At 72.4% G+C, this 56390-nt stretch carries 50 protein-coding genes and 1 pseudogene (2 of these 51 cut by a window edge); 19 read left to right on the top strand and 32 right to left on the bottom strand.

Annotated features, from left to right (window positions below; translation table 11 throughout):
• The 3 genes from WMF26_RS40250 to WMF26_RS40240 form a co-directional block, all read right to left on the bottom strand.
• Nucleotides 1-308, bottom strand: the 5' portion of a protein-coding gene (locus WMF26_RS40250; protein ID WP_061626062.1) for a sensor histidine kinase. 1216 nt of this gene lie to the left of the window's left edge; the window shows 308 of its 1524 coding nt (coding positions 1-308); it begins with the start codon at nt 306-308; the stop codon falls past the left edge of the window.
• A gap of 130 nt (nt 309-438) precedes the next feature.
• Nucleotides 439-1443 carry a pyridoxamine 5'-phosphate oxidase family protein gene (locus WMF26_RS40245; protein ID WP_437997056.1) on the bottom strand — a complete coding sequence of 335 codons (1005 nt, stop codon included), beginning with the start codon at nt 1441-1443 and terminating at the stop codon, nt 439-441.
• Entirely contained in the window at nt 1440-2063 is a 624-nt protein-coding gene (locus tag WMF26_RS40240) for a glutathione S-transferase family protein (protein ID WP_061626063.1), read from the bottom strand. Before WMF26_RS40240 ends, WMF26_RS40245 begins: the two co-directional genes overlap by 4 nt.
• A 146-nt stretch (nt 2064-2209) precedes the next feature.
• On the opposite strand from WMF26_RS40240, the gene WMF26_RS40235 reads away from it, so the two are divergent.
• From WMF26_RS40235 to WMF26_RS40225, 3 genes are all read left to right on the top strand, one after another.
• Entirely contained in the window at nt 2210-3109 is a 900-nt protein-coding gene (locus WMF26_RS40235) for a LysR family transcriptional regulator (protein WP_437997055.1), read from the top strand.
• A gap of 134 nt (nt 3110-3243) precedes the next feature.
• The gene (locus tag WMF26_RS40230) at nt 3244-4824 is read left to right on the top strand and encodes an AAA family ATPase (RefSeq protein ID WP_437997054.1); all 1581 of its coding nucleotides are present in this window, start codon (nt 3244-3246) and stop codon (nt 4822-4824) included.
• Nucleotides 4825-5054: 230 nt separating this feature from the next.
• Nucleotides 5055-5561 (top strand): hypothetical protein, encoded by a 507-nt coding sequence (locus WMF26_RS40225; protein ID WP_437997053.1) that lies wholly within the window; start codon nt 5055-5057, stop codon nt 5559-5561.
• Nucleotides 5562-5760: 199 nt separating this feature from the next.
• Here the strand turns inward: WMF26_RS40225 and WMF26_RS40220 are convergent, their stop codons facing one another.
• The 6 genes and pseudogenes from WMF26_RS40220 to WMF26_RS40195 form a co-directional block, all read right to left on the bottom strand.
• Nucleotides 5761-6888 carry a prohibitin family protein gene (locus tag WMF26_RS40220; RefSeq protein ID WP_437997052.1) on the bottom strand — a complete coding sequence of 376 codons (1128 nt, stop codon included), beginning with the start codon at nt 6886-6888 and terminating at the stop codon, nt 5761-5763.
• A 12-nt stretch (nt 6889-6900) separates the two neighbouring features.
• Nucleotides 6901-7170: a hypothetical protein gene (locus WMF26_RS40215; protein ID WP_437997051.1), complete on the bottom strand. Its 270-nt coding sequence runs from the start codon at nt 7168-7170 to the stop codon at nt 6901-6903.
• A 10-nt stretch (nt 7171-7180) separates the two neighbouring features.
• Nucleotides 7181-7546: an STAS domain-containing protein gene (locus WMF26_RS40210; protein ID WP_437997050.1), complete on the bottom strand. Its 366-nt coding sequence runs from the start codon at nt 7544-7546 to the stop codon at nt 7181-7183.
• 82 nt (nt 7547-7628) lie between these two features.
• Nucleotides 7629-8323 (bottom strand): annotated as a pseudogene (locus WMF26_RS40205) (pyridoxal-phosphate dependent enzyme); the annotation flags it as partial.
• 16 nt (nt 8324-8339) lie between these two features.
• On the bottom strand, nt 8340-8603 hold the full coding sequence (locus WMF26_RS40200; protein WP_437997049.1) for a hypothetical protein: 264 nt from the start codon (nt 8601-8603) through the stop codon (nt 8340-8342).
• Between the two features lie 95 nt (nt 8604-8698).
• Nucleotides 8699-8932 (bottom strand): hypothetical protein, encoded by a 234-nt coding sequence (locus WMF26_RS40195; protein ID WP_437997048.1) that lies wholly within the window; start codon nt 8930-8932, stop codon nt 8699-8701.
• 471 nt (nt 8933-9403) lie between these two features.
• Between WMF26_RS40195 and WMF26_RS40190 the strand changes: the two genes are divergently transcribed.
• A complete protein-coding gene (locus WMF26_RS40190) occupies nt 9404-9877 on the top strand; it encodes a hypothetical protein (protein ID WP_437997047.1) in 474 nt (157 codons plus the stop codon).
• 501 nt (nt 9878-10378) lie between these two features.
• On the opposite strand, the gene WMF26_RS40185 is transcribed toward WMF26_RS40190, so the two are convergent.
• The 5 genes from WMF26_RS40185 to WMF26_RS40165 form a co-directional block, all read right to left on the bottom strand.
• Complete coding sequence (locus WMF26_RS40185) at nt 10379-10948, bottom strand: hypothetical protein (protein ID WP_437997046.1); 570 nt, start codon at nt 10946-10948, stop codon at nt 10379-10381.
• Nucleotides 10949-11633: 685 nt separating this feature from the next.
• A complete protein-coding gene (locus WMF26_RS40180; protein WP_437997045.1) occupies nt 11634-13544 on the bottom strand; it encodes a PAS domain-containing protein in 1911 nt (636 codons plus the stop codon).
• A 91-nt stretch (nt 13545-13635) separates the two neighbouring features.
• The gene (locus WMF26_RS40175) at nt 13636-14421 is read right to left on the bottom strand and encodes an ABC transporter permease (RefSeq protein WP_437322100.1); all 786 of its coding nucleotides are present in this window, start codon (nt 14419-14421) and stop codon (nt 13636-13638) included.
• A gap of 5 nt (nt 14422-14426) precedes the next feature.
• Nucleotides 14427-15233 carry an ABC transporter permease gene (locus tag WMF26_RS40170; protein WP_437333428.1) on the bottom strand — a complete coding sequence of 269 codons (807 nt, stop codon included), beginning with the start codon at nt 15231-15233 and terminating at the stop codon, nt 14427-14429.
• Nucleotides 15230-16261, bottom strand: coding sequence for an ABC transporter ATP-binding protein (locus WMF26_RS40165; protein ID WP_061626066.1), 1032 nt, complete (start codon nt 16259-16261; stop codon nt 15230-15232). Before WMF26_RS40165 ends, WMF26_RS40170 begins: the two co-directional genes overlap by 4 nt.
• 109 nt (nt 16262-16370) lie before the next feature.
• Here WMF26_RS40165 and WMF26_RS40160 point away from each other — a divergent pair, with 109 nt between their 5' ends.
• The gene (locus WMF26_RS40160) at nt 16371-18785 is read left to right on the top strand and encodes a protein kinase domain-containing protein (protein WP_437997044.1); all 2415 of its coding nucleotides are present in this window, start codon (nt 16371-16373) and stop codon (nt 18783-18785) included.
• An 80-nt stretch (nt 18786-18865) separates the two neighbouring features.
• Here the strand turns inward: WMF26_RS40160 and WMF26_RS40155 are convergent, their stop codons facing one another.
• Nucleotides 18866-20047, bottom strand: coding sequence for an FIST C-terminal domain-containing protein (locus WMF26_RS40155; RefSeq protein WP_437997043.1), 1182 nt, complete (start codon nt 20045-20047; stop codon nt 18866-18868).
• A gap of 132 nt (nt 20048-20179) precedes the next feature.
• Here WMF26_RS40155 and WMF26_RS40150 point away from each other — a divergent pair, with 132 nt between their 5' ends.
• Nucleotides 20180-20935: a PP2C family protein-serine/threonine phosphatase gene (locus WMF26_RS40150; protein ID WP_061626069.1), complete on the top strand. Its 756-nt coding sequence runs from the start codon at nt 20180-20182 to the stop codon at nt 20933-20935.
• 33 nt (nt 20936-20968) lie between these two features.
• Entirely contained in the window at nt 20969-21232 is a 264-nt protein-coding gene (locus tag WMF26_RS40145) for a hypothetical protein (protein ID WP_020740040.1), read from the top strand.
• A gap of 60 nt (nt 21233-21292) precedes the next feature.
• On the opposite strand, the gene WMF26_RS40140 is transcribed toward WMF26_RS40145, so the two are convergent.
• The 5 genes from WMF26_RS40140 to WMF26_RS40120 all read right to left on the bottom strand — a co-directional run bounded on the left by WMF26_RS40140 (nt 21293) and on the right by WMF26_RS40120 (nt 28901).
• A complete protein-coding gene (locus WMF26_RS40140; protein WP_061626070.1) occupies nt 21293-23350 on the bottom strand; it encodes a PrkA family serine protein kinase in 2058 nt (685 codons plus the stop codon).
• A gap of 257 nt (nt 23351-23607) precedes the next feature.
• Complete coding sequence (locus WMF26_RS40135; protein ID WP_437997042.1) at nt 23608-24822, bottom strand: YcbK family protein; 1215 nt, start codon at nt 24820-24822, stop codon at nt 23608-23610.
• A 338-nt stretch (nt 24823-25160) separates the two neighbouring features.
• Nucleotides 25161-26150 carry an L-threonylcarbamoyladenylate synthase gene (locus tag WMF26_RS40130; protein WP_437997041.1) on the bottom strand — a complete coding sequence of 330 codons (990 nt, stop codon included), beginning with the start codon at nt 26148-26150 and terminating at the stop codon, nt 25161-25163.
• Nucleotides 26151-26833: 683 nt separating this feature from the next.
• The gene (locus WMF26_RS40125) at nt 26834-28048 is read right to left on the bottom strand and encodes an FAD-dependent monooxygenase (RefSeq protein WP_437997040.1); all 1215 of its coding nucleotides are present in this window, start codon (nt 28046-28048) and stop codon (nt 26834-26836) included.
• Nucleotides 28049-28139: 91 nt separating this feature from the next.
• Nucleotides 28140-28901 (bottom strand): helix-turn-helix domain-containing protein, encoded by a 762-nt coding sequence (locus WMF26_RS40120; protein WP_437997039.1) that lies wholly within the window; start codon nt 28899-28901, stop codon nt 28140-28142.
• Between the two features lie 773 nt (nt 28902-29674).
• Between WMF26_RS40120 and WMF26_RS40115 the strand changes: the two genes are divergently transcribed.
• From WMF26_RS40115 to WMF26_RS40105, 3 genes are all read left to right on the top strand, one after another.
• Nucleotides 29675-30517, top strand: a complete 843-nt coding sequence (locus tag WMF26_RS40115; protein ID WP_437997038.1) for a hypothetical protein — start codon at nt 29675-29677, stop codon at nt 30515-30517.
• 363 nt (nt 30518-30880) lie between these two features.
• Entirely contained in the window at nt 30881-31627 is a 747-nt protein-coding gene (locus WMF26_RS40110) for a hypothetical protein (RefSeq protein WP_437997037.1), read from the top strand.
• Between the two features lie 188 nt (nt 31628-31815).
• Complete coding sequence (locus WMF26_RS40105; RefSeq protein ID WP_437997036.1) at nt 31816-32034, top strand: GxxExxY protein; 219 nt, start codon at nt 31816-31818, stop codon at nt 32032-32034.
• 103 nt (nt 32035-32137) lie between these two features.
• On the opposite strand, the gene WMF26_RS40100 is transcribed toward WMF26_RS40105, so the two are convergent.
• The 3 genes from WMF26_RS40100 to dnaB form a co-directional block, all read right to left on the bottom strand.
• Nucleotides 32138-35068 carry a CehA/McbA family metallohydrolase gene (locus WMF26_RS40100; RefSeq protein WP_437997035.1) on the bottom strand — a complete coding sequence of 977 codons (2931 nt, stop codon included), beginning with the start codon at nt 35066-35068 and terminating at the stop codon, nt 32138-32140.
• A 38-nt stretch (nt 35069-35106) separates the two neighbouring features.
• Nucleotides 35107-35535 (bottom strand): hypothetical protein, encoded by a 429-nt coding sequence (locus tag WMF26_RS40095; RefSeq protein WP_437997034.1) that lies wholly within the window; start codon nt 35533-35535, stop codon nt 35107-35109.
• A gap of 182 nt (nt 35536-35717) precedes the next feature.
• The gene (gene dnaB / locus WMF26_RS40090) at nt 35718-37220 is read right to left on the bottom strand and encodes a replicative DNA helicase (RefSeq protein ID WP_437315074.1); all 1503 of its coding nucleotides are present in this window, start codon (nt 37218-37220) and stop codon (nt 35718-35720) included.
• A gap of 442 nt (nt 37221-37662) precedes the next feature.
• On the opposite strand from dnaB, the gene WMF26_RS40085 reads away from it, so the two are divergent.
• Nucleotides 37663-38643, top strand: coding sequence for a PfkB family carbohydrate kinase (locus WMF26_RS40085; RefSeq protein WP_437997033.1), 981 nt, complete (start codon nt 37663-37665; stop codon nt 38641-38643).
• Nucleotides 38644-38754: 111 nt separating this feature from the next.
• Here the strand turns inward: WMF26_RS40085 and rplI are convergent, their stop codons facing one another.
• The 6 genes from rplI to WMF26_RS40055 form a co-directional block, all read right to left on the bottom strand.
• Nucleotides 38755-39207 (bottom strand): 50S ribosomal protein L9, encoded by a 453-nt coding sequence (rplI, locus tag WMF26_RS40080; protein WP_061629313.1) that lies wholly within the window; start codon nt 39205-39207, stop codon nt 38755-38757.
• Nucleotides 39208-39217: 10 nt separating this feature from the next.
• Complete coding sequence (gene rpsR, locus WMF26_RS40075; protein ID WP_012239546.1) at nt 39218-39538, bottom strand: 30S ribosomal protein S18; 321 nt, start codon at nt 39536-39538, stop codon at nt 39218-39220.
• A 2-nt stretch (nt 39539-39540) separates the two neighbouring features.
• A complete protein-coding gene (gene rpsF / locus WMF26_RS40070) occupies nt 39541-40080 on the bottom strand; it encodes a 30S ribosomal protein S6 (protein WP_437568503.1) in 540 nt (179 codons plus the stop codon).
• A 112-nt stretch (nt 40081-40192) separates the two neighbouring features.
• Nucleotides 40193-40864 carry an aminoacyl-tRNA hydrolase gene (pth, locus tag WMF26_RS40065; RefSeq protein ID WP_437997032.1) on the bottom strand — a complete coding sequence of 224 codons (672 nt, stop codon included), beginning with the start codon at nt 40862-40864 and terminating at the stop codon, nt 40193-40195.
• 138 nt (nt 40865-41002) lie between these two features.
• The gene (locus WMF26_RS40060) at nt 41003-41692 is read right to left on the bottom strand and encodes a 50S ribosomal protein L25/general stress protein Ctc (RefSeq protein ID WP_437997031.1); all 690 of its coding nucleotides are present in this window, start codon (nt 41690-41692) and stop codon (nt 41003-41005) included.
• Nucleotides 41693-41905: 213 nt separating this feature from the next.
• Nucleotides 41906-42868: a ribose-phosphate pyrophosphokinase gene (locus tag WMF26_RS40055; protein WP_437333413.1), complete on the bottom strand. Its 963-nt coding sequence runs from the start codon at nt 42866-42868 to the stop codon at nt 41906-41908.
• Between the two features lie 158 nt (nt 42869-43026).
• Here WMF26_RS40055 and ribF point away from each other — a divergent pair, with 158 nt between their 5' ends.
• The 3 genes from ribF to WMF26_RS40040 all read left to right on the top strand — a co-directional run bounded on the left by ribF (nt 43027) and on the right by WMF26_RS40040 (nt 47649).
• Nucleotides 43027-44028, top strand: a complete 1002-nt coding sequence (gene ribF / locus WMF26_RS40050) for a riboflavin biosynthesis protein RibF (RefSeq protein ID WP_437997030.1) — start codon at nt 43027-43029, stop codon at nt 44026-44028.
• 31 nt (nt 44029-44059) lie between these two features.
• Entirely contained in the window at nt 44060-46492 is a 2433-nt protein-coding gene (locus WMF26_RS40045) for a tetratricopeptide repeat protein (protein WP_437997029.1), read from the top strand.
• A 176-nt stretch (nt 46493-46668) separates the two neighbouring features.
• Nucleotides 46669-47649, top strand: coding sequence for a hypothetical protein (locus WMF26_RS40040; protein ID WP_437997028.1), 981 nt, complete (start codon nt 46669-46671; stop codon nt 47647-47649).
• A gap of 9 nt (nt 47650-47658) precedes the next feature.
• Here WMF26_RS40040 and WMF26_RS40035 read toward each other — a convergent pair whose 3' ends face one another.
• From WMF26_RS40035 to WMF26_RS40025, 3 genes are all read right to left on the bottom strand, one after another.
• Nucleotides 47659-48591: a hypothetical protein gene (locus WMF26_RS40035; RefSeq protein WP_437997027.1), complete on the bottom strand. Its 933-nt coding sequence runs from the start codon at nt 48589-48591 to the stop codon at nt 47659-47661.
• 16 nt (nt 48592-48607) lie between these two features.
• Nucleotides 48608-50032 carry a protein-disulfide reductase DsbD family protein gene (locus tag WMF26_RS40030; protein WP_437339561.1) on the bottom strand — a complete coding sequence of 475 codons (1425 nt, stop codon included), beginning with the start codon at nt 50030-50032 and terminating at the stop codon, nt 48608-48610.
• Between the two features lie 64 nt (nt 50033-50096).
• A complete protein-coding gene (locus WMF26_RS40025; protein WP_437333409.1) occupies nt 50097-50795 on the bottom strand; it encodes a tetratricopeptide repeat protein in 699 nt (232 codons plus the stop codon).
• Nucleotides 50796-51460: 665 nt separating this feature from the next.
• Between WMF26_RS40025 and WMF26_RS40020 the strand changes: the two genes are divergently transcribed.
• From WMF26_RS40020 to WMF26_RS40000, 5 genes are all read left to right on the top strand, one after another.
• Entirely contained in the window at nt 51461-51583 is a 123-nt protein-coding gene (locus WMF26_RS40020) for a hypothetical protein (protein WP_437997026.1), read from the top strand.
• Nucleotides 51571-51915, top strand: coding sequence for a hypothetical protein (locus WMF26_RS40015; protein ID WP_437997025.1), 345 nt, complete (start codon nt 51571-51573; stop codon nt 51913-51915). Before WMF26_RS40020 ends, WMF26_RS40015 begins: the two co-directional genes overlap by 13 nt.
• Before the next feature lie 241 nt (nt 51916-52156).
• A complete protein-coding gene (locus WMF26_RS40010) occupies nt 52157-53272 on the top strand; it encodes a hypothetical protein (RefSeq protein ID WP_437997024.1) in 1116 nt (371 codons plus the stop codon).
• Nucleotides 53273-53336: 64 nt separating this feature from the next.
• The gene (locus WMF26_RS40005) at nt 53337-54992 is read left to right on the top strand and encodes a DUF2254 family protein (protein ID WP_061621668.1); all 1656 of its coding nucleotides are present in this window, start codon (nt 53337-53339) and stop codon (nt 54990-54992) included.
• A gap of 193 nt (nt 54993-55185) precedes the next feature.
• Nucleotides 55186-56390 carry the 5' portion of a protein kinase domain-containing protein gene (locus WMF26_RS40000; protein WP_437997023.1) on the top strand. The gene runs 460 nt beyond the window's last position, so 1205 of the gene's 1665 nt are visible here — the first part of the coding sequence; the start codon lies at nt 55186-55188; its stop codon lies beyond the right edge, outside the window.

The raw sequence follows: 56390 nt of genomic DNA, 5'->3' as shown, positions 1-56390 counted from the left end.
ATCTCGTCGGCGGGCAGCGCGGGCGCGAAGCGATCGCCGGGGGGCGCGTCGAGCCAGACCCAGCGGAAGCGCACGCCGTCCTGGCGCTCGCTCGCCTCGTCGAGCACGCGGAGCGCCTCGTCGAGCCCGTCGCGGCGCCACCTCTCGGTGACCGCCGCGCGCAGCGCGATGCCGATGAGGTGCTCGTCGCGCCGCATGTCCGCCTCGAACAGCGCCCGCTCGCGCCGGACCGAGAGGTAGCCGTAGAGGCTCAGCGCCGCGCACATGACGAGGACGAGGGCCAGGGTGAGCTTGCTGGCGAGCCGCATGGGATCCCGGAGGAGGATGCAGGACGCGTGCGCATTCTCAAGCGGGAGCGTCGCTGCGCCGGTCGTTCCGGGGCCGCCCCGGATCTCCCCGGTGGGGCAAAACTCCCCTGGGCAGGCCCCCGCGGCGCCGTCACGCGCGCTCCACGTCCTCCCACGAGCCGGTCGCCGCGAGCTGCGGCGCCGCCACCGGCGCCGACCAGCGCAGCGGCACCGCGTCGTCCGTCCACACGCCCTCGGCCACGCGGAACCGCAGGAGCCGCTGGGCGCCGGCGAAGGCGGCGAGCTCGGCCCCGTCCCAGAGCACCTCGGCCTCTCCGGTCAGCGACAGCACCCCGCCGGACGCGAAGTCCACGAAGAGCAGCCCGGCGCGCGGGTTCAGCGCCAGGTTGCCGAACGTGTTGAACGCGGAGTTCCCGGCGAAATCCGGCGCGGTCAGCGCGGTGCGGCCGTCCTCCTCCGTCACGCGCACGAAGCCGGGCTTGCCGCCCCGGTGGGACACGTCGGCCCCCTCGATCGCGCTGCCGCCGCGCGCGGCCGGCGCGGCGGTCGCGATGAAGAACGTGTCCGCGCGTCGGATCAGCGCCGCGGCGCCGGCGGACAGGATCGGCCCCTCCGCCTGCGCCGCCGGAGGCGCGGCGGCCGCGCCGGGCTCTCTCACGAACACCGGCTCTCGCGCCTGGATGTACTGCGGGCAGTTGCCGAAGCTCTGCCCGACCTCGACGACGAAGCCGCCGTCGCCGGCCTCGACGATCGTGCCGTTCATCCGGTTGCGACGGCGGGTCTCGAGCTGGATGCCGAGCAGGCCCACCGGCGCGCCCGCGGCGAGGTGCGCGCCGAGCGGATCGCCGGGCAGAGGGCGCGCGGTCACGGCGAGCGTCCGCGCATCGGGCGAGGCGATGAACCCCGGCCGCCCCACGAGGAGCGAGGCCCAGGGCCGGCCCCGCGCGTCGAGGCTCCCGACGAGCAGAAACGGCAGCTTCGCGAACAGCTCGCGGTGCTGGTCGGGCATGAAATCCCGGATGATCCTGCGTCCGGCCTTCTCGGCCCGCTCGCGCGCGCCGGCCCGCTCCTGCACGGCCATCTCGCCCGGGTGATAGGGCGACCCCTTGCCGGGCCATCCGGGCAGGGCGTTCACAGGGCCGTCCTTGTCATCGGCGCGAAGCCGGGCAGCTCCTCCACGCGGGCGAGCCACGCGCGCACGTGGCCGTACGGCTCCAGCGACACGCCGCCTTCCGGCGCGTGCGCCGTGTACGTGTACATCGCGATGTCCGCGAGGGTCGGCGCGTCGCCCGCGAGGAAGCGCCGCGCCGAGAGGTGCTGATCGACCACCGTGAGGAGCTGGGCGGCGATCGCCTTGGCCCGATCGACATCCACCTTGGCGCCGAACACGCGCGCGAGGCGCGCCGCCGCGGGCCCCGCCACGAGCTGCCCCGCGGCCACGGAGAGCCATTGCTGCACGCGCGCCGCCGCCACCGGATCGCGCGGGAGCCATCGCCCCGCCGGGTCGTAGCGCGAGGCCAGGTACACGAGGATCGCGTTGCTGTCGGCCAGCGTCACGTCGCCGTCCTCGATCACCGGCACCTGACCGAAGGGGTTCTTGCGCAGGAACTCGGGCGCCTTGTGGGCGCCGCTCTTCAGATCCACGTCGACGCGCTCGAACGGGAGCCGCAGCAGCGACAGGAACAGCTCCACGCGGTGCGCGTGTCCCGAGAGCGGGTGACGATAAAGACGGATGGGTGTGGCAGGAGTCGTCATCGAGGTGTCCTTGGGGAGGGATGGCGTCGAGAGGCGGTCCGGCCCGCGTGGGCTTCCCCGCCTCGCCAGCCGAAGATGCCCATTCCAGCGGCCATGGGTAATACCCATCCTTGACAAGGGACCATTCCAGGAACTGGAATAATCGGATGGATCGGCTGGACACCATGCGCGTGTTCGTCGCGGTCGCCGAGGAGGAGGGCTTCGCGCCCGCGGCGCGGCGGCTGTCCATGTCGCCGCCGGCGGTGACGCGGGCCATCTCCGCGCTGGAGGAGCGGATCGGCACGCGGCTCCTGCACCGCACCACGCGCATCGTCCGCCTCACCGAGGCGGGCGCCCGGTTCCTCGCGGACTGCAAGCGGATCCTCGCGGAGATCGAGGAGGCCGAGGCGTCGGCGGCCGGGTCGCACGCCGCGCTGCGGGGGCCGCTCGGCGTGACGGCGCCGGTCCTGTTCGGGCGGATGTTCGTCGCGCCGATCGTGTTCGATTTCCTGGCGCGCCATCCGCGCGTGTCGGCGCGGACGCTGCTCCTCGACCGGGTCGTGGACATGCTCGACGAGGGGATCGACGTCGCCGTCCGGATCGCCCATCTGCGGGACTCGTCGCTGACCGCGATCCGCGTCGGCTCGGTGCGGCGGGTGGTCTGCGCGTCGCCGGGCTACCTCGCCGCGCGCGGCGCGCCCGCGACGCCGGCCGACCTGGCGCGGCTCGACACCATCTCGTTCTCGCAGACGGGCTCGCCCGAGGAGTGGTCGTTCGGGTCGGGCGCGCGGGTCGAGAAGGTCCTCCCGCCGTCTCAGCTCCTCGTCAACACGGCCGACGTGGCCATCGCGGCGGCCGCTGCCGGGCGGGGGCTCGCGCGCGTGCTCTCGTATCAGATCGGCCCGGAGCTGCGCGACGGGCGCCTCGCCATCGTGCTCCCGGCGTTCGAGCCCCCGCCGGTGCCGATCCACGTCGTGCACCCCGAGGGCCGCCTCGCGGCGGCGAGGGTGCGGGCCTTCGTCGATTTCCTGGTCGAGCGGCTCAGGGCCGAGCCGTGGCTGCGCTGATCCGCGACGCCCGGCGGCGCCGCGCTGGCGCGGCGTGCGCCGCTCTCGGGTCGAGCCCGGAGCTCCCGCTCGCCGCGGCGGAGCCCGAGCTTACCGGCTTGCGCGGTCCGCCGCGATCGGGCCAAGGTCGCAGCATGAAGCGCCGGTTCAACACGGCCGGGCCCTGCATCGAGGGGATGCACTACATGATCCCGCCGGCCCGCCGCCTGCCGGAGGCGCCCGGGCTCGTGGAGCAGCTCGGTTATTTCGTGGTGCACGCCCCGCGGCAGACGGGCAAGACCACCGCGCTGCGGGCGCTCGCGCACAGCCTCACGGCCTCGGGCAAGCACGCGGCGGTCCTGCTCTCGTGCGAGGCCGGCCAGGCGGCCGGCGACGACTACGAAGCGGCCGAGCGGATCGTGCTGTCCAACATGCGCAGCGAGGCCGAGTCGAGGCTCGCTCCGGATCAGCGGCCGCCGCCCTATCCCGATGCGCCGCCCGGCGATCGTCTGCGGGCGGCGCTGAAGGCCTGGGCACAGGCCTGCCCGCTGCCGCTCGCGCTGATGCTCGACGAGATCGACGCGCTCCGCGACAGCAGCCTCTTGACCGTGCTCCGGCAGCTCCGGGCGGGCTTCCCCGGTCGTCCTCGAGAATTCCCCGCCTCCGTGATCCTCTGCGGTCTGCGTGACGTGCGCGACTATAAAGCCGCGAGCGGCGGCGATCCGTCGCGGCTGGGCACGGCGAGCCCGTTCAACATCAAGCTCGAGTCGCTCCGCCTCGACGACTTCAGCCTCGATGAGGTGCGGGAGCTCTACGGACAGCACACGGCGGACACGGGGCAGGTCTTCGCCGAGGAGGCGATCTCGCGCGCCTTCGAGGCGACGCGGGGGCAGCCGTGGCTGGTGAACGCGCTGGCGCGCGAGGTCGTCGAGAAGATGGCCGTGCCGCCCGCGCAGGCCGTCACGGTGGCGCACGTCGAGGAGGCCAAGGAACGGCTGATCCTGGCGCGCGCCACGCACCTGGATTCCCTGGTGGCGAAGCTCGCCGAGCCGCGGGTGAAGCGCTTCATCGAGCCCGTCCTCGCGGGCACCCTGACGGGCAAGGACGGAGCCTACGACGACGACCTGAGCTACTGCCGCGATCTCGGCCTGCTCGCGCTGGACAACCCGCTCCGGATCGCCAACCCCATCTATCACGAGGTGATCGCGCGCGTGCTCGCCGGCTCGGTGGAGGCCGAGATCGTGGCGGAGCCGCGGAGCTTCGTCCTCCCCGACGGCCGCCTCGACTTCGGCCGCGTCCTGCGCGAGTTCGCGGGCTTCTGGCGCGAGCACGGCGACGTCTTGGCCGCCGGCCTGCCCTATCACGAGGCGGCGCCGCAGCTCGTGCTGATGGCGTTCCTGCAGCGCGTGGTGAACGGCGGCGGGGTCATCGATCGCGAGTACGGCATCGGCCGCGGCCGCATCGACCTGCTGGTGCGCTGGCCCTACCGCGACGCGAGCGGCGCGCGCGCGTGGCAGCGCGAGGCGCTGGAGCTGAAGGTCTGGCGAGGCAAGACGAGAGATCCGCTGAACAAGGCCCTCGCGCAGCTCGATGGCTATCTCGACAAGACGGGGCTCGATGCCGGGGTGCTGGTGATCTTCGACCGGCGGCCGGAGGCCGGCGATATCGAGACGCGCACCCGATTCGAGGAGGCGGAGACGCCTTCGGGGAGGAAGGTGACGCTGCTGCGGGCATAGCCGAGCGCCGGTCCGACGGCGATCCTGAGCCGATGCTCCTCGGCTTGGCTCAGTTCCCGTGGAGCACGAGGCACGTCGTGGTCGCGCGCGTAGAGCTTGCCGTCGTCCTTGCCGACCAGCCCGCCTTCCGCCGTCGCCTGACCTCCACGCCTTCTTCTTTCCCCGGGGCCCCGCGGCCGACGATGATGGATCCGCTCCCCTGTGCGGAGCGCGGCGGAGCGCGAGGTACCATGCAAGACACGCTGTTGGCCATCGGTGGATGCGGCATCGTCGTGCTCCTCGTGGCGCTCCTCGCGCTGAGCGTGTGGTCGACCCACCGCCGCCATGATCCGGCTCGGGCGTCGATCAAGGTGCCGGTCGTCCCGGGGGCCGACTTCATCCTCCCCATCGAGACCGAGGACGCTCCGGTCACCGTGTTCTTCCGGTTCGACGTCCGCAAGGAGTCCAGCGCGGAGGATGCCTACGGGCTGACCGTGAGCCTCACGCTCGTGCGAGGGGGCCAGGTGGCTCAACAGATCGCGTGGCTCTCCGGCGAGCATGCCCGCTCGAGCGAGGGCATGGAGTCGCGCAAGGTCGCCGCCCACCACGCCTTCACGGAGACGAACCACGGATTCAGGGCGTCCTTCGAGCTGATCGAGGTACCCCCGCGTTCGACCGTCGAGCTCCGCGGTCGCGTCCGTACCTTCCCGGGGACGACGCTGGAGTGGGGATGGGCCTACATCCCCTCGACCCGGTGAGCCGACGCCAAGGTGATGCCGCGCCCTCCTGGGCGCTCAACCACCGAGTCACCGGCACGCATGTGGAGACGTCGTTGTCGTCCTCCGGGGGCGCCCGGATGCACGAGCGCGACGGCGCAGCCCTGTCGCGGCGCCGAGGGCTCTCCTTCGTCTCTTCGGCCTCGGTCGCGACCGCGATCGCCAGCGCCCCGCGCGCCCCTCAGGGCGACGCGGCAGGCGCCTGCTGCGCGGGCTTCTCCGCGGGCTTCGCGCCCCTGTCCCCCTGGCCACCGCCCGCGCCGGGCGCCACCCCGTCCGCCGCGCCCGCCTCGCCCCCGGGGGCGCTCTCCTCCAGCAGCTCGGCCAGCTTCTGCTCGGCGTCCTTGTCGAGCGCGCTCTTCATGTCGAACGTCAGCATCGGCAGCGGACCCTGGTTCATCGCCGGAAGTCGCCCGTTCCACCGCTCCAGCGCGCGGTACTGCAGCACCGCCGGCGTCGCCGACAGCCGGATGATCGTGTTCGCCTTGGCCTCGGCCCGCGCGCGGATGAGCAGCGCGTCCGCCTCGCCGCGGGCGTGCTCCCGCGCCGACTCGGCCGCGCCGCGCGCCGTCGCGATCGCCTGCTCGGCCTCGGCCCGCACCTGGCGCACCCGGTTCTCGGCCTGGATCGCCTTCTGCGTCGCCTCCATCGCCTGGTTGATCGCCGCGGCCACGTTCTCGGGCAGCCGGAGCGCGCCGTTGATGGTCAGCTGATCGATCCGGATGCCGTCCTTCTCGAGGACCACCTCGAGCTCCTTGATCACGTCGTGGATGAGGCTCGTCTTGCCCGACCCGTAGATCTCCTGGACTGGCATCTTCGACGCGACCGAGTTGAACGCCTCGCGCACCGCGTTGCGCACGTAGCGATCCGCGAGCCGCATCAGGTCGTTCTCGCGGAAGCGTAGGTAGAGGTGAGGCGCCTTGTCCGGCTCGATGTGGAAGGACATCCCGATGTCCGCGCCCACGTTCACCCCCTCGGAGGACGAGAAGGTGATCGACTCGTCGACCGACCGGCCCTCGTGCGCCGACGACGTCCAGACCACGTTCTGCACGCTCGTCGGAAACTGCACGATCTGCTCGGTGAGCGGGTTGTAGAACACCCAGCCGGTCACGACCGGGATGTCGTCGACGCCGCGGCTCGATCCGGCCAGCTTGACCCGGATGCCCACGTGCGCGGCGTCGATCCGCGTCACCGTGGTGCACGCGACGAAGAGCGTCGCGACGAGGAGCACGAGGCCGAGCGCGACGCGGCGCGCCGCGCCGACGGCGGCGTCCGATGGACCGAGCTTGATGGAGGGGATCTTCGCCATGGATGGAGCCTCTCAGTCGTCGCGCCCCATGATGAGCCAGAGGGCGCTCGCGACGCTGACGCCGAACGCGAGGAGGAGCGCGACGAGGGCGACCCAGTAGCGTACCGGGTCGGCGCCGTTGAGCCAGCCCCGCAGCGCCGTGACGAGCGCGACGTAACCCCCGAGCGCCGCCGCCGCGGGCCAGGCGCGGCGGCGCCGCAGGCGGGCGAGCTCCCGGCGGAGCCGCTCGTTCTCGGCGGCCAGGCTGGGCCGCCCATCGCGGTACGGATCGAGCCCGCTCACGCGCCGCCCGTCACCCGTCGCGCTCGGGCAGCGGCCCCCGCGCGCGCGGCGCCTCGTCCGCGTCCTCGCGCAGATCCCGCCGCCTCCGGCGCCTCCGGACCGACACCCCGCTCGACTGCATCGCGAAGAGGAGCGCCTCCCGCAGGTTCGAGAGCGTCTTGATGTTCGACAGATCGAGCCCCAGCGACACCACCGTCTGCGCCACCTCGGGCCGGATGCCGACGACGATCCCCTGCGCGCCGAGCATCGCGACGGCGTCGATGAGCCTCAGCACGTGATCGGCCGTGGCCGCGTCCAGCGCGCTCACCCCGGTGAGATCGATGATCGCGTGACGGCACCGGGTCCGCGCCACGGCCTCGAGCAGCACCTCCATCATTTGCTGCGAGCCATCGTCGTCCAACCCTCTCGCCCGACACCACCTCGACGTCGTCTACCAGGTCCTCACGGAGGACGCTCGTCAACTTCCCGGGGCCTAGCCCCATGCGGTCGTGGGAGCGCTGCTTGAAGGGCTCGCCGTGGCGCCCGGCGTAGAGCGGCGCCGACCTGTCCACCTCGATGGCGACGGTCTTCATCGCAGGGAAGCCCGCCTTGAGCCCCTCGGCGATCCACGAGAAGGTCCCGCTCGTACCGAGCGCGCAGGTGACGAGATCGACCACCCTGTCCAGGGCGCGGAACGAGCTTACGACTTCGGTGCCGCACCGGCGCCACGCCAGCCGGTTCAGCGGGCTGGTCGATTGATCGATGAAATAGCTGCCAGGGTGCGTTCGGACGTACTCCTGCGCCTGCTCCTCTGCGTACGTCAAGAACGCCTCGCTCTGCGTCTCGATGATCTCGGCCCCGACCGAGCGGATCTGCGCCTTGCGCTCGACCGTTATCTCCGCGGGCATGAAGACGACCACTCGGTAGCCCCTCTCCCTGCCGGCATAGGCAATGGCCGCACCCCGTTGCTCGTGGAGCACTCGACCAGGGGCATCCCAGGCCTGATCGTCGCTTGTCGCTCGATCTCGTGGATGATGTGCGCGAAGATGCGATCCTTGTGGCTCCCGGTCGGGTTCTTGAACTCGCACTTTGCGAAGACGGAGGCCGCGCCTGCCTCGCAGACCCGCCGCAGCTGGTAGAGCTCCGTCGGCGGCAATCCTCTCTCGATACACATCGATCGACCCGCTCCCTCAGGCTCGACCTGGCTGTGACACGACCCTGGTGCGCCGCAGCCATGGATCGATCGTACCCTGGATCCGCGACTTCACCTCGATGCCGAACCTGGATCGGATGAGCTCGGCGCTGCGGTTGTCCACCTTCTCGACCGCGAAGAGCACCGCGCCCACGGATGCCCCGGCCATCTGGACCGCCTCGATGAGCGCGGCGAGCTTCCCGCCGGTGCCGATCGTGTCGTCGACGATGACGATCCGGTCCCCGGGAGAGATCCCGTTCACATAGGCTTGCGCGATCGAGCAACGGCCTGCGATTCCGCCTGGTGAGCGGTTCAGAAGGATCGCCCGGAGGGATCGAGCCCCCTCGCGCGCCGTCGTCACCCCTCGCGCCCGGGCAGCGGCTCCCGCGCGCGCAGCGCCTCGCGTCCGGCCGGCCCGGCACCGGCGAGCCCGAGTGCGCGGGCGAGCGGCGCCTCCAGTTCGACGGCGCGCTCGGCCTGGGTCTCCGCGATCCGGGCGCCGACGAGGCGGACGAGCTCCCTCCGCACCTTCTCTTCGATCCGGCCGCGAAGGTCGTCCCGCGCGCCGACCTGCGCTGTGGCGAACAGCACCGACCCACCGCCGGCTCCGCGGCGTCGAACGAGCGCGAGGGCGACCGGTTCCTGACGATAAAGGTCTTAGAACTCAGCGGTGGCGTGACCCAGGGCGGGACCAGGTTGCGTCATCGAACTGGATTCACCGCTGCCGCGCCCGGCGGCATCGCGCACACCTTGGTGCCCCCTGCACACTGAAGCCTCGCCATTGCCCAGGTTTGCTGCTTGACGTCCGAACGACACCCTGGTAATCCTTGGCACAAATTCTGTGCGATTGCTTAATTCCCGCTGCGAGCATTCGCCGATGTGAGGAGATTGTTGATGTCGCGTGTGAGCTCGTTGGCTGTGGGTCTGGTGGGTGTGGGCGCGGGAATCGCTGCGGCGGTTCTAGTAGGCCAGCTCAGGTCCTCTGGTCCGCCGGACACCGCACGCGCGGCCAAGGCGCCCCAGGATCGTCCAGCGTCCATAGAAGCGTCAGGCGCAGACATCGTGAAGCTGAACAATCGACTGGCTCTCGTCGAGCGAGCTCTGGCGAACGCCGAGGGCGCAGGGCAACCTACGGGTGAGTCGGAACCTCAGGCCACGGGTGAGCCCAAAGATGGCCCGGCTGCGGCGGACGGCGCTGCGGAAGAGAAATCACTGAAGCGATTTACGTCAATAGTGGAAGAGTTCTCAGCGATGCCGCCAGACTCCGCATGGGGCTCGCAAGCCGTGCGAGGGCTGAAATCCGATTTGATGACGATGGCTGAGAAATTCAGCTTCGATGTTCAATCCGTGCAATGCAAGGATCACCTCTGCATGGCCGAGATCGTGTCGTCCAGCCCGCAGGCTGCTACCCAGCACGTTAACCAGGTCGCGCACGCACGCTACTCCGTTCGATGCGATGTGGAGGCCATAATGAAGGTTCCTTCGGGTCAGACGGAGGATATCTCGTCGACGGTTCTTTTCACCGACTGCAAATGATATCGAGCTCGGCTGCTTGAGCCTCGACATCATCCGGGGCGGCTCAACCCCACCTGCACCTGCTCCGCTGCTGGCGCATGGACCCCGTTCGCGGGTCATCGAACTCGCTTCCAAGAAGTACTTCGTCAGCACGCGGGTTCGGCGCCGCCCAGGAGAACTCGACCTGCTCCTCGCTGGCTGACCTTGCTGCCACACTCCGCGGCCGCTAGCTACGACCCGGCCGTGGACGTGCAGCGCGCCCGGGTGGGGGCGGCGAGAGGCCGCGCCGCTTCGTTCCCACCACGGACTGCATCGGCTCTAAACAGCCGCTCCTGACTCAGCAACGGACAGAACCTTGCCAGCCTGGAGAACATCAGCCAGAGGGCCCAGGAATGGCCCTTCACAAGGACCGAGTCGGCTCGTCATTGCTTTGATGCGCTGCCGCATCTCCGTCGCCGCAGTGGAGCAGGCATTCTTCGTCGCAAAAGATTCACGAAGCACCGACCTCGCGAACAGTTCGGACTAGGTGTCCAAAACCTTATATCCAACAACGGTGGCCGATGATATTGTCGGAATATTAGGATTCCCAAGCCGGCCACCAGGGTAGACAATGATGTAAGGGAATCCGGCCGGATGGGCGTGCCACTCGTCCAGATCGAATCCTGTATGGCTCAGCGTCAGTTCAGTTCCGCCTACCGCAGTCGGACTCCACTCTAGAAGATCATCACATGCGGCGCCGTAGATCGACGTTCCGCCTGAAGTGTAAGACCAGCTCACGCAGGCCTTCGCGCCTCCATTGTAAGCCTGCGTCTGCGCCTCAGGAAGATAGACCTGTATGACTACGTTCTCAACATCAGTTAGAGGAAAGCTCGCTGAGCTGTTGTGAGGGCAGTGCACCGGGTCGTACCGCAAATCATCGAGGTCGTAGGACGTGTTGAGGCCGGTAGCTATAGCTGCGCCACCGCTGGGCCAGGCGAACCCCCCGTGGCAGTTGAATGCGGAATAGCGGACTACCTCCGCCAATCCGTCCGATACGGTGGCCAGCATGAAGGCAACGGCGAATCCGGCAGCGAAATCCCTGGCTTTCTTCACAGTACCCCTCTATCGAGCGCAGCATGGGACGCTACGCTTAGTCTCGCTTGTGGTGATGGATTTTTGTTCTCGAGTGCGGCTATCGCATTATCGTGAGTCGTTCGTTCTGGCGGTCGCTAACTGTAAAGAGATAGGTCGGATTCGCGCCCCATCTGGCCTGGGAAGCCGGAGAGCGCAACTCTGACCCAACCGCTCACGTAGATGCACGGCTCGCGAAATTGTCGGAAATTAGTAATCCAAATAACACTAGCGCGCGGGCGTGTAAACAGAAATAGCGTCGCAATCTTGCTGGTCTGCGTGGGCAACCGCCTACGGAAGGGCCTCGTGCCCGTCCCGGCGGCCGGTTGCCTGTCGCCGTCGCGACGAAAGAGGAAGCGATGGCGACGAGGGCGGAGCGGTGGGCGCGCAGCGGGTTGAGTGCCGAGAAGTCCGCTCGGCGCGAGGTGTAACAGATCGATTTCTACCGATCCATCGGCTCCCAAGGACGCTCCGCCATCGGTCGCGATCACGCGGGGGCATCATGAGGAGTCGCCCGGAGAGGTCGCACCGCGTCTCTCAGATTCCTCCCTATTCCCCCATCCACCGCAGGCCCCCGTGGAGGGTGCGCGGCGGGGCCGGGCAGCTCGGCATCACCTCACATGCACCACGGATGAACCTGCGCGACGTGGTACGGCCGCGCCGCCCGTCACCCGTCGCGCTCGGGCAGCGGCTCTCGCGCGCGCGGCGCCTCGTCCTCGTCCTCGCGCAGATCGCGCCGCCTCCGGCGCCTCCGGACCGACACCCCGCTCGACTGCATCGCGAAGAGGAGCGCCTCCCGCAGGTTCGAGAGCGTCTTGATGTTCGACAGATCGAGCCCGAGCGACACCACCGTCTGCGCCACCTCGGGCCGGATGCCGACGACGATCCCCTGCGCGCCGAGCATCGCGACGGCGTCGATGAGCCTCAGCACATGATCGGCCGTGGCCGCGTCCAGCGCGCTCACACCGGTGAGATCGATGATCGCGTGACGGCAGCGGGTCCGCGCCACGGCCTCGAGCAGCACCTCCATCATCTGCTGCGAGCGCTGCTCGTCCAGCACGCCGAGCACCGGCATCGTCAGGACCCCCTTCCAGACCTCGATGATCGGCGTCGACAGCGCGCGGATCGCCTCCTGCTGCCGCTCGATGATCTCGAGCCGCTCCTTCAGCATGGCCTGGTGGCGCTTCTGCTCCGTGACGTCGGTCGCGCCGCCCGCCATCTGGAACGGCACGCCCCGCTCGTCCCACTCCGCCATGCCGCGGGTGAACACGTCGCGATACTCCCCGTCCCCGTGCCGCAGCCGGTACTCGATCGCGAAGGGCCGCCGCTCCTCGAGGTGCGCCTTGAGCGCGGCCTGCATGAGGCCCCGATCGTCGGGGTGCAAGCGCTCGAAGAAGCTCATGAACGTCCCGCCCCACGCCTCGCGGCTGACGCCCATCATCTCGAGCATGCGATCGCTCCACTCCGTGGTATCCTCGCGGATGTTCCAGAACCAGATGCCCTCGTTCGACCCCTCCGCGAAGAGCCGGTAACGCGCCTCGCTCCGCCGCAGGGCGGCCTCGGCCCGGCGCAGCTCGGCCACGTCGGTGGTGCCGCCGATCCACAGCACGATGTTCCCCGCCGCGTCGCGCTGCGGCAGCGCCCTCACCACGTGCTCGCGGTAGCTCTGGTCGCTCGCGCGCCGCAGGCGGAACTCCGTCTCGTACGGCTGCCCGGTCTCCAGGCTCCGGGTCCACACCGCGATCGTCTTCTGGACGTCGTCCGGGTGCAGCATGGAGAGCCAGCCCTCGCCGAGCATCTGGTCTTCCGTGCGATCGAAGTAGTCGAGGACGGCCTGGTTCACGAAGTTCAGCTTGCCGTCCGGGCGCGCGGTCCACACCTGGAGGGGCATGGCGTTCCCGAACGTCCGCAGCTGCGCGTCCAGCCCGCCGGCCGGAGCGCCGTGCGAAGCCGCGCCGCCCTGCTGGAACGCGGCGCCGGCGCCGCGCAGCCGGCTCGGCGGCGGCGCCTCGCGGCCGCCCGGGTCGGCGAAAGCGGCCCCGAGCGCCCGGGCGAGCGGCTCCTCCAGATCGAGGGTGCGCTCGGCCTCGGTCTCCGCGATCCGGGCGCGCACCAGGCGGAGGAGCTCCTTCCGCACCTCCTCTTCGATACGCGCGCGCAGGTAGTCCTTCGCGCCGATCTGCGACTCGGCGAACAGCACCGACCCCGCCGCCGGCTCCGCCACGTCGAGGTAGATCCCGAGCGGCGCGCGCGGCCTCGGCGTGATGCGCAGCACGATCGTCGCGTCGAGCCGGTGCTCCGCCGCGTCGGCCTCCCCGGCCGTATCGACCCGGACCGTGAGGACCTGCGGGATCGAGACGTCGACCGCGACGCTCACGCCGCGCGTCACCGTCGCGTCGCCGATCTGGAAGTCGACCGTGAGGCGCGACGGCTTCCCGAGGATCTTGAGCTCCCGCTCCTCGCGGCGCGCGAGCGGCAGGAGCGAGTTCGCTCGCCGGCGAATCACGTCGTCCGTCATCGTGAGATCGAGGAGGTTCCGGCCAAACTCCTCGAGCGTCAGCCCTCCGTGCTCCACCATGGCTCCTTCCCGCTGCCGCCCCCTCCTCGCGCCAGGAGGTCAGTCGACAAGCCTAGTGCGCGGCGCCGTGCGCCGGAAGGCCTCACGGCGCTCAGCTCGACGCGGAGGTATACCGCCCTATCGCCCGTTTCCACACCGCGCGGCCGACGGCGCCGAAGGCGAGCGCCCCGAGCGCCGCGGCGGCGGCCGTGCGCGGGGCGATGGTGCCGAGCATCGCCTCCGCCGGATAGGTGGTCATCAGCGCGAGCGGGATGACAACGGTGAACGCGATGCGCCAGAACCCGTTGAAGATCGTGACCGGCCAGCGCGCGAAATCGAACAGGGAGTTGAAGAGGTAAGCCAGGTTGTCGAGGCGCACGACCCAGAACGCGGCGGAGATGACCAGGATGCAGATGGAGTAGAGCACCAGCGTCGCCGTCACGAGCAGGCACAGCGAGAGCGCCAGGTCGAAGGGCGCGGGGGCGCGCCCCATCTTCGTGAACGCATAGACGAAGATCGCCGCCGCGGCCGCGGCGTCCACGACCTTGCGGACCTCGAACCGGGCCGTGGAGACGAGGAACTGCGCGTCCGCCGGCTTGAGCAGCGTGAAGTCGAGCGTGCCCTTGCGGATCTGGTCGACCACGCTGATGAGCGACGGGTTCACGGCCCCCTCCAGGATGCCCTTGAGGAGCGTGAACCACCCGACCACGACGAGCGCGCGCTCGTACGTCCATCCCTGGACCGGCGGGCGGGCGGCGAGCGCGATGTGGAGCGGGACGAGCCCGACCAGCGTCCAGATGACGGTCATCACCGCGCCGAGCAGGAAATCCCACCGGTACTGCATGCCGAGCGCGAGCGAGACGCGCAGCTGCGTCGCGAGGAGCCGGAGGTAACGCACGCCGCTCACCCGCCGAACGCCGAGAACCGCCGGACGCCCGCGCGCCACGCGACGAGCGCCGCCGCGGCCGTGAAGAGCGCGAACGCCCACTGCACCGCGAGCTCGGTGAGCGCGCGGCCCGGGGCGAGCAGGCCGGTGATGAGCTCGACCGGGAACGCGAGGCTGTACCGGAACGGCAGGGCCCGCGCGACGTCGCCGAGCCACCCGGGGAACAGCTCGAGCGGGACGAGGTAGCCGGCGAAGACCATGAAGGCCGCGAGGTAGACGTCGAACACCGCGGTCGAGCTCTCGATCACGAACGCGAGCGAGCCGATCAGCGCCATCGTGAAGAAGTTGATCATCCAGGCGCCGACGAGCGACGCCGCCCAGATCCCGAGCTCGAGGGGCGTCGGCTGGAACCGCTCGCCCGAGGTGACGGCGAGGGCGACGATCGCGATGGGCAGGCAGAGCGCCGCCCGCAGCGGGAGCGCGGCGAGGTTGTCGGCGGCGAAGGAGATGAGCGGGTGGATCGGCCTGAGCAGGCGCTGCGAGAGGGCGCCGCTCTTGATCTCCATGTTCAGCTCCCACACGAGCCACGAGCCGGTCATCTGCCGGACGATGAGGATCGCCAGGAAATACGCGGTGAAGTCGCTCGCCCCGAAGCGGCCGACCGGCGCGCTCGCCGCCACCGCCGACCAGAGCGCGAGGCTCACGAGCGGCATCGTCGTCGTGAGCATCCAGATCAGCATCTCGGCCCGGTACGCCATCGCGGCCGCGACCCCGACGCGGAGCAGCGTCGGGAACGCCCGGGCCGCCCTGGAGAGCGCGCTCACGACGCGGCCTCGCCCGCGGCGCCCGCCGGCTCGCCGGCCCGCCCCTCGCCCGCGAAGAGCTCCCGCATCACCTCCTCCAGGGGAGGATCCTCGACCGTGAGATCCGCGATGTCGGTCTGGCCGAGCAGCCACGACATGGCCTGGCGCAGCTCCTCCTGCGGCACCTGCAGCACCGCGCGGCCCGGATCGAACGAGAGCACGGCGCCGACCCGCTCGAGGAGCGCCCGGTCGACGGGGCCGCCGAAGCGCAGCGCGATCCGCTTGTGCGGCCGCACGCTGCGCGCGAGCGCCGCGAGGTCGCCGTCGTAGCGCAGCCGCCCCTTGTCGATGACGATGACCCGGGGACAGAGCGCCGCCACGTCGTCCATGTAGTGGGACGTCAGCACCACCGTGGCCCCGCGCTGCTCGTTGTAGCGGCGGATGAACTCCCGCACGCTGAGCTGCATCGCCACGTCGAGCCCGATCGTCGGCTCGTCGAGGAACAGGATCTCCGGCCGGTGCAGCAGGGCGGCCGCGAGCTCGCACTTCATGCGCTCGCCGAGCGAGAGCTGCCGCGTCGGCTTCGAGGCGATGGCGGCGATCCCGAGCAGGTCTTCCAGCTCACCGAGCGTCTGCTTGAAATCCGCCTCACTGATCCCGTAGATGGCGCGGTTCAGGGCGAAGGTCTCGGCGGGGGGGAGGTCCCAGAGGAGCTGCTGCTTCTGGCCCATGACGAGGGTGATCCGCTTGAGGAAGCCGACCTCGCGGTGCTGTGGGACGAAGCCCGCCACACGGACCCGGCCGCCCGACGGGTGGAGCAGGCCGGACAGGACCTTCAGCGTCGTCGTCTTGCCGGCGCCGTTCGGGCCCAGGAAGCCGACGCGCTCGCCGGGCGCGATCGAGAACGAGAGGTCCTCGACCGCGTGGACGAGCCGGGTGCGACGCCGGAAGACCGAGCGCACCATGGCCCCGAAGCCGGGGGCGCGCTCGTGGACCTGGTACGATTTGGAGAGCGATTCCACCGCGATGGCGCTCGACGCCTCTGCCATGCTCGGCGGACACTAGCACCTCCGCGCCGGAGCTCCCGCGGCGACCGAATGCTCGCCCCGCGGATCCGGGCTAACCTCAGGGCGCGGGGGCGACTGCCCGGAATCCCCTATGCCGCAGAGCTTCAAGGACGACACGATCCACGACACACCGCTCCCGGCGAGCGGCGCCCGGGCGGGGGCCGAGCCCGCGAACGCCGCCGCGGAGACCGGCCCGCGCCAGGTCCTCGCCGGCCGGTACGAGCTCCTCGGGCTGGTCGGCATCGGCGGCATGGGGAGCGTGTACCGCGCGCGCGACCTGGAGCTCGAGGAGGTCGTCGCCGTCAAGGTGCTGCGGCGCGAGCTCAGCGGCGCGCCCGAGGTGATCGATCGGTTCCGGCGCGAGGTGCGGCTGTCGCGCAAGGTGACGCACCCGAACGTGGCGCGCGTCTTCGACATCGGCGAGCACGAGGGCGACCGGTTCCTGACGATGGAGTTCATCGACGGCGAGGCGCTCGCCGCGCTCCTCGCGCGCGAGCGGCGGCTCGCCGTGGCCCGCGTCATGGACATCGTCGAGGCCGTGTGCGCGGGGCTCGTGGCCGCGCACCGGGCCGGCGTCATCCACCGCGACCTCAAGCCGGACAACGTGCTGCTCGGGCGCGACGGGCGCGTCGTCCTGACCGACTTCGGGATCGCGCGCGCGATCGTGCCCGACGGCGAGGCGGGCAAGACGCTCGGCGCGGTCATGGGGACGCCGGCGTACATGGCGCCCGAGCAGGTGCAGGGCGCCGCGGACATCGACGCGCGCGCCGACGTCTACGCGCTCGGCGCCATGCTCTACGAGATGCTCACGGGCGAGCGCGCGTGGCAGGGCGACGCGCCGCTCGCCGTCGCCGCGGCGCGGCTCGTCTCCGACCCTCCGGACCCGCGGCGCCGGCGCGCCGACCTGCCCGACGCGCTCGCGCGCGTGGTGCTCCGCTGCATGGCCCGCTCGCGCGACGAGAGGTACGCGTCCGTCGAGAGCGCCGCGCAGGAGCTCGCGTCGCTCACGCGCCCGGCCACGATCGTCCCGCCGGCGTTCACGCCGCCGCACGAGCGGACGGCGATCTCCGGGGTCTCCGGGGTCATCTCGGGGCCGATCTCCTCGTCGAACGATCCGGGCGGCAAGAGCGTGGCGGTCCTCCCGTTCGCGAACCAGGGCGCGCCGTCCGACGCGTACCTGGCCGAGGAGCTGACCGACGATCTCATCGACACGCTCTCGATGACCCGGGGCCTGCGGGTGAGGTCGCGCGGGTCGCTGCCGCGGCGCCCGGACGGCGAGGTCGATCTGCGCGAGCTCGGGCGCGAGCTCGGGGTGCAGGTGGTCGTCGGCGGCTCGGTGCGGCGGCGCGACGGGACGGTGCGGATCAGCGCGCGGCTCGTCTGCGTCGCCGACGGGTTCCAGCTGTGGGCGAAGCGCTTCGACCGCCCCGAGGCCGAGGTGCTGCGGATCAACGACGAGGTGGCCGAGGCGGTCGCCGCGGCGCTGACCCTCGACGCGGCCGCGCCGAGCCGCACGGCGCCGAGCGATCCGGTCGCGCTCGACCTGTTCCTGCGCGGGCGCCACGAGTACCGGAGGTACTGGCCGGAGCACCAGGCGCGCGCGATCGAGCTCTTCGAGCAGGCGCTCGCGCGCGCGCCCGAGGATCCGATGATCCTGTCGGCGTATGCGCTCGCGCGCTCGCGCTTCTGGTTCTTCACGGATCAGGGGGGCGATCTGGCCATACAGGCGGCGGCGCGCGCCGCCGCCGCGGCGCCCGGGCTGCCGGACGCGCGGCTCGCGATGGCGTCGGTGCGGTTCCAGCGCCTCGACGTCATCGGGGCGATGCGGGAGCTCAAGGCCGCGCTCGCGTCCCAATCCGGGAACGCCGAGGCGGAGGGCCTCATCGGCACCATCCTGCTCGAGTGCGGCGCGTTCGAGGAGGGCGCGCGGCGTGCGCGGTCCGCGCTGGCGCGCGATCCCGAGGTGGTGCTCGCGGCGTATGCGCTGGCGCGCGCGTACGCGCTCCAGGACCGGTGGTCGGACGGCGAGGACGTGATCAGGGCGCTGCCGAACTCGGGCAGCGGATCAGGACCCGCGGTCTACCGGATGCGCAAGGTGATGTGGCAGCGCGACCCGGAGGTGCTCGCGGCGCTCTCGCAGCGGCGCGTGCGCGACGCCTTCCCGTACGCCCCCGACCCGTTCGTGCCGCTGATCGAGGACGTCCTTTCGGATCGGCTGTCGGACGACCGGCCCACGCTGACGCCGGGCCCGAGCGCGCCCGTCACGGCGCTGCGGCGCACGTCGTTCCTGCGGCAGCTCCAGGCGGAGCTCGCGGCCTTCCTGGGCAAATCGGCGCTCGCGCTGCAGGCGCTCGAGCTCTCGCTGGCCGACGGCCTGTTCGACCTGGTCTGGATGGAGGGCTGCCCCGTCTTCGCCTCGCTGCGCGCGGACCCGCGCTACGCGGCGATCCAGGCCGAGGTGCAGCGGCGGGCCTCCGCCGTGGTCGCGGTGTACCGCGAGCGCTGACGCGCCGTGTGTCCGCGCGGGGCCCGGCGCTGCGCTCGCCGCCGCCCGCGCGGCGCTCGGCCCGGCGCCGCGCGCGGCGCTCAGCTCGGCGCGCGGAAGAGCGCGAGCACGCCGGTGTAGAGGGCGAGCCTGGCCTGGCCCGGCGCCCAGGGGGCGATCTCGAAGCTCGAGTGCATGCCGGCGATCGGGAGATCCGCGAAGCGCTGGCGCAGGATGCGCGCCTCGACGTCGGGCGCCCCGTACAGGCCCTGGCCGCGCCCGGCGCAGCTCAGGTACAGCGCGAAGCGCGGGGCCGACCCGAGCGCGCTCTGGGACACCTGCCGGGCGATCCCCTCGAGCCCGGCGCGGGCGGCGGCGGCGTCGCGCACCGCGAAGGCGAGGCGCACCCCGGGCCTCGCGTCGTCGCCGAGCAGGAGCCCGCGCCGCGACGGATCGACGCCGCGGACCGGCCGCAGCACGTACCGCGCGTCGCGGGGCGTCGCCTGGGCGGCGACGTCGCCCCGCGGATCGGCCGCGTCGCCGCGCGGATCGGCCGGGTCGGCGAGCGCGGCGAGGACGAGGTGCTGGGGGCTCGGCTGCTCGCCGAGCGCGGCGGTCGCGGCGGACAGCAGGTCGAGCGCCGGCCGCCCGCCGGCGCGGAGCACGACGCCGCCGCTCACGTCCTCGATGGGGTGGAAGCCGGAGAGCAGCCGGACGGCCGGCGAGGCGTCGACGAGGGGCGGGGCGAGCCCGGTGATGGCGAGGGCGACCGTCGGGCCCTCGAGCAGCTCGCCCTGGGCGGTGACGCCGATGGCGGCGCCGGACGCGGTGCCGGCGCCGAACAGGCACGTGCTGGGCGCGGTGGAGGCGAGCGCCTCGAGCGTGTCGGGGGCGAACGCCCCGGGCCGTACGAAGAGGATCGCGGTCGCGGAGCGGCGGCCGACGATGCGGCCGAGGGTCTCGCGCAGGAGGCGGACCGGCTCCTCGGCGCGATCGGGCAGCGCGAACGGCGTGGCCTGCCCGCCGGACCAGAGCACCCCGCTCGCGCCGGTGTCCCCCTCGATCTCGCCGCGCTCGCTGAGCACGCCCGCGGCGGGCACGACGCAGGCGGGGATGCCGCGCCACGTGCTACGGACGAGCTCGGCGACGCCCGAGGCGCGCTGGGCGAGCTGCCCGGAGACGAAGACGACCCCGCCCGAGGCCGACGGGACGGCGCTGCGCAGGTCGGCCAGGTGGTGGAGAAGGCCATCCGGCCCACAGGTGGCGGAGAAGCTTCGTGCCATGGCTGGCGGGTCCATCCTAACCGAGCCGTAGCCCACTCGACAGGCCCCGCTGAAGAAGTTTATCGTGCGATAGTCGCGCCGGCGCCTCGGGGCTCTCCCCACGGGCGGCGATCGAAGGACCGGGCAAGCTCGATGAGGATCCAATCATTTGGCCGCACCGACGTCGGGCGCCACCGGCGCGCCAATGAGGACGCGTTCTTCCGGGACGACGAGCTCCGCTTGTACATCGTCGCGGACGGGATGGGCGGGCACGCGGCGGGCGAGGTCGCGAGCGCCGAGGCGGTCGAGACGATCTACGGCATGGTCAAGCGGGGGCTGCCCGCCATCGGCGATCCCGACGCGCCGCTCACGCAGCCCAAGGCGCGCGCCGTGCTGCGGATCCTCGAGGGCGCGATCCAGGCGGCGACGTACATGGTCTTCGCCATTGCCGAGCTCGACCGCGACAAGAGCGGCATGGGCACGACGATCAGCGCCGCGCTCATCGTGGGCGGCGCGCTCGTGACCGGCCAGGTGGGCGACAGCCGCATCTACCAGGTGCGCAACGGGACCGCGGTGCAGATGACCGAGGACCACACGCTGATCGCGTGGCAGATCAAGAACGGGCTCATCTCCCCGGACGAGGCGAGGAGCTCGCCGCACCGCAACGTGATCACGCGCGCGGTGGGCAACAGGGACTATGTCGAGGTCGACACCTCGATCGTGGCCGTGGAGGCGGGCGATCGATACCTGCTCTGCTCCGACGGGCTGCACGGCTATCTCCACGCCGAGGAGGAGATCGCGAGCATCGCCTCGAAGGGCGGGGACACGGCGGTCGACCTCTTCATCGAGCTCGCGAACCGGCGCGGGGGGCGGGACAACATCACCGCGGTCCTGGTCGAGGTGGGCTGACGCGCCCGGTCGAAAGTCGGCTAGGCTGCGCGCATGGCGCTCAAGGACAAACTGGTCTCCGAGGGGATGAAGCTCGCCGCGAACCCGAACGTGGCGAAGCTGATGCAGGACGAGCGGTTCATGCGGCTGTTCATGACGGCGATGAGCGTGCCCGGTCGGGTCTCCTCGTTCACGGCGGAGCAGAAGGAGACGTTCGCGAAGGCGATGGGCCTGGCGACCGTCGAGGAGGTCCGCGACCTCAAGCGGACGGTGGCGTCGCTGGAGCGCGAGATCGCGAAGCTCAGGCGCGAGGGGTGAGGCGCGAGGGGGCGCGGCGCGCGGGGGGGCGCGGCGCGCGAGGCGCCGCGCCCGGGGCGGCTACTTCGTGTCGCCGCGCGCGTAGATGCTGGCCACGTAGTCGAGCACGTCGCGCGCCGAGACCTCGTTGTACCCGAAGTACTTGATCATCCGGGTCTTGATGATGTCGATCTTCTCCTGCGTCTCCTTGTCGATGACGCTCGACACCAGGGTCTGGAGCTTGATCGCGTCCTTCTGGTCCTCGAACAGCTTGAGCTCGAGGGCGCGGCGGAGCCGGTCGTTCGTGTGCCACTCGAACTTCTTGCCGTCGACCGCGAGCGCGCCGATGTAGTTCATGATCTCGCGGCGGAAGTCGTCCTTCCGGTTCTCGGGGATGTCGATCTTCTCCTCGATCGAGCGCATCAGCCGCTCGTCCGGCTCGACGTCCTCGCGGGTGAAGCGGTCCTTCACCTTCTCCTTCAGGGTGTAGGCCTTGATCGAGTCGATGTAGTTCGCGGCGAGCTTCTGGATCGCGTCCTCGTCGGCGCTGATCGCCCGCTGCACCTCGTTCTTGACGATCTCCTCGTACTCGCGCTTCACCATCCCGATGCACTCGGTGTAGCGCTTGCGCTGCTCGTCGTTCGTGATGAGCGAGTGGTGGCGCAGGCCCTTCTCGAGCTCGCTCATGACCATGAAGGGGTTGATCGTCCCCTCGCCGAGGTCGTTCACGAGCGCGTTCGAGATCTTGTCCTGCACGTAGCGGGGGCTGATCCCTTCCATGCCCTCGCGCGACGCCTCCTTGCGGAGCTCCTTCACGGTGTCCTGCGTGTAGCCGGGCAGGACCTTGCCGTCGTAGAGCTTCATCTTCTGGACGAGCGACAGGTTGTGCTTCTTCGGGTCCTCGAGCCGGGTGAGCGCGGCCCACATCGCGGCGACCTCGAGCGTGTGAGGGGCGATGTGCTTGCCGCGGATCTTCTCCTTGTTGAAGTCCTTCTCGTAGATCCGGATCTCCTCCGACACCTTGGTGATGTAGGGGATATCGATCTTGATGGTGCGGTCGCGGAGCGCCTCCATGAACTCGTTGTTCAGGAGCTTCTTGTACTCGGCCTCGTTCGTGTGGCCGATGATGACCTCGTCGACGTCGGTCTGGGCGAACTTCTTCGGCTTGATCTTGTGCTCCTGCGACGCGCCGAGCAGGTCGTAGAGGAAGGCGACGTCGAGCTTCAGCACCTCGATGAACTCGACGATGCCGCGGTTCGCGATGTTGAACTCGCCGTCGAAGTTGAAGGCGCGCGGGTCCGAGTCCGAGCCGTACTCGGCGATCTTGCGGTAGTTGATGTCGCCGGTGAGCTCGGTCGAGTCCTGGTTCTTCTCGTCCTTCGGCTGGAAGGTGCCGATGCCGACGCGGTCCTTCTCGCTGAGCACGAGGCGGCGCACGCGCACGTGCTGCATGACCTTCGACCAGTCGCCGCCGTACTTGTCCATCAGGCGGTTGAAGATGAAGCGGCACGCCGGGTCGAGGTCGCCCTCGGTGCGGACCTGGAACTGCGGGCTCGACAGGCCGAGCTCGCGGAACGCGCGGTCGCGCCAGGACGGCGGCACGAGGCGCAGCGGCTCCTCGTGCATCGGGCACTTGAAGCGGGAGCTCTCCGTCCCGGCCATGCCGACGTCGTCGAGGTTCACCCAGTCGAACGTGTAGAGCGCGCCGTCGGGGGTGGTCGAGTAGTGCTCGATCCCCTTCTTGAGGAGCCGCGCGATCGTCGACTTCGACGAGCCGACCGGCCCGTGCAGCAGGATGACGCGCTTCTCCGGGCCGTACCCCTCGGAGGCGGCCCGGAGCACGTGGACGAGCCTCATCAGCGGGATGTCGAGCCCGTACACGGCGTCGGCGCCGCCGTGCATCTCATCCTTGAAGAAGTTGTACCGGATGAGCTTCTTCTTGTTGTCCGTGTACTCTTCGATGCCGTAGCGGATGATCATGTCGTACGCCCGCTGGAACGCGTTGCGCGTCACCTGCGGGTTCTGGCGCACGATCTGGAGGTACTCTTCGAACGTGCCCTCCCACGCGAGATCGCGGTAGAGCGCGAAGTCCTGCATCGCCGCGATCTTGTCAACCATCCCTGTCCGCAACTCGCCCATTTCGCACCTTTTTCTCCAGGGCGACCGCGGGGCGGCCTTGGCCGCCGGAGGTGCGGGAGCGGAGCCCGGCGTGCCGAGCTCCGCCCTCCGTCGTGCGCCGCGCGCCCGGGGGGAAGCCAAGCTTAACACCGATCGCGGGGACGCAAGGCGGCTGCGCCCTGGAGCTTTCTCCATCCGGAACGGGAATAAGCTGCGGCGCGCCCCGATCGCGCCGACGCAGCCGGAGGAGGTGCGAGGGCGCCCGCGGGGAGGCGACGTCAGCGGGCGGACGGCGCTGGGGAGCGCGTGGCCGGCGCTGGGGAGCGCGCGTCCTGCGTTCCCCAGGAGAGCCCTCCGCTTTCCACGACACCGGGCCAGGAATCGACGTACTCCGACGGCTCGCCGGGCCTGGAGGCGTCGATCCAGAAGAGGCGGCCGGTGCCTGGGCGGCGCACGTCGACGTGGACGAACTTGCTGTTCGGGTAGAAGCCGCAGCCCACGTCGTCGAGCGTGCGGCAGAACTGGAACAGCGCCGCGTTCGGGACGCCCATGACGAGGATGTCCATGGCGCGCCCCTCGGCGTGCTGGCTGTGGTGGGTGCCGGAGGCCTTGCCTTTGGCGGGCGCTTCGCCGGCCGGGCGCGGCCGGTAGCCGCTGAAGATGTGGATCGCGCGGCGCGGGAAGGCGTCGGCGATCTGCTGGAGGAGCCAGAGCAGGCGCGGGTGGACGAGGCGGACCTGGGGCACCCACTCGAGGGCCTGGAGCCAGGTGCCTGGGTTGGGCTCGTCGGGCAGCAGCTCGCCCGGGTCTGGCGCCTCGGGGGGTCGCGCCATGATCGACAGGCGATCGAGCGCGCCGGGCGCGACGGAGCCGTCGCATCGCACCAGCTCGAAGGCGTCGTGCTGGGCGCCGTACCGGGTGAACTGGACCGGGCCTCTGCGGCAGCGCCAGTCGGGCGGCTGCTTCTTCGGCGGGTCCCAGAGCAGGTCGAAGCCGTTCGACGAGAGGCTCGGCCCCGTGGTCGCGAGGAGGGGCGTGCCGAGGATCGGGTCGAGCGGGCGGAGCCACGCGGGCGCGGCCGGATCGAGGTGGAGGGACCCGGGCAGATCGAGCGGGGAGGGGAAGGGGGAGGTTGCGCTGGCGAACGCCGGGGTGCCGGGGGCGGCGGCGGCGAGGCTGTGCTCGCCGAGGTCGGCGTCGGCGTGGGGGCGCGCGCTGCCCCAGGCGAGCTGCCACCACGGCTGGTGCTGCCATTTCCCGTAGGCGCTGCTCATGTAGAGCCGGAGCGGACCTGGGCGCTCGACGGCGGCGTTGCGGAAGGCGCGGAGGAGCGGCAGCTCCGGCGCGGCGGTCTCGTTCAGATTGAAGGTCGCGCGCTTCGGCGGCTCGTCGAGCAGGCTGGCGCCGGCGTCCGGCGGGGCGGCGACGAGCAGGGCGGCGAGGCCGCCGGCGGCGGCGAGGCGGTGGGCGGCGGCGCGGGACGTTGCCGGCATGGGATCGAGGGAGAAGCGAGGCGCGCGAGGGACGGTAGCTCACCCGGCGGGCGGGCGGAGCTGATTTGCCACAAACCGGCATGGCGGGGGGTGAAAACCCACCTGCGGGCGGCCGCCGGGGGGGAGGGGGGGCGCAACCCCGGTCGGGTACCGCAACCTCGGTCGGGCGCCGCAACCCCGGTCGGGTACCGCAACCTCGGTCGGGCGCCGCAACCTCGGTCGGGCGCCGCAACCTCGGTCGGGCGCCGCAACCTCGGTCGGGCGCCGCAACCTCGGTCGGCCGCCGCAACCTCGGTCGGCCGCCTCAACCTCGGTCGGCAGCCTCAACCTCGGTCAGCTCAGGCCGCCGCGGAGGCGCGCGTCAGCCGGTCCCGCACCGCGTCCCACGCCGGATCCTCAGGCACGGCGGCGATCACGATCACATCGCATCCCGCGTCCTCGAGCCGGTGCAACGCCGCGTAGAGCCCCGCCGCGTAGCCGGCCGGATCCCCGGGGAGCACCTCCGCGTGCGGCCCATCCGCGGTGCGCCTTCCGCGCTCGATGGCGCCCGCGCGCGCCCCGCCCCGCGCGGCGCGCTCGACCTCGTCTCGGACCGCCTCCGCGGGGACCAGCGCCACCTGCGCGCGCGGCGCGTAGTGGCGCGCGTGGGTCCCCGGCGCCGGCGCGCGCTCGGTCGTGGCGGTGATCAGCCCCGCGGTCGTCTGGAGCGGCACGAGGGCGGCGATCGCCTCCGCGGCCACGTACCCCGGCCGGAGCAGCCGCGCCGGCGATGTCGTGACGTCGATGATGGTCGACTCGATGCCGACCGCCGTCGGCCCCCCGTCGACGATGGCGTCGATGCGCCCGCCGAGGCTCTTCTCGACGTGGTCGGCGGTGGTCGGCGAGATCGCGGTGGACCGGTTGGCGCTCGGCGCGGCGATCGGCAGCCCGACCGCGTCGAGCAGGGCGCGCGCGACCGGGTGCACGGGCACGCGGATCGCGACCGTCGGCCCGCTGGCGGCCACCTCGTCGGCGACGCGGTCGGGCCGGCGCGCGACGATGAGGGTGACGGGCCCCGGCCACATCGCCTGCGCGAGGCGCTCCGCTTCCTCCGGCCAGCGTTCCGCGAGCGCGCGGGCGGACGCGACATCCGGCACGTGGACGATCAGCGGGTTGCCGGGCGGCCTCCCCTTCGCCTCGAAGATGCCGCGCGCCGCGGCCGCGTCGTCGGCGCGCGCGCCGAGCCCGTACACGGTCTCCGTGGGGAAGGCGACGAGCCCTCCGCGGCGGAGGATCTCGGCCGCCCGTGCGATGGATGCCGCGTCAGCGGCGAGCCGCTCGGTTCGCATGCGCCGCGCTCCATGTTGCCCGGGCGGGCGGGAGGCAAACGAAAACCGACGAGGGGGCGCGGCGCGCTGTGCGGGCCTCGCCGCGCTCACGGAGCGGCCGGCTTCCCCGGCCGGCGTCGGCTCGGCGTCGAGGTCGTCGAGCGCGAGCCGGAGCGGCCGATGTCGACCTCATCCACCTGGCCAAGCGCGGGATCCGTGCGGGCGAGGGGAGCACGGGCGCGAACTCGCTACGGTCCCCTCCGCCGCTGCAGCCGCAGCGATCGAGGAGCACGCCGGCGAGCACAGTGCCGTCGCCATGGTCAAGCGAAATCGCCGCGGTGCTGCGGATCTCTGGGTGAAGACTGTTCGCCACCCATCTGGTTGACGAACACCTCCAACCACTGAACAGCCCCCCTACCGGGATAGACCCCTAGCGCCGCGCCTCGGTGTTGACGATCCGTTTCGCCCGGCTCGTGCGTCTGGGGGGCGTGAGCGAAGAACGAAAGCAGCCGAGGGCCAGGTTGAGGGGGCTCCAGCTCAGCCAGGAGGACCAGCAGGCACTGCGCCGACGCGAGAGGGAGGGGCCGCTCGGCATGCGGGTCGCACGGCGGGTCCAGGGCCTCGAGATCCCGCGGTGTCGGCGGGGGCACTACGATCGGCGTTGTCGCTGGAGGTGGCGACGACCACACGCGAGACAGACGGACCTACTGCGCGACGATGTCGCGCATCTTCAGCTGGTCATTGGTGGTCAGTCGTCGGAAGATCGGGCGCGTGACGGGCGAGCTGGCGAGGCGGACGAACGCCGTGCGCAGGATCCGCTGAGCTTCCCCGGACGGTGTGAAGAGCGCCCTCATTCTCAGCCCGTCGGCCTGCAGGCTCGTGATGAACGGGCGCAGCTTCTCCTCCCAGGCGACGAGCGCGCGTCCCACGTCGTCAGGGTAGTTCTCCAGCATGTTGCCCAGAAGCTCGCTCCCGGCCATGCCGGTCGAAGCGCCCATCCCTGAATACAGCGTCAAGCACCACGCAGCGTCGCCGACCAGCACGACCCGCCCCTTGTGCCAGCAGTTCATGCGAACCTGATTGACCGAGTCGAACAGGGACTCGTCTGCGGCCGCGAAATCGTCGAGGAGCTGCCTCAGCACGGGCCCTGCCGGTTCTGGTCCGTAAGCCTTGCGCAGCGACTCGATGGGGGTCCTCCGGAACTGCGCATCGATGTCGTCCACGTGGTAGGAGAAGAGCACGCCTGGGTTGTGGTCCGCGAAGGGGAATACCCACGCCGACCGCCCGGTCTCGGCAAGGACCAGCCCATCATGCAGGTGATAGCCGCGGACGGGTTCGCTCAGGATGGCCGCCCCGATCATGTAATTTAGCGGGTAGAGGAAATCTTCGTGCGGGCCGAAGACGAGCTTCCGGACGGTCGAGCGCATTCCGTCAGCCCCCACCACGAGGTCGAAGTGCTCGGTCACGGTCTCGCCGGTCTTCGTGTGGGTCGTCGTGACATCGACGCCGCGATCTCCTGGATCCATCCCCGTGGGGACTGTCGAGAAGCGGATCTCCACCTGCTCCGGCAGCGCGTTGAACAACGCATTTTCGACGTCGCCGCGCAGCAGCATGCGCGGCTCGCCGGGCACGTCGGCGAAGGTCATGCCCTTGCGACGACGATTGGCCCGGTCGACCTCGTACGTCTTGGTTTGCGGGTGCTTGCGGTTGCCCATGGCCTCGAGCACGCCGAGCCGCTTGGCGGACGCCTGGCCCGTGCCGAAGAGGGCGATGAAGTAGCCGCCTTTGCGGCGCTCGGGGGCCCGCTCGATGATCACGGGCTCCCAGCCGGCCCTGTGCAGCCGCAGGGCCGTGGCGATGCCGGCGATGCCAAGTCCAACGATCAAAACGCGGCGCCCGTGGGTTGCTGAAGTCGTCATGATGCTTTGACTCTAGCCATCGACGGCGCACGCCGGCAGAGCGTGGCTTGGGGCGGATATCGGCCTGGATTGGGATCGGATGGCGGGGCCTTCAAGGCCCGGGGCGGCGGCGCTGATCGCGAAAGGCCCGGGGGGTCATCCCTTGGGCGCGCCGGAAGGTGCGAATGAAATGGGTGACGTCGGCGTAGCCAACCTGGTCTGCGATGCTCTCGATGCTCGCGTCCGTCTCCAGGAGCCGCCGCCGGGCCTCGGCGATGCGATGCTCGCGCAGCCAGTCCCCCACCGTCAGCCCTGTCTCCCGGCGGATGGCGTTGGCCAGGTGCGAAGGCGTGCGCCCGACCGCCGACGCGACGTCCTGAAGCGAGAGGGGCTCCAGACAGTGCGCCTCGATGAACCTGAGCGCATCTTGCACGAGCCCGCTGAGCATGGGCGACGCCAGAGGCGCGTGCTCCGAAAGCTCGCGGATGAGCTCCGTGAGCAGGAGGGTAAACAATGCGAGCGCGGCGTTGTCCGCGCCCCACTGGGCCTCTCGCAGCTCGGTATCCATCTCGGCCACCAGGCGCTCGATTCGCTGCCGCCGGGGCTCTCCGGGTCGCAGCCGGAGCAGTCCCCGGAGAAAGAGGCTGCGCACCGGCGCGTCCTTCGCATCGCCTCGGATTCGTGGTCGTCCCGGCGGCCGCTCCGGAGTGCTCAGCAGCGTCGGATCAAAGCCCACGATCCATCCCTCCAGGTCGCCGACATCGAGGGGCTGATGCTCCACGCCCGCGGGGATGAGGTGGATATCCCCGGCATGAAGATTGACCTGCTCCAGATGACGGCCTCGCCCCCTTCCCGCCGTCAGCACGAAAACCATGAAGAAGGTCGAGACGAGCGGCCCGGGCGGCAGCGTGGGCGGCCTTTGTCGTGGGACGGGAACGACACACAACGGCAAGCCCCCGGCGCCGAACCCGTCCAGCGTGAGAACGCGGGGAGGGGGGTGCTGAGGCGTGCGACGCATAGCCTGCATGGATAGCATACTCCGGGATGCGACGCCTGCGCGTGCTCGGCATGGCCTGAGCGTCAGTAAGCCGATGCGAGCGCTGCTCGGCGCAAGTCAGTACGTTTGACCCCGCAGGCTGTGGAGCGAAAGCGGCCTCCTCGATGCATGGATAAGTTGCTGATACAGCGTCACTTTTCCAGGAGGGATGCGGATCGCGTAAGGTTCTATAGGATGATCACTCCGGAGAGAACGCCGGACGCGCTGCTCGCTCGATCAGCGGGGACGACGCCGCCGACGTTCCTGACCCTCTCCGGCCGATCTTTCGGATGCCTCCGCGTGGTCTAGACCATGCGCGGAGGCTCGTCAGAGGCCGGTGGACAGGTCGAGACCTCTCCATTTGTATGAAAAAATCCAAATCTTTTGATCGCGACCATCCTCCCGGCTGAAAAGATCCCCCGCGGTCGATCGCGACCTCGCCTCGGCCTCGCAACGAGCGCCGGGATTGGTCGCGACCTCCGCGGCACCTCCTTTTCAGCCGGCCGGATTGGTCTCGAGCCGTCGGAAACCGGCGGGTCGCTTGACGGGCTCGTCCGCCTCGCCGTCTCCTGCCTGGACACGCTGTACCCCGGTCAAGGAGGTCTATTGCGATGTTGAAGCACCTGATGATCGAAGAGATGGTCGCGCTCGTGTCTCCGTGGGTCGAGAACGCGCAACGGAAGCGGCTGTTCCTCTCGATCCCCGAGATCACCGGCCTGCACCCCAAGGTGGTCGTGGCCCACGAGGCCGTGCTCGCGGTGCGGCCGAGCAAGGCGGGGCCGTCGGCCCAGATGAGCGCCTTGAACGACGAGCTCGGGCGGGTCGACGTGCGCCATGATCACCTCGCCAGGGCCGTGTGCTGGGGCATCGACGCGCACCGCGAGCATTGCCTCGGAGCGGCCCCTCCAGAGAGAGAGCGCGCCGCGACCTGCGACCAGGTGCAGGCGAAGCTGTTTCCGGGCGGGCTCAACATTCTCAAGGCGTCGCCGACCGCCGAGGCGGGCAACACCGCGCGCATCGCCCGGCTCCTCGACGAGGAGCCGTCGATCGGCGAGTTCCTGAAGGGGATCCCGGCGCCCGGGAAGACGACGCTGCTCCACACGACGCAGCGGTGGATCAAGGTGGGCAAGGAGCTCGAGGCGATCGAGCACCGGCGGGACGAGCTCGCCGCGAAGGAGAAGACGGCGCCGGTGACCAAGGCGACGATCGCCGCCGCGCGCAGCCAGTGGTTCCGGGCCGTGTCCGCGGTGCTCGCCAACCTGGAGCTCTCCGATGCGCCGGCCGAGGCGATCGAGACGATCCGCGGGCCCGTGCTGAAGGCCTCGGAGCGGGCCGGCAAGCGGTATGGCGGGACGTCCGCGGCCGAGGGGGCGAGCCAGGAGGAGCCGGGGGAGACGGCGGCGGGTGAAGCAGAAGAGGAAGCGGGCGTCGGAGACGGCGTGCTCGTGAGCTGAGCCGCCGCTGCGGGCGCCGGTGAGATCAGCCGTCGCCGCAACCCCGGTCGGGCGCCGCAACCTCGGTCGGGAGGGCGCAACCCCGGTCGGGCGCCGCAACCCCGGTCGGGCGGGCGCAACCCCGGTCGGGTGCCGCAACCCCGGTCGGGCGGGCGCAACCCCGGTCGGGCGTCGCAACCCCCACGAAGACAACGACCGTCAGCCTCGGGCCGTCCCTGGCGATCGACTCGACCGCCGTTGTGTGGTGCCGTGATCTGCGATCGCGTGATGGGGGCGGATGGGCATGATTGATTTCCCACCGCGACCCGGCCGAGGGCCGTCCCTGGCCGCTCCTGGGCTACGCTTCGGCGCGTGGATGGTGACGTGCAGACGTGGAAAGCGTCGATCGCCGCGCTCTACGCCATGACGCGTGGCGACTGCCCGCTGGGCCCCGTCGAGGGCTGTCCGTGCTGCGTCTCGCCCGGCGAGGCGCGCGCGCTGCATCAGGTCGCGCGCGAGTCCGCGCCCGCTGAGGCCATCGGGCGTTTCGCGTTCAAGGCCATGAGCACGTGGGGCGAGCCGCGCGATTTCCGCTGGTTTCTCCCCCGCGTCCTCGAGCTCATGGCGATCGAGCAGGTCGGCGCGCTCTGCGTCGAGATCGTCGCGGGCAAGATCCTGTCGGCCGGCTTCGCCGCGTGGCCGGAGTCCGAGCGCGAGGTGGTGCGCGCCGCCTTCGCCGCGCTCTTCCGGCTCCGGCTCGGTGGCGGAGCGAGCGTTCAGGTGATCGACCTCGCCGCGTCGTGCGCGCTGCTCGGCGTGGACCTCAGGCCGCTGCTCGACGAGCTCGCGCTGCGCGCGCTCGACGACGCGGCGGCCGCCGAGGTGTACGTCGAGCTCGCGGAGTCGGTGGTCTGCCGGCAGGGCGCTCCGGCGACCGGGGGGGTCCACGGACGCGCAGCGACGGCCGAGGCGGCCCTGTCCGGCTTCTTCTGGAGCGAGCCGACCCTCGCCCACGTCGAGCGGCTCTTCTTCCGCTTTTCCGAAGGGCGGCTCGGCGAGCGGCTGTCCCTCGTGGCCCAGTGCCTCGAGCTCGCCGGCGACGCGGGGGGCCTTCCGGGCGCCGGGGGGTAGCAGCGTGAGACCATGTTACCGAGCGGCGTGGCGTGGCGAGCGTGGTTGGACGTGGGCGCGCGGCTATCAGCTTTGCGCATCGACGACCCCAGGATCGCCCGCGCCCCAGCGCACGCCGGCCGCCGGGCCGTAGGCCGACGCCGCCCGCGCTCAGCATCGTTCGACCTCGGCGAGCGTCGCGAGGCACCATGGCCATGGCGACGGCTGGGGCCGGATACGGCGGTCCCGACCTCCTCCGGCCGCGGCCAGTGGTTCCGGGTCGTGTCCGCGGTGCTCGCCAACCTGTCGAAGCGCAGTCCCTCACCTACCTCCGATTATCCGAGCTCAAGCTCGCGCTCGTCATCAACTTCGGCGAGGTGAAAGTGAGGCAGGGTATCCATCGCGTGGTCAATGGACTGAAGGGATGACTTTCCTCCCTCCACTTTGTCTTTTTGCGCCTTCGCGCCTTTGCGTTGAATCTCTTCTTCCCGCTGCCAATCCACTGGCTCCGTTACGCGTTCAGCCGCCGCGCTACGGCGCCGCCGCTCGGCCGAGCGAGCGGCCGTCGCCGTCGGCGTCGATCCAGAGCGGCGCCGTCATCGCGAACGGCAGGATCTCACCCGGATCCCCGGTGAGCACCGGCTCGAGCGGCCGCTGCCCCCGGACGATCGCCACCACGAACGTGTCCTCCGCGACGGTGATCGCGCCGCGCGCGCCCCGCCCAGGCCGCCCGTCGCCGCCCGCCCCCCCGACGCGGGCGCCCGGCCGCGCCGGCCTCCGCTCGCCGCCGCCCGTTCCAAGCACCACCGGGATCTCGACCTCGTCGAGAAGCGCGCCCGCAGCCGTGGTGCGCGCGCCCTCCAGCGGAATCGCCTCGCCGCTCGCGACGCCGCCCACCAGCACATGCAGCTCCCGCGCGTCGACCCAGGGCGCGCGCTCGATCCGGATCGAGAGCGTCCGCGGCCCCCCGCGCGCCCCGCCCCGCACCGAGGCGACGCCCCCCTGGCGCGCCTCGCCGAGGCGCATCGTCACGAACGGCCCGTTCGTGATCACGACGTCGCGCCGCCGCCGCAGGCCCGCGACGAGGTCCCCCACGTCGAGCCGCCCCGGATCGTCGCCGGCCACCGCGACGTACGTGCGCGGCGTCCCCGCCTCCGCGCCGTGCAGCCCGTGCGTGTCGCTCGTCGCCGTCGGCGTGACCGGGCGGGACGCGCGGAGCAGCGCCCAGAGCTCCTCCAGCGCCCGGTCCCGCGCGGCCACCTCGCGCCCAGTCCACACCTCGAGCGCATCCGCGCCACCACCGTCCCCGACGAGCTGCGCGAGCAGGCGCGCTCCCTCCTCCGGCGCTTCCTGCGGCGCTCCAGAGCCGTGCAGCGGCGAGCCGCCGCCGTGGCGCCGGCTCACCTGGACGACGCGCTCGCCGGGCAGCGCGCGCACCTCGCGGAGGAGCTCGCCCGCGGTCTCGTCGCCCCACCGCAGCGCGCCCTCGCGGGGCGCGGCCGCCGCGCCGCCGAGCGGGAACACGCTGAGGCTCCCGAGCCCGGCGCCGCCCCGGCCGCTCGTGAGCTCGACGCCCGGCAGCATGCGCAGCTGCGCGTCGAGCTGCAGGGCGGCGACGTCCGGCTGGAGATCGGCGGCGAGGTTGTGCTCGGTCGCCACCGCGCACTCCACGCCCTCCGCCGCGCTCCAGGCGAGCCGCACCGCCGAGGCGACGCCTGCGTCGGCGCTCCGCGCGGTGTGCTGCCGCAGGTCGCACGCGATGTAGCCCGACGTGTCGACCACCCGCTGGAGCGTCAGCGCGAGCGGCGACCGCGCGCCGTCGGCGATGTCGACCGTCGCCTCGGCGAGCGCGTACTCGGGCCCGCGCGAGGCGACGACCCGGATGCGCCCGGGCGGCAGGGGAAGATGGAGCTCGCCCCCGAGCGCGAGCCGCGGCGGCGATACGGCCTTGCCGGTCGCGGCGTCGAAGAAGCCGACCTTCACCGGGATGAGCGGGCCGAGGAGGTCCGGGGCTGCGGCGGGCGCCTGTGCAGCGGCGGGCGCCTGTGCAGCGGCGGGCGCCTGTGCAGCGGCGGGCCCCGGGGCGCCGCGCTCCTCCACACGCAGGTCGAGCTGGCCGACGCCGGAGAGCGCGAGCCGCGCGGGGGCGATCTCGCCGGCGCGGATCCGGACCCGCGCGGTCCCCAGCGCGCGGCGGCCGCTCCCCTCGAAGCCGACGAGGTAGAGGCCGGGCGGCGCTTCGACGGCGAGCGGCTCGCGCTCGCCGGTCCGCAACCACAGGTCGAGCGCGCCGGCGGCCGGCCCAGCTGCCGCGCCGACGGCCGGCGCGGCGCCCTCCTCGGCGACCGGCGTCAGCGTGGCCCGGCCGGCCATGGGCCGGAGCGGCGCGCCGCGGGCGTCCACGAGCTCGAGCGCGACGCCGCCGGGCGCGCCCCCGCCGAGGAAGAAGAGCTCCGTCGCGACGGCGAGCGCGTCGCCGCGCGGCGCGATCGCGAGGATCCGCTCGTACGCGGCCCGCCCGCCCGGCGGCAGCGCCGCCTGCCGCGCGAACGTCGCGTCGCTGAAGCCGGCGCCGCTCCGCGCGCGGATCATCCCGCCGCCCGCCGGGACGAGCGCGTACGCGACGCGGGACCCGACGCCGGCCAGGTACGGCGCCTCGTGCTCGCCGCGCAGCCCAGGCGCCGCGCCGGGCGCGGCGTGCTCCGCGGCGCCCCAGTGGACGACGTCACCGAGATCGAGCGCCTCGACCGGGCGGTCGCCGTCGTTCTGGAGCGACGTCGCGATCACGACCGCGCGGCCGCTCGGCGCGAGCGTGTAGCGGGTGGTGACGGAGAGCGCGCCGCCCTCGAGCGCGCGCCCGCGCACCTCGCCGCGCGCCTCGATCCACGCCGCGCCGCCCTCGCCGGCGCCCGTGGCGATGTCGCGGTAGATCACCTGCCGCGGCGGCGCGCCGAGCCGGGCGACGATCTGCCCGAGCTCGTCGCTCCGCTCCCGCGCGTCCGCCGCGTCGATGAGGTGGCCCCCGCCCTCGGCCAGGCCCGTCCCCGGGCCGAGCTGCTCGATCACCACCGCGATCTCGTCGTTCTCGAGCACGTAGTCGCCCGGCCGCCCCGCCGCGAGCGGCCCCGAGAGCGCGTCCGCGGGCGCCGCGATCCGCCGGACGCGCGCCGGCCGCGCCGCGACCGCGTCGCCCGGGCAGAGCGCGCCCTGCTCGCCGCCGCCGTGCCCCCACCGGCAGAGCATGCCGAGCCGCTCGGCCGCGCCGGAGGACACGGCGACGCTGCCCCCCTGCACCGGCGGCGCGCAGGCGCCCGCGGCGAGCGCGAGCGCGGCGAGCCAGGCGCGCCGCGGCGCGCTGGACGCGCTGGACGCGCGGGGCGCGCGGGGCGCGCGGGGCGCGGCGTGTCGCGCGCGCGGGGGGCCGGCAGGGGAGCGAGGGGGCATCTCGATCGAACGGATCATCGGTGCTGCTCCGATGCGCGGCCGCGGCGGTGCTTGGGTCAGGAGCGCTCGGTGGCGAGGACGACGAGGGAGGCGATCCCGAGGCAGATGCCGAGCGCGCGGCGGGCGGTGAACGCCTCGCCGAAGAGCAGCGGCGCGAACAGCGCGGCGAGCGCCACGCCGCCGGCGAACACCATCGGCCCGGTCGCGGACACCGGGCCGCCCATCCGGAGCGCGGTGAAGACGAGCGTGGTCACCCCGCTGATGAACAGGCCGGACGCGCACGCCCAGAGCACCCCCTGCGCCGTCGGAGGCGCCTCCGTGCCCGGGCGGAGGACGAGGAAGACGAGGATCCCGGCCGCCGCCGTGGCCTCGATGCACAGCGCGCCGAGGGCGTCGCCGACGCGGCCCGCCGCCGCGCGCAGCATCAGGTAGTGCCCGGCCATGCAGACCGCGGCGAGGAGGGCGGGGACGTACCAGACGGACATGCCGCGCACGCTAGCGCGGTTTTCGCCCGTCGCTGGCACATGCGTTCCAGAGCGGCGGTCACCCGCACAGGAGACGGGTCCAGCTCGGCGTTTTCGGCGCGGAAGCGCACGGAAGGGCGCTGAGCACCGAAAACGTCGAGATGGGCCCGTCTCCTGTGCGGGTGACCGCCGCTCTCGGCGGGCTACTCGTCGTCCACCATGTCCGGGTAATCGCCGGGCGCGAGGTTGTCGAACCGGGTGCACGACGAGGTGAACCGCGTGAGCACCTTGCCCGTCGGCCCGTTGCGCTGCTTGGCGACGATGAGCTCCGCGATGCCTTTGTGGTTGGTGGTCTCCGGGTTGTAGTACTCGTCGCGGTAGATGAAGATGATGTTGTCGGCGTCCTGCTCGATGGCGCCCGACTCGCGGAGGTCCGACAGCTGAGGGCGCTTGTCCTTGGTGGTCCGGGTCTCGACCGCGCGGTTCAGCTGCGAGAGCGCGATGACCGCCACCTTGAGCTCCTTCGCGAGCTGCTTGAGCCCGCGGGAGATCTCGCTGATCTCTTGCTCGCGGCTGCTCACGCCGTCCCGCCCCTTCATGAGCTGCAGGTAGTCGATGACGACGAGCCCGACGCGCCGCCCCGAGTTGCCGTCGCTGGGCGGCCGGTCGTACTCGGCCTGGATGCGCCGCACCTTGGCGCGCAGCTCGAGCAGGCTGATCGCCGGCGTGTCGTCGATCCAGATGGGCAGGGTCGACAGGAAGGACGCGGCCTCGGTCAGGCGGCGCCAGTCGTCGGGCTGCAGGAAGCCCTGGCGGAGCTTGCCGACGTCGACGCGGCCCTCGCTGCACACCATACGTGTGGCGAGCTGCTCGCGCGGCATCTCGAGCGAGAAGACGGCGGCGCCGAAGCCGGGCTCGTGCCGCTCGATGCCGTGCCCCGCCTGGTCGGGGCCGGGGGAGCTCACCGTGCGCGGCGACGCCACGTTCACGGCGAGGTTGAGGACGAACGACGTCTTGCCCATGCCGGGGCGCGCGGCGACGATCGAGAGGTCGCCGTCGTGCAGGCCGGCCGTCTTGGCGTCGAGCTTCTCGAACCCGGTCGAGATGCCCGTGATGCGATCGCCGCGCTCCGCGGCCGCGGTGATCTGCTCGAACGCGGCCTTGAGCACCTGGGCGATCGGCTGCGTCGACGTCCCCTGGGGCGTGCGCGCGAGCTGGTAGACCGCCTGCTCCGCGCCGTCGATGAACTCCTGCACCACGCCGACGTCGCCGTACCCCTCGGCCGCGACGCGCTGGCACGTGGCGATGAGCTGGCGCACGCGCCACTTCTCGTAGACGACCCGCGCGTGCGCGCCGACGTGCGCGACCGCCGGCGTCGCGTCCGCGAGCTGGGCGAGGTACGCCGCGCCGCCCACTTGGGCGAGGCGCTCCCGGTCGCGCAGCCAGGAGGCGACCGAGACGATGTCGATCGGCGTGCCGCCGGACGCGAGCTCCTGCGCGGCCTCGTAGATGCGGCTGTTCGCCTCGCTGTAGAAATGATCCGCCTTCAGGATCTCGAGCACCCGATCGAGCGCGTCGCGGTGCAGCAGGATGGCCGACAGCACCGCCGCCTCGGCGTCGAGGTCGTGCGGCGGTACCCGTCCGGCGACGATGGGAGGCTCGATCCTCTGGGGCCGCTGGCCGCGGCGCTCCATCATTCTCATCATCCGTGCATCTCCTCCCCACCGATTGCCCCCATCCCGCCCCGAGCTTTTCCACAGGTGCCGAAATGGGCGACGCCCCGAAGGCGCAGCGGTCCTTCGGGGCGTCGGGTGCAGGGTCGAGTTCCGTCTATCAGAACATGGGCCGCGCTGAGAAGGTTTTGTGTTTGCATTGCAGTGAGCGTTCGTGCGGTGGGCATCTCAATGCAGGTTCCACGTTCGAGGGGCGCTTGGTCTCGCCGCGACGCGGGGGCTCGCCGCGACGCGGGGGCTCGCCGCGACGCGGGGGCTCGCCGCGACGCGGGGGCGCGGCGCGGCGCAGCGGCGCCGCCGGCGGCGAGGTATGGAAATTGAGCAACGCCGGTCTCATCGCCATTTCCTTTCCCGCTTGACTCAGCTGCGATGACGCTTCGCTCCCGGGCATGCGCCGTCGCGGGGAGCCGCCATTGTGGATCACAAAACGCGTCAAACAAGGATTGAACCCACCGAGGTGATCTGCGTGGGTGAAGCGCTGTGGGACCTCTACGCGCCGGAGGGCATTCCGCTCGAGCAGGCAAAATTGCTGCGCCGCGTCCCGGGGGGCGGGGCGGTGAACACCGCGATGGCGCTTGCCCGGCTGGGCGTCCCGTCGGGGGTGTGCGCTGCGCTGGGCGACGACGCCCTGGGGCGCGGGCTCAGGGACGAGGTCGCTGCGGCCGGCGTCGATGTGGGGCGGCTCGCGCTGGGCGCGGCGCGCACCGGCCTCATGCTCGTGGCGATCGCGCGGGGCGAGGCGCGCTTCGCCGGCTACCGGCAGGGCGAGCTCGAGGCGCGCGAGCTCGCCGCGGCGCTGCCCGCGCGATGGCAGACCCGGGTCGTGCACTTCACCGGGATCGCGCCGGTGCGCGGGGCGATCGGCGCGATCGCGCGGGCGGCCGCGGCTGCTCGCCGCGAGGGGTGCGCGGTCTCGATCGACGTCAACGCGCGCCCGCGGATGTGGCCGCGCGCCGGGCGCGGGGCGGCGCCCGCGGGGGCCGGCACCGGCGCGGCGGCGCCTGCGGGGGCGGGCGCCGGAACAGGCGACGGCGTGCGCGGCTGCTTCCGGCTGTTCGCGCAGGCGGATCTCGTGAAGTGCAGCACCGGCGACCTCGAGGTGCTGGGGACGACGGCGCGCGCGCTCCGCGAGCGGCTGCGGCCCGAGGCGACGCTGGTCGTCACGGACGGCGCGCGGGCGACGCTCGTGCTCGGCCCCGAGGGCGAGCGCGCGGTCGCGCCGCGCCCGGTGCGGCCGCTCGATCCGACGGGCGCGGGCGACGCGTTCTGCGCTGGGATGCTGGCGAGCCTCGCCTGGGAGGTCCGCGCGCGGTGGGCCGATCCGGCGCTCATGCTGCGCGCCGTGGCGCGGGGGCACGACGTCGCGCGGGCGTGGGTGAGGCGGAAGCGCGGGTGAGGGGGACGCGAGCGCGCGGGCGAGCCGCGCGTGGCGGACGAGGAGGAAGCGCGGACGAGCCGCGCGTGGCGGACGAGGAGGAAGCGCGGACGAGCCGCGCTTCCGGGACGCCTACTTGGCGGCGACCGTGACCTCGACCGACGCCGTGATGGACGGGGCGAGGCGGAGCGTCACGGTGTGGGCGCCGAGCGTCTTGATCGTGTCGCTCTCGATGCGGCGACGGTCGACGCTGAAGCCCTGCGCGGCGAGCGCCTCTTCGATGTCGCGCGCCGTCACCGAGCCGTACAGCTTGTCGCCCTCGCCGACCGGGCGGCTGATGGTCAGCTTCACCTGGTTCAGCTTGGCCGCGAGCTGCTCCGCCTCGGAGCGCGTCTTCGCGGCGCGCGACTCGGCGACCCGCTTCTCGTGCTCGATGCGGGACACGTTCTCGGCGGTGGCGCCCACCGCGAGGCCGCGCGGGATGAGGTAGTTGCGCGCGAAGCCGGGGCGAACCTTCACGAGCTCGCCGCTCTTGCCGACGTTGTGGAGGTCCTCCGTGAGGACCACATGGATGTGGGTTGCCATGATCGACCTCCTACGCCGTCACGGTGAACGGCAAGAGCGCGATGTTGCGCGCGCGCTTGATCGAGAGCGTCACCTTGCGCTGGTGGCGCGCGCAGTTGCCGCTGATGCGGCGCGGGACGACCTTGCCGCGCTCCGAGATGAAGTACTTGAGCGCCTGCGGGTCCTTGTAGTCGATGACCAGCGCCTTGTCCGCGCAGTAGCGGCAGACGCGCTTCCGGCCCGTGCGGCGGCGCCCGGGGGCGTCCGCGTTCAGGTCGGGCGTGCGCCCGAAGTCGCGATCGTCGTAGTCAGCGCCGCCGTTGCGGCCCATGTCGTTGTTGCGGCCGTTCATCGTCAGCTCTCCTCCTCGTCGGCGGCGCCTTCCGCCTCGCCCTCTTCAGCCTCGTCGAGGTCGCCCGCCGGGGCCGCCTCGGAGCTCCGGTCGACGCGGCGCTCCGGCTCGATCAGGCCGAGCTGCCGCTCGCGCGAGTCGTCGCGGTCGTCCTCGATCGGCGCGAGCTCGAGGCGCTCGAACTTCACGTCCTCGTCGGCGACCGTGAGGCCCTGGACCTCGACGTCGTTGCGCACGAGCACCGTCTGGTACTTCAGCACGCCGTCGGCGAGGCGCAGGTTGCGCTCGACCTCGGAGACGACCTTCCCGCCCCCGAGGTACTTCAGGTAGACGTACACGCCGCGGCGGTGCTTGGCGATGTCGTACGCGAGGCGGCGGCGCCCCCACGTCTCGACCTTGGTCAGACGACCGGCCTCGCGGGTCACGACCTCGGCGAGGCGCGTCCCGATCCGCTCGGCGCCGTCGGCGTCGATGTCGGGTCGCAGGATGTAGATGGTCTCGTACTCTTTGGCGCGCCCGGGCGCCGTTACCTGTCGGCTCATTCTTCGGTCTTCCCTCTCGGCCTGTGGCCCCGGGGCGACGCCCCGGAGCGAGGAAAGGAGCAGCTTGCCGAGCGTCGCGAGCGCGGGCTCGACAACCTGGCTCCGTCGAGGATCAGGGCTTCTGCGTCGGGGGGAGGGGACCCCTCTCTCCCTTCGCGGCAGGGGCCGGGTCTGTCGACCCGTCCCCTTCGCCCTTCTGCCTCTTGCCCGGCTTGGGCCGGGTGTTTCGAACGTTCATCGCGGCGTCGAAGCCGCGGGCGGCGACTTCTAGCACACTTTGGACAGCTTGCTTCAAGCAGTCGGGCAGGCCCGCGCGCTCTACCGCGTCGAACCCCGACAGCACGTAGCCCGCGACCTCGCCCCGGTAGCCCGGCGGCGGCCGCCCGATCCCGAGGCGGACGCGCCCGAAGGCGCCCGTCCCGCAGTGCGCGATGATCGAGCGCAGCCCGTTGTGCCCCGCGTGCCCGCCGCCGACCTTCAGGCGAACCGTGCCGAACGGCAGGTCGAGCTCGTCGTGCAGCACGATCAGCGAGGACGGCGCGACCTTGAAGAAGGCCATCGCCGGCTGAACGCTGCGGCCCGACTCGTTCATGTAGGTCATCGGCTTGAGCAGGATCGCCGGCTGCCCGGCGATCTCCGCCTTCGCGTGCACGCCCGAGAACTTCTCGCGGAACGGATCGGCCCGGACCTCGTCGGCCAGCGCGTCGATGGCCATGAAGCCGACGTTGTGCCGGTGAGCGGCGTATTCCTTGCCCGGATTTCCCAGGCCGACCACGAGCAGCATGGCGAGCGGGTTCTGCTGGATCCCTGGAATCCTTGGGACAGAGGCGGGCTGCGGCGCGCGGGGGCGCGGCGCAGGGCGGGGCGAGCCGCGCGCGCCTCGGGGGACCGAGACGAGGGGCAGCCCGCGCCCGGGCCGGGGCTACTTCTTGTCCTTCTTGTCGCCCGCGGGGGCGGCGCCACCCTTGGCGGGGGCAGCCGCGCCGCCGGCAGGCGCAGCGGCCGCAGCGGCCGGCGCGCCGGCAGCCGGCTTCGCCTCTTCCTCGGCGCCCGCCTTCTCGGGCGCGTTGACGACGGCGATCGTCTGGTCGTCGGCGAGCAGGGCCTTCACGCCCTCGGGCAGCTTCAGCCCGCTCGCCTTGAACGACTCGCCCATGTCGAGCTCGGTCACGTCGATCTCGATGAACGACGGGATCTTCTCGGGCAGGCAGCGCACCGGGATCGTGCGGAAGATCTGCTGGAGGATGCCGCCGGTGACCACGCCCTTCGGCTTGCCCACGGTGCGGAAGGGGATGTGCACGTCGACGGGCTGGTCGAGCTTCACCTGGATGAAGTCGGCGTGGACGAGCTCCCGCGAGATCGGGTGGTAGTCGTAGTCGCGCACCATGACGGTGAGCGTCTCGCCGTTCTCGATGGCGAGCTCGACCACGGAGTTCTTGCCGTGGTCGGAGCCGAGCACCTGAAGGAGCGCCTTCGGCGAGACGGCGACCGACAGCGGCGCGAGCTCGCGCCCGTAGGCGATGGCGGGAATCTGTCCGGCGCGGCGCAGGCGGCTCGACGCGCTCTTGCCGCTCTCCTCGCGCCTCGTGGCGTTGAGCTTGATGATCTCCATGACGACGGCTCCAGAAGTGATCCGGAGGCCCGCGGTGCGCGGTCCACTCCGGCGTAGGGTGCGGCGCTATAGCAGAACGCGAAACGGAAAGTCGAGCCTTCGTCGCCGGGCAGCGGCGTTTTTGTGGCGGGAGCGCGGGCGACCTGCGCTCCCGGGGTTCCTTCCGCGAGGTTGCGCAAGGTTCCGCCGGTTCCGCCGGACGCGCGCCGCCGGTCAGACGAAGAGCGAGCTCACCGAGTCCGAGTGATGGATGCGGCGGATCGCCTCGGCGAGCAGCCGCGCCACCGAGACGACCTTGAATTTACCGGACGCCCTCGCCTCGTCCGAGAGCGGGATCGAGTTCGTCACCACGACCTCGGTGAGGGGGGAGTCCTTGATGCGCTCGACGGCCGGACCGGACAGGACCGGGTGCGTGGCGCAGGCGGCGACGCTCTTGGCGCCCTGCTTCATCAGGGCGTTGGCGGCGTTCACCAGGGTGCCGGCGGTGTCGATGAGGTCGTCGAGGATGAGGCAGTGCTTGCCGGCCACCTCGCCGATGATGTTCATGACCTCGCTCTCGTTCGCCCGCTCGCGGCGCTTGTCGATGATCGCCAGCGTGCCCTGGAGGCGCTTCGAGTAGGCGCGGGCCCGCTCGACGCCGCCGGCGTCCGGCGAGACGATGACCACGTCCTTGCCGTAGTGCTCGCGGAGGTGGTGATCGAGCAGCGCCGGCATCGCGTACAGGTGGTCGAACGGGATGTTGAAGAAGCCCTGGATCTGCCCGGCGTGCAGGTCGAGCGCGACGATCCGGTTCACCCCGGCGGCGACGATGAGGTCGGCGACCAGCTTCGAGGTGATCGGCGTCCTCGGCGCGACCTTCCGGTCCTGCCGGGCATAGCCGTAGTAGGGGATGACCGCCGTGATCGAGCCGGCCGAGGCGCGGCGGAGCGCGTCGACCATGATCAGGAGCTCCATCACGCTGTCGTTCACCGGCGAGCAGGTAGGCTGCACAACGTAGGTGTCGACGCCGCGGACGTTCTCCTGGATGACGCAGAACGTCTCCCCGTCGGAAAAGCGCGACACCCGCGACTTCCCCATGGGTTGCTCCAGGACCTGACAGATTTCCTGGGTAAGTGCGAAATTGGCGTTGCCGGAGAAGATACTTACTCTCTTGAACACGGCGCGCCTCCAGCCCATTTAGGGGAGCGCGGCTCTATCAGCCGGACATGGGGCCGTCAAGCGGCTCTGTACATCGGACGCTTGGCTGTACATGCGTATCGTGCCGGGGCGGCTCCCCTGGCCCTGGCTTGCCCACCGGCTTTTCGTTGGGCGGTGCTTCGGGTTAGGTAGCGTCTGTGGAGTATTTTGCTGCCGCCGCTGGCGGGCAGGGCGGGCGCGCCGCGGTCGGGCCGCGGGGCAGCCTCGTCATCATCGGCAACTTCGACGGCGTCCACCGGGGGCACCAGGCGCTGCTCGCCGACGCGGCGCTCGACGCGGAGCGGCGGGGGCTCTCGCCGGTGGCGCTCACGTTCGCGCCGCACCCGGCGAGCGTCCTTGGCCGGACCCCGCCGCCGACGCTGACGGCGCTGCCGCGCAAGATCGAGCTCATCCGGCGCGTGCAGCCGGCGATCCGGGTGGACGTGGTGACGTTCGATCGCGCGTTCGCGGCGCAGACGCCGGAGGAGTTCGTGCGGCGCGTGCTGCTCGATCGGCTCGCCGCGCGCGTCGTCCTGGTCGGCGCGAACTTCCGGTTCGGCCACGGGCGCGCCGGGGACTTCACGACGCTCGGGCGCCTCGGCGAGGATCTCGGCTTCGAGACGCGATCGCACCCGCTCGTGGGCGACGCCGAGGGGGCGTGGTCGAGCACCCGCGTCCGCGCGGCGATCGCGCGCGGGGATCTCGGGGCGGCCGAGCAGATGCTGTCGCGCCCGCACATGCTGTCCGGCGTGGTCGCGCAGGGGGCCAAGCGGGGCCGGACCATCGGCTTCCCCACCTGCAACCTCGACGAGATCGAGGAGGCGCTCCCGCCGTTCGGCGTGTACGCGACGCTCGTCGATCGGGTGACGCCGTCGGGCCGCGCGATCGCGCTCGCCCGCGGCGTGGCGAACCTCGGCGTGCGGCCGACGGTCGAGCCGTCGAAGCAGGCGCGGCCGAACCTCGAGGTGCACCTGTTCGACATCGACGAGGATCTCTACGGCGCGGCGCTGCGGGTGCACCTCGTCGCCCGGCTGCGCGAGGAGCGGCGGTTCTCGGGCCTGCCGGAGCTCAAGGCGCAGATCGCGCGCGACGCCGAGGCCGCGCGCGCGCGGCTCGCGCCGCTCGCCGCGGATCCGGCGGCGGAGGGCGCCTTTCGGTGAGCGGCCGCGCGCCGGTGGGCGCGCGGCGGATGTGGTAGCGTCCACGGCGATGGAGCGCCGGGAGCTCGACGGGCTGACGCGGGAGGAGCTGATAGCGCGCGCCGAGGGCCTCGGGGTGCCGCGGCCGCGCGTGCTCACGAAGGCCGAGCTCGTCGACGAGATCCTGGCGCGCACCGCGCAGGGGGAGCCGGAGCGGGCCCGGCTGCGCGGCTTCCTCGGGCGGGCGCGCGATCTGCTGTCGCGCGTTGTCGAGCGCGGCCTGCACATGCCGGAGACCGCGCGCGCGCTGCGCGGCGAGGCCCCGCCCGAGCAGTGGCCGCCGCCCCCGCCGCCGCCGCGGGCCACGACGACGCTCGCCGAGATCTACGCGTCGCAGGGGCACACGGACCGGGCGATCGCCGTGCTCGACGAGATCCTCGAGCGCGATCCGCAGCACGAGGACGCGCGGCGGCTCCGGGAGCGGCTGATCGAGCAGGCGCAGCGCGCGCAGGCCGAGGGGGCGGAGGCGCGAGGGGCGGGGGCAGGGGCCGCGGAGGCGGAGGACGCGGAGGCGGAGGACGCGGAGGAGGCCGGGGCCGAAAGCGCGGAGGCGGAGGAGGCCGGGGCCGAAGGCGCGGAGGCGGAGGAGGCCGGCGTCGAAGGCGCGGAGGCGGAGGAGGCCGGGGCCGAGGCCGCGGAGGCGGAGGAGGCCGGGGCCGAGGCCGCGGAGGCGGAGGAGGCCGGGGCCGAGGCCGCGGAGGCGAAGGAGACCGGCGCAGAGGCAGCGAAGGAGACCGGCGCAGAGGCAGCGAAGGAGACCGGCGCAGAGGCAACGAAGGAGACCGGCGCAGAGGCAGCGAAGGACGCCGGCGCAGAGGCAGCGAAGGACGCCGGATCGAGCGAGCATCCCGAGGCCCCCATCGCGGGCGAGCAGGATCTTCAGCCCGAGCCCGTTCCCGAGGCTCCCGACCTCGAGCCGGCGCAGCCGCCGCGAGATCCCTCTCCCGCGGACGCTCCGGCGCCGGCGGCCATCGCGGAGCGCGTCGTCGCGGGCGCGGCGCCGGGCCTCGCCGCGGCCTTGCAGGACGAGCGCGCGGAGCTCCCGGCGCGGTACGACCTCGACGAGGTCGTCGGCCTCGCGGTCGATCCGGAGACGCTCTACGTCTACTGGGAAGTGCGCCCCCGGACGCTCGCGCGAGCGCGCGCGCGCCGCCCGGGAGGGCAGCTCGCGATCCGCGTGGTCGCGGTGCTCCCGAGCTGGGAGAGGCCGGTGGTCGAGCAGCGGGATCTCGCGATCGACGCGCTCTTCGGCGACATGTTCGTGCGCGACATCCCGGCCGGCTCGCACCTCCGGATGTGCACGGGCTGGCTCGACGGCGACGTGTTCGAGCCCTTCGCGGTGGGCCTCGAGGTCGCTGCGCCGCGCGCGGTGCCGCTCGCGCCGAGGCCGCCCGCGCCGGAGCCCGACGCTGCCGCGCAGGCGGCGCTGCAGGACGAGGTCCCGGCGGACCGCCCCGCCGGACCGACGCGCGACGCGCAGCCGCACCTCGAAAGCGCCCGCGGCGATGCGCCGTCCGCGGCGTCCGGCGCGCTCGACGCGGCAGCAGCGTCCCTGCCCACCTCGGGGGCGAGCGGTCAGGCTGGGGAGAGCGCGGACGCGGCGTACGCCGCGGGGGCGGGCTCCGTGATCGCACCTCCGTCGGCCCCGAGCGCGCCGGCCGCGAGCGGCGCCGCGCAACCCGGGGCGGCCGAGGCAGCGCCCGTCGCCGGCAGCGGTGTGGCCACGGCTGCCGCACCCCCCGCGGCCCGCGATGTCGCTGCGCCGGCCGCGGCCCGCGACATCGCTGCGGAAGCTGCCGCGCCTGCCGCGAGCAGCGACGCGACCACCGAAGCTGCCGCGCCGGGCGCGAGCAGCGACGCCGCTCCCGGAGCCATCGCACCAACCCCGCTCGGCACCCCCGCGGCCGACGCGGTCGCGCCCGACCCCAGCGCGGCGATCGCCTTGGAACCAGCGCTCGCCTCGCCGAGCGAGGGGCCGCCGCGCTTCCCGTCGGGCGCGACGCCGACCGCGGAGGCGCTCGCGCAGGCGGTCGCGGCGACCCGCGAGCCGCCCCGCGAGGGGCCGCCGCGCTTCCCCTCGGGAACGGCGCCGACCGCGGAGGCGCTCGCGCAGGCGGTCGCGGCGACCCGCGGCGGGTCGAGCGACCTGCTCCGGGGAGGCGGCGGCAGCGCCTGGCCGGGGTCCGTCGGCCAGCCCCACGCCAGCGAGGCATTCCGGCGCGCCGACGCCGAGCGGCCTCGATCCCTCGGCGGCGCGAGCGAGCTGCGCGGCGGCGCGAGCGAGCTGCGCGGCGGCGCGAGCGAGCTGCGCGGCGGCGCGAGCGAGCTGCGCGGCGGCGCCGAGCGGCCTCGGCCCCCTGGCGGCGGAACCGAGCTGTGGCGGAGCTTCGCCACCGCGGCGCGCCCGCCCTCGGGGAGCCGCTGAGCGAGCAGCGGTCAACTTTGCCCAGAGAGAGTCCACATGAAGGCGGGAAGGCGGGGAGATCATTAAGGTTTTCATCCCGCCTTCCCGCCTTCATGTTCAAATTTGACCACTGCTGCTGAGCGAGCCGGACGAGCCGCTCACGCAACTGGCGGCGCGCGGCGGTCGACCCAGCTCGCGTGCAACCGAACCACCGATCCCTCGCCACCCCCGTTCTCTCCCTCCTCGGCGCGCTCGCCTGCGCCCTGTCCGCGCCCGAGGCGCGCGCCGAGCTCCCCTTCGACGATGAGCCGACCGCGCTCGACCCGCGCGTGGACCGCCTCGACGCCGCGCCCCACGAGCTCTGGGCTCCGTCCCCGGGGCGCGCGCAGCCGCTCTGGGTCTCGCTCCAGATCGGGCTCGCGCGGCTCGAAGGCGGCGAGCGCTCCCTCAGCGGCATGCTGCTCGCGAGCATCCCCCTGGAGCGGCTCTCCGATCGCCCTGGCGTGCCCCCTCCCTCCGCCATCGCCGAACCCGAGGCGCCGCGGCTGAAGCCTGCGCCTCCGAGCCCGCCCCGCGCGGCGCCGGCGCCCGATCCCCCGGAGGCTCCCCCCGCGCCGCCTCCCGCGCCGCCGCCGGCCGAGGTCGAGCCGCCGCTCCCGCTGCCGGTCCGGGTCACGCCGGCGATGGCCCGCGCGATCGTCGAGGCGGCGCTGCGGCAGTCGCGCCTGCTCGATCCCGAGGCGCGCATCGACGCCATCGCGTCGCGCGCCCGGACGGCGTCGCTGCTCCCGGAGCTCCGGCTCCGCGTCTCGCGCCTCGTCGACGAGGCGGAGAACCTGGCCCCCACCGAGTACGATCCGGCGCGGAGGACGGCCTCCGGCGGCACGAGCCTCTGGCTCGAGGCGCGCGCGACCTGGCGGCTCGATCGCCTGGTCTTCGCCGACGAGGAGATCGCCCTGGAGCGCCTCCGCCGCGAGCGCGCCGAGCTCGGGGCGAAGCTCACGGCGCGCGTGCTCGAGCTGCTCTTCGCCTGGCAGCGCGCCGTCGCGCTCTCGGCCGATCCGGGCCGGAGCCCCGAGGAGCGCCGCGCCGCCGCGCTCGCGGCGCTCGAGGCCGAGGCGTCCCTCGACCTGCTCACCGGCGGCTCGATGACGCGCTGGCGCGCCGCGCGCGAGTGAGGCCGCGCGCTACAGGATGGTCTGCGAGAGCGTCACCTTGCGCCTGCCGGTCCCGGTGTCCCCGTCGGCGTCCGTGACGGTCACCTCGACGTCGACGACCTTCCCGAGCAGCTCGTCGATCGTCCGCTCCCCGTCGAGCCGGAACCGAAGCCCGGCGAGCTTGCAGTAGCCGCCCTCGTCCTGGTCCAGGGTGAAGATGACCCGGAGCGGCTCGATGGCGTAGTCGAGCTCGGGCACGGCGCCGTTCACCACCGTGATCGAGCCGGACTGCCGGAGGTTCTTGAGCCGGATGGCGACGAAGATGTGGTAGCCGCCCTGCGGCCCGGCCTCCACCTGGACCTCGTCGAGATCCTCGAGCGCGAAGTAGTCGGCCTGCCCCTCGCCGACGACGACGACCGGCTCGCCCCCGCCGGCCGGCTTGCAGGCGTCCGGCACGGCGTCCGCGCTCCACGAGGCGCTGTACGGCTCGAGCCGCCGGGGATCCACGTCGGGGGCGCTGCAGCCGCCGGCCACGCAGGTCTGGGGCGCCGGGCACGTGGGATCCCCGGGCGCGACGGCGCACTCCTGCTCGAGGCGCACGCGGAGCAGCAGCGTGCGGCCGCCGATCACCCGCGTCGACGCGGCGCGGACGAGCACCGGCCGCTCCGCGTCCTCCGCCCCGAACGCCTCCAGGGAGATCTCCACCGCCGTCCCGTCCTCGAGATCGCGGAAGAAGAGCTCCCGCGGGAAGAACAGCTGCCCGCTCTTGTGCGTCATCACGTCGTCGCGGAGCACCTCGCCGCCGGCGCGCAGGACCATGCGCAGCCGATCGAGCTCGACGCCGGCGCGCAGCTCGCTCGTCAGGCCGATCACCACGGTCCCGGTGGTCGGTCGCGGAGCGCCGCCGCAGCCGGCGAGGATCAGGAAGCAGAGCGCGAGGGCGGCGAGCAGGGAAGGGCGCATGGACGGTGGCGCGCCGCTACTCGATGCCCTCGAGCGCCGCCAGGAACACGTCCGGGCCGACGAAGTCGTTGAAGCGCTTCCGCTCGGCCCCGGTGGAGTCGTAGATCACCACCGTGGGCAGGCCGACGACCTTGTACTTGCCCTTCACCGCGTCGACCTGCGGATCCTCGTCGTCCGTCGCGTCGACCTTCACCGCGACGAAGTGCGCCGCCTTGGCCATGACGCGCGGGTCCGAGAAGGTGTCCTTGTCGAGCTGCTTGCAGGCGCCGCACCACTCGGCGGTGAAGTCGACGAGCAGCGGGCGCTTCTCCGCCTTCGCCTTCGAGACGGCCACCGGCTCCTGGTGCAGCCACGTGAGCTGCCGAGGCGCGGCCTCGCCGGCCACCGCCGACGGCACGGGCGAGGCGAGCCTCGGCAGGTCCAGGCTCGCGACGAGCAGGAAGCCCGAGGCCACCGTGAGCGCGATCCCGAGCCCCTTGCGGGCCTTCACCCCGGCGCCGCCGTCGTCCCAGGACAGGTGCACCGCGCCGAGCAGGAGGCCGACCACGACCAGCCCGGCCATGACCGCCATGAACTGCGGCGTGGGCTGCGCGAGCGACGACAGCGCCGGGAACGTCGTCTTCAGGAAATACAGCGCGACGACCAGCATCACGATCCCGAAGAACGACTTCACGCCGAGCATCCACTTGCCCCCCTTCGGCAGCGCGACCGCGAACGCGCCGACGAGCCAGAACGGCAGGCCGAGCCCGATCGCGAAGGTGGCGCCGACGAGCGCCCCGAGGCCGATGCTCTGGGTCTTCCCGATCCAGAGGATGATGCCGGTGAGGACGGGCCCGGTGCACGGCGCCGCGACGAGGCCGCTCACCAGCCCGAGCAGGAACGCGCCGCCGTAGCCGATGCCGCCGACCTGCGAGAGCCGCTGCATCAGCGAGTCGGGCAGCGCCATGTCGAACGCGCCGAACATGGAGAGCGACATCGCGATGAACACCCCCGCGATGCCGACGATGACCCACCGGTTCGAGAGCACGCTGCCGAACAGGCTGCCGGTGAGCGCCGCGACCACGAGCATCGTCGTGAAGAGCACGACGATCCCGAGCACGAAGCTCGTCGAGAGCAGCATCGCCTCGCGCCGGGACTTCGCCTCCCGCGCCCCGAAGATGCTCACCGTGATCGCGATCATCGGGTACACGCAGGGCGTGAGGCACGTGAGCAGGCCGCCCGCGAGCGCGGCGAGCCCCGCGAAGGCCGGGCCCGCCTGGAGGCCGCGGGTGAACAGATCCGGCTGATCCGCGGCCAGGGCGAGCGCCGGGGACGCGAGCACCGAGAGCGCCGCGAGCGCCGCGAGCGCGCGCCCGAGCGCCCCGGCCGCGCCGTCCGCGCCCCGTCGACCAACCGCCGGGGCGGCGCCGGCGCTTCCCTTGAAACGAGTCGAAGCGGTCATCACGGAGGTTCTATAGCAAAGCGATCGCCCCCGTGCGGCGCGCGGCCGTCCGTTCAGGCCGGCATCAGCGCTTCGGGAGGGACGCCAGCGTCTGGCGCGCGGCCTCGATCTCCCCCCCGAGCGCGATCGCGACCGCGGCCCGCCCCGAGGTGCTCCGCTGTACGAAGGCTTCCAGGTATTTCTTGGCCTCGTCCCAGCGACGGTCGAAGTAAGCCATCTGCCCGAGCACGAAGCGGCCGTACCCCTGGCCCGCCGGCACCTCCGAGAGCCGGTCGATCAGCGCGCCGAGCCCCTCCACCGTCTTGCCGCTCTCGCACTGCACAACGGCGAGGTGCCCCTGGTAGAGCGGCTTGTCCCGCGTGCCCCAGCGCGCCGCGCGCGTGAGCGCGCCGATCGCCTCGTCGTACCGCCGCGCCAGGTGGTAGACGCTGCCCAGCGTCCACCAGTGGAACGCCCGCCGGCTCGCCGGCCCCGTGCGCGCCGCCAGCCGGAGGTGCCCCACCGCCCCGTCGATGTCCCCGAGCGCCTGCTTCGCGCGCGCCGCGTCCTGGTGGGCGACGTCGCGCAGCACGCCGAGCGAGAGGACCTGCTCCGCCACCTCGGCCGCCCGCTCGAAGCGGCGCGTCTCGAAATAGGCGAGGTAGAGCTGGCGCAGCAGCATCGCCTGCGTCGTCCGGTCGAGCGGCCCCCGGAGCGACAGCCCCCGCCGCGCCCAGAGCGCCCGGGAGCGCGGCGTCTCCGCGCCCAGCGCCCGCCGCAGCATCTCCTCGGGCGTCAGCGTCTTCGCCGGCGCGCGCCGCCGCGGCGCATTGCTGGGCCGCTTCTCTCGTGGAGCGTCCCGCCCGGCGTCCTCCCCGCCACCCGCAACGACGCTGCCCGCAACGGCTTTCGCCGTCGATTTCGTGCGGCGCCCCCCAGAGCCCGTACGGACGGATCGAGCGCCGTCCACGCTGTCACCGTGCTCGCTCGCCTTGCGCACAGAAAGCAATCGTAACAGACCTGCACACGCGTTCCAGCAATACGCGAGGTTTCCATCTTGACTCGGGCCGGAGAGCGTTCCGGCGCGCCCAGGGCCGGCGCCGGGCCGGCGGGCGTCGGTTTCTGGCCGGGTTCCGGCCGGGCGCTGGACCCGGGTTGCGCCCCACCGGGCGTGGCGCCATCGTCGCGGCCATGCGTCGCCGCCCTGGCTCAACTTCCCTTCTGCGGAGGCGGCGTTCCGTCTCCACGGTCACCGGCTGTCCGCGTCGGGACCGGCTCCTCTGGCTCGCGTCGTGTCTGGCCCTCGTCGGCGCCGCGTCGCTCGCGGCCGGGTGCGGGCACCCGGCGAGCCGCGACGAGTGCGAGGCCATCTTCAAGCGGAGCGCGGAGATCGAGCTCCGGGCCCAGAACGTCGTCGACCCGAAGGTCGTCGAGGAGCGCACGGCGGCGGTGCGGGACGCCCGCGGCAAGGAGCTCATCGACCGGTGCGTCGGGCGGCGGATCACGGACGCCGCCATGGCGTGCGTCCGGCAGGCGGGCACCCCGGAGCAGGTCGATACGTGCCTGGAGTGACGCGGCCGGCGACGCGCGCCGACGTGCTGGCGACGCTGGCGATCGTGCTGCTCGTGGTCGGGGTCGTCGCCGGGCGCGCCGCGCTCCGCCGCCTCTCGCCGCGCCCGACCCCCGAGGCGTGCACCGCGCTCCTCGACCGCTATGTCGAGCTCGCGCTGCGCGCGGCCACGCCTGAGCCCGCCGTGTCCGAGGTGGCCGAACGGCAGGCGATGGCGCGGGCGGCCGCCGGCGAGCGCGGCTTCGTCCGCTGCGAGGCCGACCTCACCCAGGCGGAGGTGGCGTGCGCCCTGCAAGCGGGCAATGCGGACGACCTGGAGCGTTGTCTGCCCTGATCCGACCGGCGCGCGCGGCGCCAGCCCCGTCGGCCGCGGAGCGGACGCCGGCGTGCGGAGCGGGGCGGTGCCCCGAGGGGACCCGCCCAGCGGACGACCGGCTCCGACATGCGCCCCCACGTGAAGGAACGGGGGCACGTTGCGGATCGTTCCTGGCGCGCCGTGCTGTGATAGTCTCGGCCGTGGCGAGCGCCCCCCGCTGGTGCGATCTCCTCACCTCCCCAACCTCGGATTGCCTGTCGTGAAAGCCCCGTCGCCCCTGCTCGGCTTCAACAACAACGTCCGGCACAAGGGGCGGTTGTTCCACATACAGACCGAGGACTCGGGGATTCGCCACCCGCACATCATCACGCACCTCTTCGCCGACGGCGGGCGCATCCTCAAGACCACGAAGACGTCGTACGCGGAGCACGTCGGCCAGGCCTCGCTCGCCGAGACGGTGCGCGGCATGATGAAGGAGCAGCACAAGGCGATGTTCATCGCCCTGCGCGACGGCCACTTCGACTACCTCTTCGACGACAGCGCCGCGCCGCCCGTCTCGGCCCCCGCGGCCGCGGCGCCCGCCGCCGTCGATCCGAGCAAGGCCGCGCGGCCGCCGGCCCCGTCGTCGCCCGAGGTCCCGAGCGCGCCGAAGCCGCCCCCGCCGTCCCGGCCCCTCACGCCGGCGGTCGCGTCCCCCGTCGTGCCGCCCCTCGCGCCCGAGGCGGCGCCGCGCCCGAAGCCGGCCCCCGCGCCGACGCCGCCGCCGAGGCCCGCCGCGCCGCCCGCGAGGCCGGCGCCCGCGCCCGCCGCTGCGCCGCCGGCGCGCGCCGCGGCGCCCGAGCCGGCGCCCGCGTCGGCCAGCGCGCGCCCGCGGCTCGAGCTCGACCCGGTCGGGATCCAGGGGCTCGGCGCCGGCGGGCGCGCGGCCAGCCCGCTCACCGGCAGGGCCGTGCGTCCGCCCCCGGAGATCAAGAAGTCCGAGCCGTCCATCGATCTCGATCTCGACGCGCTCGAGCGCGCCGCGGCCGAGGCGCAGACGCCGTTCTTCCAGCAGATCCAGGACCTCCCCCCGCCGCCCGCGTCGGTGATCGGGCGGCGGTCGGAGTCCGCGGCCTCCGGCGCCGGCGTCTACAGCAACGTCCACCCGGAGCACCCCTCGCCGCCGCCCGCGGCCCCCGTCGCGGTCGAGCACTTCTCGGGCAGCCCCGGCTCCGGCCGCTACGCGGCCTCGCGCCCGGCCAGCATCTTCGCCACCAACCGGCCGTCGGAGGGCGCGTCGATCTTCGGGGACGATCTCATCAGCGAGAAGTCGCTGGACGAGGTGATCCTCAGCTACCTCGCCGAAGATCTCGACAGCCCGCCGGAGAAGAAATAATCGCGCTGCCGCCCTTCGTGGCGAACGCCGGGGGCAGGCGCGTGGAGCGAGCGGCGGTCACCTGATGAGCTCGGATCGGACCGCAGGGGAGGACGAGGGGACGCGGCGCCGCGGCGCGGCCTTGGCCCGCATCTGGCTGCGGCCGATGTCGTATCTCCTCGGCGTCAGCATGGCGACCCTGTCGGTCGTCTACCTGCTCGACATCGCGCGGCACGGGAACGAGCGCCTCCCGATCCGCGAGGTGCTGTTGCACATGTCGCCGAGCGACGCCGAGCACATCATGGGCGGCATCGGCGAGGTCATCGCCGCCATCCTCGGCATCGTCATCACGGTCGCCTCCATCATCGTGCAGCTCGCCGCGAACCGGTACACGCCGCGGATCACCGAGATGTTCTTCCGCGACCGGACGAACATGGTCGTGATGGGCTTCTTCGTCGTCAGCGCGGTGTTCTCGCTGTGGGTGAACTTCTCGATCCGCGTCGGCGAGGGCTCGACCGAGCACGCCTTCGTCCCGACGTACGGCGTCCTCGTCACCATGGGGCTGCTCACCGCGAGCCTGCTCATGATGGCGCCCTACTTCCTGTACGTGTTCGACTTCGTCGAGCCCGACAACGTGGTCGGGCGGATCAAGCGGAGCGGCATCGAGCAGGCGCTGCGCCCGGCGGATCAGGAGAGCGACGGCGAGGTCGACGAGCGGCGGGTGACGGCGCTCTCGTCGCTGGAGCAGCTCGCCGACGTGGCGCTCAACGCGATCGACCAGAAGGACAAGGGCATCGCGTCGAAGACCGTCGACTCGCTGTCGGAGCTCGTCGTCGCGTACCTGCCGCACAAGGCGACGCTCGATCCGCGCTGGTTCCAGATCCGCGACCGCCTCGCCAACGACGCCGACTTCGTGAGCATGAACGCCGAGGCGCTCGGCAAGCTCTCGGCCACGCGGACCTGGCTCGAGTACAAGGCGCTCCGCCAGTTCCTCATGGTCTACCGCGAGGCGCTCACGGCGATGCCCGACCTCATCACGCGCATCGCGATCGACACGCGCTACATCGGGCAGACCGCCATCGCCGCGGGCGACCGGGCGGCCGTCGCGGTCGTCGTGAAGTTCTTCAACACCTACATGCGCCGCTCGCTCAACGCGAAGGACATCGCCGCGGCGTACAACAACCTGAACCAGTACCGCTACCTCGCCGAGGAGCTGCTCAAGGCGGGCTGGGGGGATCAGGTCCTCGATATCGCCCGGTATTTCAAGTACTACGCGCAGACGGCGCACGCGATGGGGCTCGCGTTCCTCACCGAGACCGTCGCGTTCGACCTCTGCGTGGTCAACGAGCGCGCGTACGACCTCCACGCACCTGCCCGGGACGAGCTGCTCCAGCTCTTCCTCGAGGTGGACAAGGAAGCCGAGCTCGACCAGCAGGAGCCGTCGCTCCGCGGCGTCCGCAAGGCGCAGGTCAAGCTCGCCACGTACTACCTGCAGAAGGGCGAGGAGGCGCTCGCGCGGCGGATCTACCGCGACATGCGCGACGAGCGGCCCGACCGGCTGCGCTCGATCCGCGCGGAGCTCCTGGCCGTGACGAGCAACGAGTTCTGGGAGATCAACGACCGGGGCGCGGTGTTCGAGTACATCGAGCCCGAGCGGCGGCAGCTCATCCACCGCTTCTTCGAGTGGTTCCCGGCGACGACCATGCGGGAGCCGATCCGCGAGGAGCAGACGCTGGAGTGACGTGTCGGTCGGCGCGCTCGAGGGTGAGCCGGGACGCAGTACACGCAGGCTGGATCCGCGCCGGGCATCGACGCGGCGATTCCCTGAGGCGCGCGGGCGGCGATAGGATCGGGCATGCGCTCCCTGCACCCCCTCGACCCAGCGCAGGAGGGCTAGCCTCGACGAACGCCGAGGTCCCGCGCCGCACACCGAGATGCCTGCCTCACGCCCGCGTCGCAAGCACGCCGAGTCCGATCCTCCGCCGGAGCTGTTCGCCGGCAAGTACCGGCTCGTCCGGATGCTGGGCAAGGGCGCCATGGGCGAGGTGTGGCTCGCCGAGCAGGAGCAGCCGCCGAGCTCCCGGCGCCGCGTCGCGCTGAAGCGGCTGGCCCCGCGGCCCGAGCTCGGCGACGCGGCGAGGGAGTCGTTCTTTGCCGAGGCGGAGGTGATCGCGCGTCTCGATCACCCGAACGTGGTGCGGCTGATCGAGCTCGGCGACTGCGAGGGCTCCGTGTACCTCGCGCTCGACTACATCGACGGGCCCGCCGTCGATCGCGTGCTCAGGAAGGTGGGCGCGCTCTCGCCGCGCGCGGTGGCGTACCTCGGCCGGGAGATGGCGCGGGCGCTCGAGGCGGTGCACAGCCTGCGCGAGGCCGACGGGCGGCGCTACGCGGTCGTCCATCGCGACGTTTCGCCCTCCAACATCCTGATCGCGCGGGACGGCCGCGTTTGCCTGACCGACTTCGGGGTCGCGCGGATCCCGGGCCTCGCGGGCGAGCAGGCCGACGGCGCCGTGTTCAAGGGCAAGCTCCCGTACATGCCCCCGGAGCTCGCGCGCGGCGAGCCGTTCGACGGGCGCGCGGACGTGTTCTCGCTGGGGCTCACGCTGCTCGAGGCGCTGCTCGGCAGCCGGGTGCGCAAGGCCGACACGCAGGCGCAGCTGATCATGCGCGTCGCGTCGACGCCGGTCCCGCGCGCGCGCGAGCTCTTGCCCGACCTGTGCGCGCCGCTCGCGGACGCGCTCGACGCGGCGACCGAGTTCCGTATCGACAAGCGCATCGCCAGCGCGGGCAAGCTGGCCGAGGCGCTCGATCAGGTCCTCTGCGGGATGGGGCACGGCGCCGAGGACGAGGCCAGGAGCGAGCTGAAGGAGCACGTCGAGGCGTACATCGCGAGGGCGGGCTCGCTGAGCGGCGCCGGCTGCTACGCGTCGCCGTCGCTCCCGCCGGCGAGCGGGCCGGGGCAGAGCTCGCCGGATCTCCTGGGGAGGGCGCAGTCGGGCGTGCCGGGCGCCGCGTCCGGGGACCGACCGTCGGGCCGCCCGTCGGCGCCCGACGCGCGGCGGAGCGCGCCGTCGCTCCGCAGGAGCGGCGCCCCGCGCCCGCTCGGCGCCGCCGTGGGCTCGCTCTCGGTGCAGTA

The organism is Sorangium sp. So ce185, assembly GCF_051526825.1.
GTDB lineage: Bacteria > Myxococcota_A > Polyangia > Polyangiales > Polyangiaceae > Sorangium > Sorangium cellulosum_D.
This window is presented reverse-complemented; position numbering and strand designations above follow the sequence as displayed.

What these genes read in the sequence shown, in the direction of transcription:
- WMF26_RS40240 (WP_061626063.1), bottom strand. Translation starts at nt 2,063, where the DNA reads ATGACGACTCCTGCCACACCCATCCGTCTTTATCGTCACCCGCTCTCG.
- WMF26_RS40235 (WP_437997055.1), top strand. Translation starts at nt 2,210, where the DNA reads ATGGATCGGCTGGACACCATGCGCGTGTTCGTCGCGGTCGCCGAGGAG.
- WMF26_RS40230 (WP_437997054.1), top strand. Translation starts at nt 3,244, where the DNA reads ATGAAGCGCCGGTTCAACACGGCCGGGCCCTGCATCGAGGGGATGCAC.
- WMF26_RS40225 (WP_437997053.1), top strand. Translation starts at nt 5,055, where the DNA reads ATGCAAGACACGCTGTTGGCCATCGGTGGATGCGGCATCGTCGTGCTC.
- WMF26_RS40220 (WP_437997052.1), bottom strand. Translation starts at nt 6,888, where the DNA reads ATGGCGAAGATCCCCTCCATCAAGCTCGGTCCATCGGACGCCGCCGTC.
- WMF26_RS40210 (WP_437997050.1), bottom strand. Translation starts at nt 7,546, where the DNA reads ATGATGGAGGTGCTGCTCGAGGCCGTGGCGCGGACCCGGTGCCGTCAC.
- WMF26_RS40180 (WP_437997045.1), bottom strand. Translation starts at nt 13,544, where the DNA reads ATGGTGGAGCACGGAGGGCTGACGCTCGAGGAGTTTGGCCGGAACCTC.
- WMF26_RS40165 (WP_061626066.1), bottom strand. Translation starts at nt 16,261, where the DNA reads ATGGCAGAGGCGTCGAGCGCCATCGCGGTGGAATCGCTCTCCAAATCG.
- WMF26_RS40160 (WP_437997044.1), top strand. Translation starts at nt 16,371, where the DNA reads ATGCCGCAGAGCTTCAAGGACGACACGATCCACGACACACCGCTCCCG.
- WMF26_RS40155 (WP_437997043.1), bottom strand. Translation starts at nt 20,047, where the DNA reads ATGGCACGAAGCTTCTCCGCCACCTGTGGGCCGGATGGCCTTCTCCAC.
- WMF26_RS40150 (WP_061626069.1), top strand. Translation starts at nt 20,180, where the DNA reads ATGAGGATCCAATCATTTGGCCGCACCGACGTCGGGCGCCACCGGCGC.
- WMF26_RS40145 (WP_020740040.1), top strand. Translation starts at nt 20,969, where the DNA reads ATGGCGCTCAAGGACAAACTGGTCTCCGAGGGGATGAAGCTCGCCGCG.
- WMF26_RS40140 (WP_061626070.1), bottom strand. Translation starts at nt 23,350, where the DNA reads ATGGGCGAGTTGCGGACAGGGATGGTTGACAAGATCGCGGCGATGCAG.
- WMF26_RS40135 (WP_437997042.1), bottom strand. Translation starts at nt 24,822, where the DNA reads ATGCCGGCAACGTCCCGCGCCGCCGCCCACCGCCTCGCCGCCGCCGGC.
- WMF26_RS40130 (WP_437997041.1), bottom strand. Translation starts at nt 26,150, where the DNA reads ATGCGAACCGAGCGGCTCGCCGCTGACGCGGCATCCATCGCACGGGCG.
- WMF26_RS40125 (WP_437997040.1), bottom strand. Translation starts at nt 28,048, where the DNA reads ATGACGACTTCAGCAACCCACGGGCGCCGCGTTTTGATCGTTGGACTT.
- WMF26_RS40120 (WP_437997039.1), bottom strand. Translation starts at nt 28,901, where the DNA reads ATGGTTTTCGTGCTGACGGCGGGAAGGGGGCGAGGCCGTCATCTGGAG.
- WMF26_RS40115 (WP_437997038.1), top strand. Translation starts at nt 29,675, where the DNA reads ATGTTGAAGCACCTGATGATCGAAGAGATGGTCGCGCTCGTGTCTCCG.
- WMF26_RS40105 (WP_437997036.1), top strand. Translation starts at nt 31,816, where the DNA reads ATGGCCATGGCGACGGCTGGGGCCGGATACGGCGGTCCCGACCTCCTC.
- WMF26_RS40100 (WP_437997035.1), bottom strand. Translation starts at nt 35,068, where the DNA reads ATGATCCGTTCGATCGAGATGCCCCCTCGCTCCCCTGCCGGCCCCCCG.
- WMF26_RS40095 (WP_437997034.1), bottom strand. Translation starts at nt 35,535, where the DNA reads ATGTCCGTCTGGTACGTCCCCGCCCTCCTCGCCGCGGTCTGCATGGCC.
- dnaB (WP_437315074.1), bottom strand. Translation starts at nt 37,220, where the DNA reads ATGATGAGAATGATGGAGCGCCGCGGCCAGCGGCCCCAGAGGATCGAG.
- rplI (WP_061629313.1), bottom strand. Translation starts at nt 39,207, where the DNA reads ATGGCAACCCACATCCATGTGGTCCTCACGGAGGACCTCCACAACGTC.
- rpsR (WP_012239546.1), bottom strand. Translation starts at nt 39,538, where the DNA reads ATGAACGGCCGCAACAACGACATGGGCCGCAACGGCGGCGCTGACTAC.
- rpsF (WP_437568503.1), bottom strand. Translation starts at nt 40,080, where the DNA reads ATGAGCCGACAGGTAACGGCGCCCGGGCGCGCCAAAGAGTACGAGACC.
- pth (WP_437997032.1), bottom strand. Translation starts at nt 40,864, where the DNA reads ATGCTGCTCGTGGTCGGCCTGGGAAATCCGGGCAAGGAATACGCCGCT.
- WMF26_RS40060 (WP_437997031.1), bottom strand. Translation starts at nt 41,692, where the DNA reads ATGGAGATCATCAAGCTCAACGCCACGAGGCGCGAGGAGAGCGGCAAG.
- WMF26_RS40055 (WP_437333413.1), bottom strand. Translation starts at nt 42,868, where the DNA reads ATGGGCTGGAGGCGCGCCGTGTTCAAGAGAGTAAGTATCTTCTCCGGC.
- WMF26_RS40035 (WP_437997027.1), bottom strand. Translation starts at nt 48,591, where the DNA reads ATGCGCCCTTCCCTGCTCGCCGCCCTCGCGCTCTGCTTCCTGATCCTC.
- WMF26_RS40030 (WP_437339561.1), bottom strand. Translation starts at nt 50,032, where the DNA reads ATGACCGCTTCGACTCGTTTCAAGGGAAGCGCCGGCGCCGCCCCGGCG.
- WMF26_RS40025 (WP_437333409.1), bottom strand. Translation starts at nt 50,795, where the DNA reads ATGCTGCGGCGGGCGCTGGGCGCGGAGACGCCGCGCTCCCGGGCGCTC.
- WMF26_RS40005 (WP_061621668.1), top strand. Translation starts at nt 53,337, where the DNA reads ATGAGCTCGGATCGGACCGCAGGGGAGGACGAGGGGACGCGGCGCCGC.